The 57,671-nt window shown below is 69.1% G+C and carries 46 protein-coding genes (2 of these 46 only partly in view); 34 read left to right on the top strand and 12 right to left on the bottom strand.

Going from position 1 to position 57,671, the window contains the following annotated elements; genetic code table 11:
• Window positions 1-145, top strand: the 3' portion of a protein-coding gene (locus tag GF068_RS01470) for a sigma-54-dependent transcriptional regulator (RefSeq protein WP_153817495.1). Its footprint begins 1,358 nt before the window's first position; 145 of the gene's 1,503 nt are visible here — the last part of the coding sequence; its start codon lies off the left edge, out of view; it ends in the stop codon at window positions 143-145.
• A gap of 72 nt (window positions 146-217) precedes the next feature.
• Here GF068_RS01470 and GF068_RS01465 read toward each other — a convergent pair whose 3' ends face one another.
• Entirely contained in the window at window positions 218-1,489 is a 1,272-nt protein-coding gene (locus GF068_RS01465; protein ID WP_153817494.1) for a DUF4388 domain-containing protein, read from the bottom strand.
• A gap of 75 nt (window positions 1,490-1,564) precedes the next feature.
• Between GF068_RS01465 and GF068_RS01460 the strand changes: the two genes are divergently transcribed.
• Both GF068_RS01460 and GF068_RS01455 read left to right on the top strand, forming a co-directional pair.
• The gene (locus tag GF068_RS01460) at window positions 1,565-2,506 is read left to right on the top strand and encodes an AAA family ATPase (protein WP_338046156.1); all 942 of its coding nucleotides are present in this window, start codon (window positions 1,565-1,567) and stop codon (window positions 2,504-2,506) included.
• Window positions 2,503-3,354 carry a hypothetical protein gene (locus GF068_RS01455; protein ID WP_153817493.1) on the top strand — a complete coding sequence of 284 codons (852 nt, stop codon included), beginning with the start codon at window positions 2,503-2,505 and terminating at the stop codon, window positions 3,352-3,354. Before GF068_RS01460 ends, GF068_RS01455 begins: the two co-directional genes overlap by 4 nt.
• 341 nt (window positions 3,355-3,695) lie before the next feature.
• Here the strand turns inward: GF068_RS01455 and dnaE are convergent, their stop codons facing one another.
• Window positions 3,696-7,319: a DNA polymerase III subunit alpha gene (gene dnaE, locus GF068_RS01450; RefSeq protein ID WP_338046155.1), complete on the bottom strand. Its 3,624-nt coding sequence runs from the start codon at window positions 7,317-7,319 to the stop codon at window positions 3,696-3,698.
• 279 nt (window positions 7,320-7,598) lie between these two features.
• Here dnaE and GF068_RS01445 point away from each other — a divergent pair, with 279 nt between their 5' ends.
• The 6 genes from GF068_RS01445 to GF068_RS01420 all read left to right on the top strand — a co-directional run bounded on the left by GF068_RS01445 (window position 7,599) and on the right by GF068_RS01420 (window position 12,413).
• A complete protein-coding gene (locus GF068_RS01445) occupies window positions 7,599-8,675 on the top strand; it encodes a hypothetical protein (protein WP_153817492.1) in 1,077 nt (358 codons plus the stop codon).
• Between the two features lie 436 nt (window positions 8,676-9,111).
• Complete coding sequence (locus tag GF068_RS01440; protein WP_153817491.1) at window positions 9,112-9,729, top strand: OmpA family protein; 618 nt, start codon at window positions 9,112-9,114, stop codon at window positions 9,727-9,729.
• A gap of 126 nt (window positions 9,730-9,855) precedes the next feature.
• On the top strand, window positions 9,856-10,296 hold the full coding sequence (locus tag GF068_RS01435) for a c-type cytochrome (RefSeq protein ID WP_153817490.1): 441 nt from the start codon (window positions 9,856-9,858) through the stop codon (window positions 10,294-10,296).
• Between the two features lie 47 nt (window positions 10,297-10,343).
• Window positions 10,344-10,781, top strand: coding sequence for a hypothetical protein (locus GF068_RS01430; RefSeq protein WP_170319247.1), 438 nt, complete (start codon window positions 10,344-10,346; stop codon window positions 10,779-10,781).
• A gap of 338 nt (window positions 10,782-11,119) precedes the next feature.
• On the top strand, window positions 11,120-11,299 hold the full coding sequence (locus GF068_RS01425; protein WP_153817488.1) for a hypothetical protein: 180 nt from the start codon (window positions 11,120-11,122) through the stop codon (window positions 11,297-11,299).
• Between the two features lie 34 nt (window positions 11,300-11,333).
• Window positions 11,334-12,413 carry a TIGR04552 family protein gene (locus GF068_RS01420; RefSeq protein WP_153817487.1) on the top strand — a complete coding sequence of 360 codons (1,080 nt, stop codon included), beginning with the start codon at window positions 11,334-11,336 and terminating at the stop codon, window positions 12,411-12,413.
• A gap of 151 nt (window positions 12,414-12,564) precedes the next feature.
• On the opposite strand, the gene GF068_RS01415 is transcribed toward GF068_RS01420, so the two are convergent.
• Complete coding sequence (locus GF068_RS01415; RefSeq protein WP_240806565.1) at window positions 12,565-13,305, bottom strand: Crp/Fnr family transcriptional regulator; 741 nt, start codon at window positions 13,303-13,305, stop codon at window positions 12,565-12,567.
• Between the two features lie 192 nt (window positions 13,306-13,497).
• On the opposite strand from GF068_RS01415, the gene GF068_RS01410 reads away from it, so the two are divergent.
• The 9 genes from GF068_RS01410 to GF068_RS01370 all read left to right on the top strand — a co-directional run bounded on the left by GF068_RS01410 (window position 13,498) and on the right by GF068_RS01370 (window position 24,196).
• The gene (locus GF068_RS01410; protein ID WP_153817485.1) at window positions 13,498-14,010 is read left to right on the top strand and encodes a DUF507 family protein; all 513 of its coding nucleotides are present in this window, start codon (window positions 13,498-13,500) and stop codon (window positions 14,008-14,010) included.
• A gap of 16 nt (window positions 14,011-14,026) precedes the next feature.
• Entirely contained in the window at window positions 14,027-14,344 is a 318-nt protein-coding gene (locus tag GF068_RS01405; protein WP_153817484.1) for a hypothetical protein, read from the top strand.
• A gap of 37 nt (window positions 14,345-14,381) precedes the next feature.
• Window positions 14,382-15,443, top strand: coding sequence for an SDR family oxidoreductase (locus GF068_RS01400; RefSeq protein ID WP_153817483.1), 1,062 nt, complete (start codon window positions 14,382-14,384; stop codon window positions 15,441-15,443).
• Window positions 15,444-15,474: 31 nt separating this feature from the next.
• A complete protein-coding gene (locus GF068_RS01395; RefSeq protein ID WP_240806564.1) occupies window positions 15,475-16,344 on the top strand; it encodes a YicC/YloC family endoribonuclease in 870 nt (289 codons plus the stop codon).
• Between the two features lie 40 nt (window positions 16,345-16,384).
• Window positions 16,385-17,014 (top strand): guanylate kinase, encoded by a 630-nt coding sequence (gmk, locus tag GF068_RS01390; RefSeq protein ID WP_206079377.1) that lies wholly within the window; start codon window positions 16,385-16,387, stop codon window positions 17,012-17,014.
• Window positions 17,011-17,889 carry an S-methyl-5'-thioadenosine phosphorylase gene (gene mtnP, locus GF068_RS01385; RefSeq protein ID WP_153817481.1) on the top strand — a complete coding sequence of 293 codons (879 nt, stop codon included), beginning with the start codon at window positions 17,011-17,013 and terminating at the stop codon, window positions 17,887-17,889. The genes gmk and mtnP overlap by 4 nt, the downstream gene beginning before the upstream one ends.
• Before the next feature lie 11 nt (window positions 17,890-17,900).
• Window positions 17,901-18,827, top strand: a complete 927-nt coding sequence (locus tag GF068_RS01380; protein ID WP_338046154.1) for a PfkB family carbohydrate kinase — start codon at window positions 17,901-17,903, stop codon at window positions 18,825-18,827.
• Window positions 18,828-18,905: 78 nt separating this feature from the next.
• Window positions 18,906-19,889, top strand: coding sequence for a hypothetical protein (locus tag GF068_RS01375; protein WP_153817480.1), 984 nt, complete (start codon window positions 18,906-18,908; stop codon window positions 19,887-19,889).
• 131 nt (window positions 19,890-20,020) lie between these two features.
• Window positions 20,021-24,196: an MYXO-CTERM sorting domain-containing protein gene (locus GF068_RS01370; RefSeq protein WP_240806563.1), complete on the top strand. Its 4,176-nt coding sequence runs from the start codon at window positions 20,021-20,023 to the stop codon at window positions 24,194-24,196.
• Window positions 24,197-24,247: 51 nt separating this feature from the next.
• On the opposite strand, the gene GF068_RS01365 is transcribed toward GF068_RS01370, so the two are convergent.
• The 3 genes from GF068_RS01365 to GF068_RS01355 all read right to left on the bottom strand — a co-directional run bounded on the left by GF068_RS01365 (window position 24,248) and on the right by GF068_RS01355 (window position 27,400).
• Window positions 24,248-24,508 (bottom strand): hypothetical protein, encoded by a 261-nt coding sequence (locus GF068_RS01365; protein WP_153817479.1) that lies wholly within the window; start codon window positions 24,506-24,508, stop codon window positions 24,248-24,250.
• 186 nt (window positions 24,509-24,694) lie between these two features.
• Window positions 24,695-25,876, bottom strand: a complete 1,182-nt coding sequence (locus tag GF068_RS01360) for a serine/threonine-protein kinase (RefSeq protein WP_153817478.1) — start codon at window positions 25,874-25,876, stop codon at window positions 24,695-24,697.
• A gap of 105 nt (window positions 25,877-25,981) precedes the next feature.
• Window positions 25,982-27,400, bottom strand: coding sequence for a hypothetical protein (locus GF068_RS01355; protein ID WP_153817477.1), 1,419 nt, complete (start codon window positions 27,398-27,400; stop codon window positions 25,982-25,984).
• A 338-nt stretch (window positions 27,401-27,738) separates the two neighbouring features.
• Here GF068_RS01355 and GF068_RS01350 point away from each other — a divergent pair, with 338 nt between their 5' ends.
• The 8 genes from GF068_RS01350 (at window position 27,739) to GF068_RS01315 (ending at window position 38,590) form a co-directional block, all read left to right on the top strand.
• Window positions 27,739-29,592, top strand: coding sequence for a L,D-transpeptidase (locus tag GF068_RS01350; RefSeq protein WP_338046153.1), 1,854 nt, complete (start codon window positions 27,739-27,741; stop codon window positions 29,590-29,592).
• Window positions 29,593-29,783: 191 nt separating this feature from the next.
• Complete coding sequence (locus tag GF068_RS01345; protein ID WP_153817476.1) at window positions 29,784-30,800, top strand: tetratricopeptide repeat protein; 1,017 nt, start codon at window positions 29,784-29,786, stop codon at window positions 30,798-30,800.
• Between the two features lie 20 nt (window positions 30,801-30,820).
• Window positions 30,821-31,312, top strand: coding sequence for a hypothetical protein (locus GF068_RS01340; RefSeq protein ID WP_153817475.1), 492 nt, complete (start codon window positions 30,821-30,823; stop codon window positions 31,310-31,312).
• A gap of 18 nt (window positions 31,313-31,330) precedes the next feature.
• Window positions 31,331-33,556: a DEAD/DEAH box helicase gene (locus tag GF068_RS01335; RefSeq protein ID WP_153817474.1), complete on the top strand. Its 2,226-nt coding sequence runs from the start codon at window positions 31,331-31,333 to the stop codon at window positions 33,554-33,556.
• A gap of 110 nt (window positions 33,557-33,666) precedes the next feature.
• Entirely contained in the window at window positions 33,667-34,344 is a 678-nt protein-coding gene (locus tag GF068_RS01330; RefSeq protein WP_153817473.1) for a hypothetical protein, read from the top strand.
• Between the two features lie 60 nt (window positions 34,345-34,404).
• On the top strand, window positions 34,405-35,886 hold the full coding sequence (locus tag GF068_RS01325) for a TolC family protein (RefSeq protein ID WP_153817472.1): 1,482 nt from the start codon (window positions 34,405-34,407) through the stop codon (window positions 35,884-35,886).
• A gap of 116 nt (window positions 35,887-36,002) precedes the next feature.
• Window positions 36,003-36,974, top strand: coding sequence for a hypothetical protein (locus GF068_RS44090; RefSeq protein ID WP_206079376.1), 972 nt, complete (start codon window positions 36,003-36,005; stop codon window positions 36,972-36,974).
• A 53-nt stretch (window positions 36,975-37,027) separates the two neighbouring features.
• Complete coding sequence (locus GF068_RS01315; RefSeq protein ID WP_153817471.1) at window positions 37,028-38,590, top strand: 3,4-dehydroadipyl-CoA semialdehyde dehydrogenase; 1,563 nt, start codon at window positions 37,028-37,030, stop codon at window positions 38,588-38,590.
• Between the two features lie 3 nt (window positions 38,591-38,593).
• Here GF068_RS01315 and GF068_RS01310 read toward each other — a convergent pair whose 3' ends face one another.
• The gene (locus GF068_RS01310) at window positions 38,594-39,040 is read right to left on the bottom strand and encodes a CAP domain-containing protein (protein ID WP_170319246.1); all 447 of its coding nucleotides are present in this window, start codon (window positions 39,038-39,040) and stop codon (window positions 38,594-38,596) included.
• Between the two features lie 158 nt (window positions 39,041-39,198).
• Between GF068_RS01310 and GF068_RS01305 the strand changes: the two genes are divergently transcribed.
• Complete coding sequence (locus GF068_RS01305) at window positions 39,199-40,680, top strand: protein kinase domain-containing protein (protein WP_153817469.1); 1,482 nt, start codon at window positions 39,199-39,201, stop codon at window positions 40,678-40,680.
• Window positions 40,681-40,705: 25 nt separating this feature from the next.
• Window positions 40,706-41,296 (top strand): malonic semialdehyde reductase, encoded by a 591-nt coding sequence (locus GF068_RS01300; RefSeq protein WP_153817468.1) that lies wholly within the window; start codon window positions 40,706-40,708, stop codon window positions 41,294-41,296.
• A 21-nt stretch (window positions 41,297-41,317) separates the two neighbouring features.
• On the opposite strand, the gene GF068_RS01295 is transcribed toward GF068_RS01300, so the two are convergent.
• The 3 genes from GF068_RS01295 to trpS form a co-directional block, all read right to left on the bottom strand.
• Entirely contained in the window at window positions 41,318-43,087 is a 1,770-nt protein-coding gene (locus GF068_RS01295) for a PAS domain S-box protein (RefSeq protein WP_153817467.1), read from the bottom strand.
• A gap of 76 nt (window positions 43,088-43,163) precedes the next feature.
• On the bottom strand, window positions 43,164-43,706 hold the full coding sequence (locus GF068_RS01290) for an SLOG cluster 4 domain-containing protein (RefSeq protein ID WP_153817466.1): 543 nt from the start codon (window positions 43,704-43,706) through the stop codon (window positions 43,164-43,166).
• 469 nt (window positions 43,707-44,175) lie between these two features.
• Complete coding sequence (gene trpS, locus GF068_RS01285; RefSeq protein WP_338046152.1) at window positions 44,176-45,222, bottom strand: tryptophan--tRNA ligase; 1,047 nt, start codon at window positions 45,220-45,222, stop codon at window positions 44,176-44,178.
• Between the two features lie 149 nt (window positions 45,223-45,371).
• Here trpS and GF068_RS01280 point away from each other — a divergent pair, with 149 nt between their 5' ends.
• Genes GF068_RS01280 through GF068_RS01265 form a run of 4 tightly spaced genes read left to right on the top strand, consistent with a single transcriptional unit; the run spans window position 45,372 to window position 49,847 of the window.
• Window positions 45,372-46,556, top strand: coding sequence for an ATP-binding protein (locus tag GF068_RS01280; RefSeq protein WP_153817465.1), 1,185 nt, complete (start codon window positions 45,372-45,374; stop codon window positions 46,554-46,556).
• A complete protein-coding gene (locus tag GF068_RS01275) occupies window positions 46,553-47,554 on the top strand; it encodes a ParA family protein (protein WP_153817464.1) in 1,002 nt (333 codons plus the stop codon). Before GF068_RS01280 ends, GF068_RS01275 begins: the two co-directional genes overlap by 4 nt.
• A gap of 17 nt (window positions 47,555-47,571) precedes the next feature.
• A complete protein-coding gene (locus GF068_RS01270; protein WP_153817463.1) occupies window positions 47,572-48,198 on the top strand; it encodes a hypothetical protein in 627 nt (208 codons plus the stop codon).
• Window positions 48,195-49,847 carry a Tim44 domain-containing protein gene (locus GF068_RS01265; protein ID WP_153817462.1) on the top strand — a complete coding sequence of 551 codons (1,653 nt, stop codon included), beginning with the start codon at window positions 48,195-48,197 and terminating at the stop codon, window positions 49,845-49,847. The genes GF068_RS01270 and GF068_RS01265 overlap by 4 nt, the downstream gene beginning before the upstream one ends.
• Window positions 49,848-49,850: 3 nt before the next feature.
• Here the strand turns inward: GF068_RS01265 and GF068_RS01260 are convergent, their stop codons facing one another.
• On the bottom strand, window positions 49,851-53,102 hold the full coding sequence (locus GF068_RS01260) for a CARDB domain-containing protein (protein ID WP_170319245.1): 3,252 nt from the start codon (window positions 53,100-53,102) through the stop codon (window positions 49,851-49,853).
• A 75-nt stretch (window positions 53,103-53,177) separates the two neighbouring features.
• Window positions 53,178-55,469 (bottom strand): glycoside hydrolase domain-containing protein, encoded by a 2,292-nt coding sequence (locus tag GF068_RS01250; RefSeq protein WP_170319244.1) that lies wholly within the window; start codon window positions 55,467-55,469, stop codon window positions 53,178-53,180.
• Between the two features lie 183 nt (window positions 55,470-55,652).
• On the opposite strand from GF068_RS01250, the gene GF068_RS43280 reads away from it, so the two are divergent.
• Entirely contained in the window at window positions 55,653-57,320 is a 1,668-nt protein-coding gene (locus GF068_RS43280) for a M61 metallopeptidase family protein (protein WP_170319243.1), read from the top strand.
• A gap of 55 nt (window positions 57,321-57,375) precedes the next feature.
• Window positions 57,376-57,671 carry the 5' end (the start) of a hypothetical protein gene (locus GF068_RS01240; protein ID WP_153817457.1) on the top strand. 1,255 nt of this gene lie beyond the right edge of the window, so 296 of the gene's 1,551 nt are visible here — the first part of the coding sequence; its start codon is at window positions 57,376-57,378; its stop codon lies off the right edge, out of view.

The following is a 57,671-nucleotide window of genomic DNA, read 5'->3' as shown; positions in this document are numbered from 1 at the left end:
GTTCCGCGATCAGGCCGAGCGCCGCTACATCATCGAGGTCCTGCAGAGCCTCGAATGGAACATCTCGCGCGCCGCCATCGTCCTCGGCGTCGAGCGCACGAACCTGCACAAGAAGATCCGCGCGTACGACATCCGTCGGGGTTAGTGCGAGGGCGCGAGCGGGGGGTGTGGGGGGCAGAGGAAGGCCCGACGATTCTCCGCGTAGCGGAGAATCGGCTCAGGGCCGACCGGCGCCCCCCACCACGAGCGGGGAAATGATGTCCGCCACGCTCTTCGCGAGCTGCGGCGCCCCTGCCCCGCCCCGCGTCGACGCCTCGCGCAGCACCGGCTCCGCGATGAAGATCGCGAACGACACGTAGTCGTAGAGCCACTGCGCGAGCATCGCCTCCGCTTGATCCGGCCCCACCAGCATCGCCACGTTCTCGATGGTCTGCGCCTCGTCGAGCGTGCCGTCCGGCCGCGGCCCTGCGCGCATGAAGAGCGCGTCGTAGACGCCCGCGCCCGTCGCGAACGACGTGAGGTGTTGCCTCACCTCGTCGCCTCGCCTCACTGCGTCCACCTCGCGCATCACCATCGTCATCGCCTCGTTGAAGAGCGCGACGATCGCCGCAGGCCCCGTCGGCCGCGGCGCGCGCACCGTCACGCAGCCCGCCTGCACGAGCTGGAAGACCTGCCGCGTGACGTCGAACTCCCCCTGCCCCACCACGCGACAGATGTCCGCCACCGAGCGCACGCCGTCGATCGCCTCGAAGACCCGCGCCACGTCCCCTTTCGTCGGCGGAGCTCGATCCGGCACGCGATCCGGCACGTGCTCCGCCGACGGGATGCGCTCGCGGAAGTAACGCATCTCGTCCATGCGACGCACCGCCTCCATCAAGAGGCCACTCACGGGCAGGTTCTGCCGCGACGTCAGGCGCGACTCGTCGAACCGGTCGAGGAAGTAGAACATCCCGCTCTCGGCGCGCATCACCGCGTAGACGATCTCCTCGACCTGCCGCCCCATGAGCTGGAAGAGCGCCTCGCGCGACAGGTAACCCAGACGCACGGCCATCTCCCCGAAGCGCACGTCGCCCGTCACGGCCTTCGCCACCTCCTGCACCTGCTCCAGCGAGAGCGCGCCGTAGCGGTAGAGCATCTCCCCGAGCCGCTCTCCTTCGGCGCTCGACAGCGCCCCCACCACCGCGCCGTGCTCGAAGAACACGCTCCGGTTCGTCGGGCCGTCGTAGATCGCGAGCTCGCCCGACCACGCGCTCTGCCCGATCATCGACACGATGTCGCAGAGCGCGCTCGCGCTCGTGATCTCGCCCGAGAGCCGCAGGCTCGGGGCGTCGATCAGATCCACGCGGCGCATCACCACCACGTGCGTGGGCGACGGCATCAGCCGGAACGCGCCTTGCCGCGCGCGCATCCGCTGGCTCGCCAGCTTGCCGACCGGGTGCGCCGTACCCGTGCCGTCCACGCGCACGACATCGTGGCCGTCCTCGCCCATCCGCTCGGTTTATAGCAGCTCGCGAGCGGGACATGGCGCGGCATTCCGCGTGGAGGCCCATGCTACGGTGCGCCCGTGACCGCCTCCCCCGATCCGATCGCCTCTCCCCAGGCGCTCTCGGCCGCCCTTGGCGGGGCGCGCTACCTCTGCGACCCGCCGACGGCGCTCTCCCTCTGGCTCGCCCTCCGCATGCAGCGGCCCCTCATGCTCGAAGGCCCCGCGGGGGTCGGCAAGACCGACCTCGCCCGCGCCGCCGCAGAGGCCCTCGGCCGCCCGCTCGTCCGCTTGCAGTGTTACGAGGGCCTCGACGAGGCCAAGGCCCTCTACGAGTGGGACTACGCCAAGCAGATGCTCTACACGCAGCTCCTGCGCGACGCGATCGCCGTGGAGACGCAGGGCGCGACCCTCGCCAGCGCCGCGCAGATCGTGGCGAAGAGCGAGGCCTCGTTCTTCACCGAGCACTTCCTCCTCTCGCGTCCCCTGCTCGCCGCGATCCGCAGCGACGCGCCCGTCGTGCTCCTCATCGACGAGGTCGATCGCGCCGATCCCGAGTTCGAGGCGTTCCTCCTCGAGATCCTCTCCGAGCTGCAGGTCACGATCCCCGAGCTCGGCACCTTCCGCGCCAAGCATCCGCCGCTCGTCCTGCTCACGACGAACGCCACGCGCGAGATGACCGAGGCGCTCCGTCGTCGCTGCTTGCACGCCTTCCTCGACTACCCGTCGTCCTCGCGCGAGCTCGCCATCCTCGAGCTCGTCGTCCCGGGCATCGATCACACGCTCGCTTCGCACCTCGTCGCGTTCATCGGCGAGCTGCGCAAGATGGACCTCCGCAAGGCGCCCGCCGTCAGCGAGACCCTCGACTGGGCGCGCGCGCTCGTCCTGCTCGGCAAGAGCAAGCTCGATCCCGAGCTCGCGCGGGACACGCTGGGCCTCTTGCTCAAGCACCAGGAGGACAAGCTCGCGGTCGAGCCGCGGCTCGACGCGATGGTCGCCGCTCGGGTACTGTCGAACCCATGACATCCGCGCAGGCCACCTACACCTGGTCTTACCTCCTCCAGGCCGTCCCCGCGCCCACCCCGGCGCAGGCCGCCCTCTACGCGATCGATGTCGCGCCCGGCGATCTCATCGAGCGAGGTACGCGTATCCGGAGCGAGAAGATCCTCACGGATCTCGTGCGCTTTGGCGGCATCACGGCGGAGTTCTGGCCCAAGGCCACGCCGGCGCAGAGGAAGCTCCTCCTCGGCTTCTCGGATGCGCTCTTGCGTGTCTTCGTGCATGCGGGCAAGAGGCTCGCGGATCTCGTGGAGCAACGCAGCCTCTCCATCGAGGGACGCGAGCGGAACCGCGCCGCCGCGCTCGCCATCGCCGAGGCGACGTATGCGGAGGGCATGGCCGAGCGCGAGCGCCTCGCGACCACGCTCGAGGGCGTCGCGGATCATGCGGCTGGCCTCGCCGAGCGGGTGGACAAGGCGCGCAGCCGCGTCGTCGACGCGCAGACCCTCGCCAGCTCGCTCGCCGCGCTCGTCATGCTCGCGCGTGAGCTCATCGCCGAGGCGGAGTCGAAGGTCGCGCTTCAGCTCTTTGATGGAGGTCTCACGACCGAGGACCTCGACGCGAGCGAGGCGCTCGCGGCCCGCGTGAAGTCGACGAGCGAGAAGGCCGCCGGCGCGCGCACGCAGGGCGGCGTCACGCAGGCGGATCTCGATCTGCAGGACGGGATCTGCCTTCTGTACATGGAGCGGGTGATGAAGGCGTGGAACCGCGCGCACGAGCAGGATCCGTCGATCCCGCAGCTCATGCCGATCACGACGCGGCGGCTGCTCGGCACGACGCGGAGGCGGGCGGCTGCGGCGGAGCCGGGCTGAAGCAAGGCGGATCCGTCGCGGGCCATGGCGGACGCGTCGCGAGCCATGGCGGACGCGTCGCGAGCCATGGCGGACGCGTTTCGAGTCATGGCGCACACGTCCCAGGCCATGGCGGACCTGTCCCAAGCCATGGCGGACGTGTTTCAAGTCATGGCGCACACGTCCCAGGCCATGGCGGACCTGTCCCGAACCATGGCGCGCGTGTCCCGAGCCATGGCGAACGCATGCCTGTGCATCGACCGCATCGCGGTTGATGCACCTGAGGTCCAGGGCTTGCCCTGGTCCGGGTCCAGGGGTGGACAACCCCTGGTCGGGTCCGGGGTGAAACCCCGGCGCTACGGTCAACGCAGCTCCGCGACCTTCTCCCCGAACAGCTTCTCCAGCCGCGCGAGCATCTCGTCGCTCGGCGTCACCGTGAGATCCCGTCCGAGCGCGAGCACCGCCTCGGCACCGTCGTCGAGCTGGATCAAGAGCTGCACCGGACACACGCCGCGGCTCGACGAGAGCACGTCCCTGAGCTTGCCGATGTGATCCCGCGTCGCCTTCCGCGCCTGCACGCGGATGCGCACGCTCTTCGTCTCGGCGCGGATCGCGTCGGCGAGAAGCTCGACCGCGTCGAGCATCAACGTCGGCTCCCGCGGCGCGGCCTGCTCCTCCTCGGCGCCCTCCTCCACTTGCGGGAAGCTCACCTTGCCCGAGACGAGCACCGGCTCGGTGCCCTGCAGGAGCGTGCCGTAGGTCTCGATCTGCTTGTCGCGCACCTTCACCTCGACGCGACCGCTCGTGTCTTCGAGGTGGAAAAACGCGATCTTCCCGCCGCCGCCCTTGAAGATGCGCTCGCGGTAGCCCTCGACCATCCCGGCCACGCGCACCTTCGACCACGCGTCCTTCTGCGGGAGCGCGCTCGCGGGCGTCACGTCGAAGCGGCCGAGCTCGGTCCCGTACCGCTCGAGCGGGTGCCCCGAGACGTAGAAGCCGAGCGACTGCTTCTCGCGCACCAGCATCTCGCGCAGATCCCAGGGCTCGCATTGCGGGTACTCGTCGAGCTTCGGCTCGTCGGCCGGCGCGGCCTTCGCGAAGAGGCTGAAGAGTGAACCCTGGCCGCGCTCCCGATCCTTGCTCGCGCTCCTCGCCCGCTCGAGCGCCTGATCGAGCGCGGCGAACGCCCGCGCCCGCGTGATCCCGCGCGGCAAGAGCGTCGCGTCGAACGCCCCCGACTGCGTGAGCGCCTCGAGCACGCCCTTGTTCACGCGCCGCGCGTCCACGCGCTGGGCGAAGTCGAACAGATCCGAGAACGGGCCGCCCGAGGTGCGCGCCTCGAGCACCGCCTCGAGCGCCGACTCGCCCACGCCGCGGATCGCGCCGAGGCCGAAGCGGATCTTCGGGTCGTGGGGATCGGCGTCCTTGATCTTGCTCGGCGCCTTCCGGCCGGTCTTCTTCGTGGCCTTGCCCGGCTCGCTGTAGACGACCGAGAAGTCGATGTTCGACTCGTTGATGTCGGGCGGCAGGATGTCCACGCCCCAGGCGCGGCCCTCCGCGATGATACGCACGACCTTCTCGATCTTGTCGCGATCCGCGGTCATCAGCGCGCAGAGGAACTCCACGGGGTAGTGCCGCTTGAGGTACGCGGTCTGGTAGGTGATGAGCGCGTACGCGGCCGAGTGGCTCTTGTTGAAGCCGTAACCCGCGAAGAACTCGAGCAGCCCGAAGATGGTATCGGCGTCCTTCTCGGACACGCCGTTCTTCAAGGATCCCTCGACGAAGATGGACTTCTGCTTGGCCATCTCCTCGGGCTTCTTCTTGCCCATCGCGCGCCGGAGCAGGTCTGCGCCGCCGAGCGTGTAGCCCGCGAGCTGCTGCGCGATCTGCATGACCTGCTCCTGGTAGACGATGACGCCGTAGGTCGGCTCGAGCAGACCGTCGACGAGGTCGTGCATCTTCGTGATGGGCTTGCGCCCGTGCTTGCAGTCGACGAAGTCCTTCACCATGCCCGTGCCGAGCGGGCCCGGGCGGTAGAGGGCGACGGCGGCGACGATGTCCTCGAAGTTCGTCGGGCGCAGGTCCTTGAAGAGCTGCTGCATGCCGCTCGACTCGAGCTGGAACACGCCCGTCGTCTCGCCCGACTGCAGGAGGTGGAACGTCTCCTCGTCCTCGAGCGAGATCGCGTTGATGTCGAAGGGGTCTTTGTTGCCCTTCTGATCGGGCCGCGCGCGGATGAGGCGCACCGCGATGTCGATCACGGTGAGCGTCTTCAGGCCGAGGAAGTCGAACTTGACGAGGCCCGCCTGCTCGACGTCGTCCTTGTAGTACTGCGTGACGAGCGCTTCGTTGTTCCGGAAGCACGGCACGTGGTCCCAGAGCGGGCCCTCGCTGATCACGATGCCGGCCGCGTGCATGCCGGCGTGCCGCGTGAGGCCCTCGAGCTTCTGCGCCTGCGTGAGCAGCTCGCGCACGGAGGGGTCGCTCTCCATGTGCGCCTTGAGCTTCGGCTCGATCTCGATCGACTCGGGGATCGTGTACGTCTGCCCCGGCCCCTTCTGCGGGATGAGGTTCGCGATCTTCTGCGCCTCGGCCGGCGGGAAGCCCATCGCGCGGGCCACGTCCTTGATGACGCTCTTCGCCTTCAGCTCGTGGAACGTCGCGATCTGACCGACGCTCGTCTTGCCGTACTTCTCCGCGACGTACCGGATCACCTCGTCGCGCCGGTCCATGCAGAAGTCGACGTCGAAGTCCGGCATGCTCACGCGCTCCGGGTTCAGGAAGCGCTCGAAGAGCAGGTTGTACGGGATCGGGTCGAGGTCCGTGATGCGCAGCGCGTACGCCACGAGCGAGCCCGCGCCCGAGCCGCGGCCCGGTCCGACCGGGATCCCCATCTCCTTCGCCTGCCGGATGAAGTCCCAGACGATCAGGAAGTAGCCGGGGAACTTCATCCCGATGATGACGTCGAGCTCCATGTCGAGGCGCTTGCGATACGCCTCCTGATCGACGCTCTTTCCCCCGCGGCGGAACTCCTCGAAGCGCTTCGTCAGCCCCTCGTGCGAGACGTGCCGGAAGTACGAGTTCGTATCGAACCCCTCCGGCAGCGCGAACGTCGGCAGCATCGGCTGGCCGAGCTTCAGCTTCAGCCCCGCGCATCGCTCGGCGATCTCCAGCGTGCTCTTGATGGCCTCGGGGTGGTCGCGGAAGACGTGCGCCATCTCGTCCGGCGACTTGAGGAACATCTCGAAGCTCTGGTGGTGCGCCGCGAACGCGTCCGCGTACGAGCGGTTCGCGGCGATGCACGACAGGTAGAGGTGCCCCTCGCCGTCGTCGCGGCTGCCGAAGTGCGCGTCGTTCGTCGCCACGATCGGCAGCCCGCGATCCTTCGCCAGCCGCGTGAGGATCCCGTTCAGGACCGGCTGCTCGACGAGCCCGTGATCCTGCAGCTCCACGTACAGGTTGCCCGGCTCGAACGCCTCCACGAGCCGATCCATCGCCGCGCGCCCCTCGTCTTCGCCCTCCTCCAGCACGCGCTGCGCGAGCACGCCGCCCATGCATCCGGTGAGGCCGATGAGGCCCTTGCTGTGCTGGGTGATGAAGTCGAGCGTCACGCTCGGCGCGGCGCCGCTCGCGGGCGTCACGTGCCCCTCGGACACGATCCGCACGAGGCTCTTGTACCCCTCGAGGTTCGACGCGAGCAGGACCAGGTGATCGACCGGCGCGTCCTCGTGCTTGCCGCTCGGCGCCGCGCGCTCCGCGGAGCGAGGCCGCGCGACGTTCACCTCGCAGCCGAGGATGGCGCTGACCCCCGCGTCCTTGCACGTCTTGTAGAGCTGGATCGCGCCGAACATGTTGCCGTGATCGGTGAGCGCCACCGATCGCATGCCGAGCGCCTTCGTCTTGGTGACGAGGTCCTTGATCTTGAGGGCGCCGTCGAGCAGCGAGTACTGCGAGTGGACGTGCAGATGAACGAACTCGGCTGACACGATCGATCTAGCCTCGGGGTTTCGGGGGCGCGCTCGGGGGGAGCTTCACGTCAGGATAAGCGCGTCACTTCGCTGGCGCGTGATCATGATGCTTCGCGTTGCTCGTGAAGCTGCATCGTACGGCTGCACTCTGGTCGTGCACGAGCCTCCGCGCGCGGGGTTCGCCCTTGATGAAACGACCGCAGCATGGCTAGCATGCGCCGTATCCACGGGCATTCGACTGGCTGCCGTGCGCTTAACGACCCGCGAATCGGGTTCGGGAAAGTGAGTCACGTTTCTATGCTTTGCACCCGTCTTCTCTGTGCCGTCGTCGCGGCAACTTCCATCGCGGTTCTGGGCTGCGGAGGTGACACCAACGAGAACCCGCCGCCGCCGCCTCCTCCGCCCGAGGACCCCGCGGGCCTCGCGCCTCCGGAAGAGGCCGCTGGTTCGGCGGCCTGCGAGGGCGCCGGCAAGGTCATGGCGATGAGCCAGATCTTCCTTGGTGATACGAAGCGTGATGGCACGCCGGATCCCACGGGTGCCTGGAGGGAGTTCGGCTACGATCTCGACGGTCGTGCCTCGACCAAGGCGTCGGTTGGTCTGTGCAAACCGCGCGCGGGCGGCGCGCCGGCGTCCGTCTATCCGGACGGCGACGAGGGCCGGGACAACTCGTTCGGCAAGAACATCCTGCCCACCATCATCAGCCTTTCGTCGGACATCAGCGTGCAGGCGAACGAGGCGATCGCGAACGGCGAGTTCACGATCATGCTCGACATGCCGACGCTCGGCACGGCGTCGGACTGCAACAACCTGTCGACGAAGCTCTACGGCGGGGCGGACCTCGGCATGGCGCCGAAGTGGGACGGCACCGACCAGTGGCCGCTCATCCCCGAGCTCCTGAACAACACGATGGACCCGACCTCGGCGAAGATCGTCTTCCCGAAGAGCTACGTCGTGAAGAACACGTGGGTCTCGGGCACGAAGGGCACGGTCAAGCTCGCGCTCTCGGTCAGCGGGTTCACGATCTCGCTCGACATCAACAGCGCGGTCATCACCGTGGACCTCGACGAGAGCCGCAACGGCGGCGAGAACGGCACGATCGCCGGCGTCATCGAGACCGAGCAGCTCATCACGGAGATCTCGAAGGTCGCCTCCGCGTTCGACGAGTCGTTCTGTGATCCGAACTCGCCGACGCTGCAGAGCATCTTGAACCTGATCCGCCAGGCGTCCGACATCATGAAGGACGGCACGCAGAACCCCGAGGCGGAGTGCGACGGCATCTCGATCGGCCTCGGCTTCAACGCGAAGGCCGTTCAGCTCGGCCCGGTGGCGGAGCCGGCCATGCCCCCGCCGGACCCCTGCGCGATGCCGTGAAGGTCCACGTCGACGCGAGGGGCCGGCGTCTCGGCCGGCTCTTCGCGCCCGACGTGACCACGAGAGGTGCACGAAGACGAAGCAGAGGGCGCAACCGGCGCATGCCAGCGGGGGAGACGGCGTGTGGTCCGGCGGCGCCCTCTGGTTTGTCAGGGGGGACGTGATGGGAAGGGGGGACCGGCGCGCGTGAGGCGAGAACGTGCCCGGGTGAGCCGTTTGGTCCGGGAGAAACGTCGAGGGAGCATCGGCACGACGCGTAAGGCGTCCCGGCGCTTCGACGTTCGGGGAAGGGTCGAGCGGCGAACGAAAAACTCCAAACCGCCTGAAGAAACCTGATAGAAGCGCGTCCAAGACCCCGATCGGCTCGGCGGCTGCCTGCACGCCGGTGAACCATGGCTTGGCCGCGGCCCGCGATTCTCGAAGGAGATCAATCTCTATGCAAAAGTTCCTGGCTCCCGTTCTTTGCGCCGTGCTGACGGTTGGTGCCGTCGGCACGATGACTGGCTGCACGATCCACACGGCCGGTAGTGCTGGCGCCGATACGACGCCGCCCCCGCCGCCCCCGCCGCCGCCCCCGCCGCCCCCGCCGGCTGCGGAGCCCCCGCCGGCCGCGGCCCCCGAGGTCAAGATGGAGGGCAACAAGCTCCTCCTCCCCGGCGCCATCGTTTACAAGACGGGCAGCGCCGAGCTCGATCCGATCAGCTTCCCGGTCCTCGATCAGGTCAAGTCGTACCTCGACGCGAAGCCGAACGTCACGCTGCTCCGCGTCGAAGGCCATACCGACGCGGACGGCGACGCGGCGAAGAACCTCGACCTCTCCGCGCGGCGCGCCCAGTCGGCGGCGAAGTACCTCGTGGGCAAGGGCATCGACTGCAAGCGCCTCATCGCGGTCGGGTTCGGCGTGACGAAGCCCGTCGCCGACAACAAGACCCCCGAGGGCAAGGCCCAGAACCGCCGCACCGACTTCATCAACGCGGCGATCAACGGCAAGCCCATCATGAAGATGCCGGTCGACGGCGGCGCCCCCAAGGTGCTCGACGCCTGCGCGCCCTGACGATCCCGCGTCTTCTCCCCGCCCCCACGCCCGCCTTCCCGCACACGCGTTCCCAACCACCGCCGGGGTGAGGCGACCGAGCCTCGAAAAACGCTGGCCAACCCGCCCCGGGCCCATCATCCCTTCATGGCCATGCGCCCGTTCGTCCTCACGACGTTGCTCCTCGGCTCCTCGCTCGCCTTCGCGGCGGGTTGTGATCGCTCCTCGCGCGACGTACGCGAGTGGAAGCCGACGGATCACGAACAACCGCTCGGTCAACAACCGGGGCAGGTCGCCGCGCGTCCTCGAGGCTCCGCACAAGAGGGGCCCGATCAGAGCCTCGTGGAGCTCGCCTGGCAGCGCAACTGCGCGAGCTGCCACGGCCAGCGCGGCAAGGGCGACGGCCCGCAAGGCCCGATGATGCGCGCGCCCGATCTCACGCGCGCCGACTGGCAGGCGCAGGTGACGGATGATCAGATGGCCGACGTCATCCGCAAAGGTCGCAACCGGATGCCCCCGTTCGGCAACCTCCCCGATCAAGTCATCACGGGTCTCGTCGGTCGCATCCGCGCGAACCGCTCGCCCTGACCCTCCATGCGTTGACTTCCCCTCTCCTCCTGGCCACGTTGCGCCGGATGCAAGGGCACACGCCGACGAACGAGGAGACGCCGCCGCAGGCCGAAGGCTCGGGCACGACGTTGTTTTCGCCTTCGCCGCGGAGGCGCCGGCTCCTCTCGTTGCTCCTGCTCGCGGGCGGCGGCGCGGCGCTCCTTTCGATGGCGCCGCACTGGCCGAAGGAGCGCTCGGTCGATTTTCGTCTCGACGAAGAGCACGCCTCGGTCGTGGGCTTCGACGTCACGTGGACACGCGTGGGCGCCGAGGCGGACGCCGTAGGCGGGAGCTCGTTCCGCTTCGACCCCGGGCGCGCGCCAAAAATCGTCCACACGACCGTACACTTGCCGGACGGTTCGTATGCACTGGACATCCGTGTCGACCGGGCGGATCGCAGCGACTCGATCCAGCGCACGTTGACGCTCGGCGACACGGAGAAGATCACCGTGCCGCTTCGCTGAGACAGCCCGCGTCCTTCAAGCATCACTTGCGTCTCCCAGGACACGGGTCGTCGGCCGAGAAACGACCTACGAAACGGCTTCTAATCCAACGAATTTGTTGGATGTTTCTTGGTTCGTGTCGTTCGGGCTTTGGTCGGGAACGGAACGTGTGACGAATTCGCTTGATGCGGCGCCCCAGACACCGCTACTTCTTGGCCCGTTGGCTTGGGGTGTGGCAGCTTATCCTACATGCTCTTATCTGTCGCTGATGAGCGCACCCTGTCGGTTGAGGACGGGGGCAGCGCGGCAGCGGCGGAGGGCGATCCGAGGGACGGGTCGCCTGCACTGATGGAGGACCGATGAAGATCACGCCCTGGTACCTGGCCGCTCTCGCTCCCTTCGCCGCGATCGGTTGCAGTGGTGCTTATATGGGGCACGCGGCCGTCGTCGTTCTGACGATCGGTATCTTCTTTGGCACGCTCTCGCTCGGCCGGACGCCCAACGCGCCGCCGCCCTCGCCGCCGAACGCGCGTGCGTGAACGGCGCCCCGCTCGGCGCTGATAACCTCGGGTCATGACGTACGACACCGTCGGCTCCCTCAAGGGCCTCGACGAGTTCTCCTTGATGGATCTCGAGGCGGTGCGTCTCATCCTGCGAGGCGACTCCGTCGTCGACTGGCACAGGCTCCACGTCCGTGACGAGGAAGAGGCACGCACGCTGCTGCGAGCCCAGGAGTTCCGACCCGAGGAGCCCGCCGATCGCGCGCGACTCGAGGCGATCAAGAACGAAGCGATCGCCTATCTGCGGCGGCACTTCGAGTTCCCGATCCCCAAGCCCGTCGCGCGTCTCTCGGTGGAGGAGATGCTGGTCCTCGCCTCGGGCAAGGGTCACAGGCAGCTCTGCGCCTGCACGATCCTGAAGGCGATGCACATCATCCATCACCTCGAGGGGCGCGAGCTGCTCTTCTCGATCCCGATGTCCGACCAGGAGGTCTTTCACCTGGTCGAGGAGAAGGTCTACCGGATCGTGGGCGGGATGCTCGCGGCCGGCTTCCCCATCACGGAGTTCATCGGCGGGCGGAAGAACAAGGACTCGCTCTACACGAAGCTGCTCTCGAAGACCGACACGACCGCAGCCGCGATCTACGACAAGCTGCGCTTCCGGATCGTGACGCGGGAGGCTGACGACATCCTGCCCGTCCTGCTCTACCTGTCGGAGCGCCTCTTCCCGTTCAACTACGTCGTGCCCGGGCAGAGCACGAACACGATCTTCCACTTCCGTAGCTACTGCGAGCGTCACCCCTTCCTGCGAATGCTGCTGCGAGAGCTGCAAGCAGGCGTGGATGACGGCCTGACGCTCAGCAACAACACGTTCAGCGATCAGAGCTATCGCGTGATCCACTTCGTCGTGGATCTGCCCGTGCGGCTGCCGCCCGAGATCATGGAGCTGGCGCCGCCCGCAGCATGGGCGCTCGGGCCGATCGTGTTCGTGCTCTGCGAGTTCCAGCTCATCGACCGCGAGACAGAAGCAGCCAACGAGCTCGGAGACGCGAGCCACGCGAAGTACAAGGAACGGCAGAAGGTCGCGGTGATGCGAAGGTTGAAGCTCGGCGGGCGAGCTCCAGCGCGGGTGCCGCCGAAGCGGCCGCGGTGAGAGCGGGGCGTTGCCCCGGACCCCAGCAGGGGGCTGTTCGCCCCCTGCACCCCGGACCAGGCACGGCCTGGACCGAAGGTGGATGAACTGCGCAAACGCGCAGTTCATCCGACGGGATCGAAGCGGGGGGCTCGGGCCCCCCACGCGAGGGTCAGGTCCTCGTCTTGAGGCCTTCGCGGTCGAGGACGACGATGCGGCGGCGGTCGACCTCGATGATGCCCTTGCGGCGGAGCTCGCCCAGGGTGAGCGTCACGGTCTCGCGCGTGGAGCCGATCATGCTCGCCATCTCCTGGTGCGTGAAGGGCGCCGAGATCAGGACGCCGCGCGGATCGGGGATGCCCCAGCGCTGAGCAGCCTTGAGCAGGAACTCCGCGAGGCGCGCTTCCACGTTGCGGAAGAGCATCGACGCGAGCCGCTCTTCCGTCTCGGCGTTGCGCTCGACGAGCGCGCCGACGAGCGCGTTCGCGAAGGCCTGGTCCGAGGCCATGAGCCCGCGGATCGTCGCGATCGGGACGACGAGCGCTTCCACGTCCTCCGTGGCGATCGCGCTCTCGCGGTGGTTCGGGACGCCGCCGAGCGCGGCCTCACCGAGCAGGTCGCCCGCGCCGCGGTAACCAAGCGAGAGGGTGTGCCCCTCGTTCAGCGCCCGGACCAGGCGGACGCGTCCGCCGCCGAGCATCACGACCGAGTTCGCGGGGTCGCCCTGGGTGACGAGCGGCCGACCGCGCGTCACTCGCTGGATCGTGCCTGCATCGGCGAGGAGGGTCTGCGAAGCGGGCGAAGCCGCGCTCCCGACCGCTCCACGCCGCAGAATCCGCCGCTTGCGAGCGTCCGGATCGAGCCCCCCGTCGTTGCTGACCGCGCCGGAACGAGCCGGGACGTTCGGTGCCATCGCATCCTTACCCATCATATCGAGACTGCTCCTCTAGGTGCGTTTTTCGCCGTGCGGGCCCTGAAAAAGAACGCGGCTTGCGTTGACATCTCCGAAGTACGGCCCGTACCTTTCGGGGGCCGAAGCCCCAGCCGAAGAACCCAAGTCGGCGGGGATCCGGTGCCCCGCTCCCCTGAAGCTACGGATCGTTGGATGCGCCTCTTTAGCGGTAAAATTGCCCCTCTCAGCGAAGAAATCGTCAAAACCCTGGCGGACAACGGGGAGATCGAGTGCCCGGACCGAAAAGAGGTGGTCCGCGATCTGGAGTCCGTCTTTTCTCAGTACCTGGCGACGGAAAAGGAAGTGATGGACAAGTCGAAGGCCACGCTCGAGTCGCGTGGCCTTCCGCCCTCGGAGCTCGGTCGGATCCGCAAGATCATCGCCGAGCAGAAGGGCATCAAGATCGGCGAGGATATCCTCGACTACCTGCTCGACCAGTGTATCGAGATGCTCATGCACTCGGGCAACGTCGACGAGGTCTTCGGACAGGATCACGACCTCAGGCGTCGCATGCGGCCGGTGCTCAAGAAGTACCTGGCGGCCGACGACGAGCTCGACGCCGAGGTCCGGAACAAGATGAAGAACCTGCAGGAAGGGACTCGGACCTGGGAGGTCGAGTACCAGAAGATCAAGAACGAGATCCAGCGCCGCAAGGGCCTCGTTTGAGGGAGTGTAGAGACCGATGGGCTGGATTCCGAAGGTCGAGCAGAAGCGCCACTTCTGCCACAAGTGCAAGAACGAGCTCGTCTTCGAGGTGAAGCTCCAGCGCGCCGACACGTGCCCTCACTGCGGCGTCGACATGCACTGCTGCAAGAACTGCGAGTACTGGGATCCGTCCGCGCACAACCAGTGCAAGGAGCGGATCGCCGAGTACATCCCGGACCGGGAAAAGGCGAACTTCTGCACGTTCTTCACGTTCAAGAACGGCGTGCCGGAAGATACGTCCGCGCAGATCGCCAAGTCGAAGGCTCGCCTCGACGATCTGTTCAAGAAGAAGTAGGTCGAGAGCGCCCGCGCGTTCGAGCATCGAATCGGGCATGTCCAAGCCTCGTTACCTGGTCACCGGCGGCGCCGGCTTCATCGGCAGCAACATCGTCGCGGCGCTCGTCGCCGCGGGCGAGCGCGTCCGCGTGCTCGACAACCTCGCCACGGGGATGTGGGAGAACCTCGACGGGATCTCCCCTTCCTCCGCGGTCGAGCGCTTCGAGGGCGACATCCGTGATCCCGAGGCCGTCGCCAAGGCCGCCGCGGGCGTCGAGGTCGTCTTTCACGAGGCCGCGCTGGGATCGGTGCCGCGCAGCGTCGAGGACCCCGTCACGAGCGACGCGGTCAACGTCGGCGGCACCGTCACCGTGCTCGACGTCGCGCGCCGCGCCTCCGTCCGCCGCGTCATCTTCGCCGCGTCGTCCTCGGCGTACGGCGAGACGCCCGTGCTGCCGAAGCGCGAGGACATGCCCGCGATGCCGCTCTCGCCGTACGCCGTGACGAAGCTCGCGTGCGAGAGCTACTGCCGCGTCTTCTCTTCGATCTACGGCATCGAGACGATGTGCCTCCGGTACTTCAACGTCTTCGGCCCGCACCAGACACCCGAGGGGCCGTACGCCGCGGCGATCCCGCGCTTCGTCGACGCCGCGCTCGCGGGCAGGCCCATCCGCATCTTCGGCGACGGCGAGCAGACGCGCGACTTCTGCTTCGTCGACAACGCCGTGCGCGCGAACCTGCTCGCGGCCGCGTCGCCGCGGAAGCTCGCGGGCGAGGTCGTCAACATCGCGGGCGAGAGGCGCGTGTCGCTGAACGCGCTTTGCGTGGAGATCGGTCGTGTGCTCGGCAGGAAGCTCGACGTCGAGCACGGGCCTCCGCGCCCCGGAGACGTGCGGCATTCGCTCGCGGACGTGAGCCTCGCGCGGGAGATCCTCGGGTACGAGCCGCTCGTGCGGTGGGAAGAAGGGATCGCCCCGACGGTCGCCTACCTCGAGGCGCTGCGGGCCGCGGGGCCGGCCGAGGCCGCTCGGCGCTCGGCCGAGATGCGAGCGCAAAGCCCGCGGCAGAGCGCGGGTAGCACGGGTGCGGCAACCAACGTTGTTGCACTCTTTCGGTGAGCGACGTATCCGGCAGGGCCATATGCGGAGCATGACGGGGTTCGGGATCGGCGAGGTGACCCTCGGAGAGGGCCGAGTGCTCGCCGAGATCCGTTCCGTCAACCAGCGTTTCCTCGACGTTCGGACGCGGCTGCCGCGGGAGCTCGCCGAGATCGCGCTCTTCGCCGAGCAGGTCGTGCGCGAGCGGCTGCGTCGCGGGCGTGTCGAGCTCGTCGTGCGCACGGAGGGCCCTGTCCTCACGGCGGCGACGCTCGACGTGGCGCGCGCGCGTTCGGCGTTCCGCCAGCTCGTCGCGCTGCGTGACGAGCTCGCGCCGGGCGCGGAGCTACCGCTCGCGCTGCTCTCGGCGGTGCCGGATCTGTTCATCCCGCCGGCGGGGCCGGAGCTCGCCGCGGTGCGGGACGCGGTGAGGCGCGCGATCGAGGCGGCGATCGCGGCGATGGACGCGATGTGCCGGGCGGAGGGCGAGGCGCTGCTCGTGGATCTATCGGGCCGGTGTCAGGCCTTGCGGCGCCTCATCGAGTCGATCGCGTCCCAGGCGGACGGCTTGCGCGAGGCGGCGCAGCGGCGGCTGCACGAGCGGCTGGAGCGGCTGCTGGCGGGCGCGGAGCTCATGGTGGATCGGGGGCGGCTCGAGCTCGAGCTCGCGATCCTCGTCGACAAGAGTGATTTCACCGAAGAGCTCACGCGCCTCCGGAGCCACCTCGATCAGCTCGAGGGCGTGCTCGCCGCGAGCGGGGGCGAGCCCGTGGGGAGGCGGCTCGACTTCCTTCTGCAGGAAATGGTACGCGAGGCCAACACGCTCGGCGCGAAGGCCCAGGACGCCTCGGTCAGCCAGCTCGTCGTCGGCATCAAGGTCGAGCTCGAGCGGCTCCGCGAGCAGGTGCAGAACGTCGAGTGACGCGGACACTCCGCTAACCTCAAGCACGAGACCGACACGAATGATGAGCGACTTCCTCCTCCTCATCGTCTCCTCCCCTTCCGGGGCGGGGAAGACGACGCTCTGCAACCGGCTGCGCGCGGAGTTCCCGGATCTGCGCTTCTCGGTCTCGCACACGACACGCAAGCCGCGCCCGAACGAGGTCGACGGGCGCGAGTACCACTTCACCGACAGGGACACGTTCGATCGGATGATCGGCGAGCACGCCTTCGCGGAGTGGGCGCCCGTGCACGGCAACTACTACGGCACGAGCGTCTCGGAGATCGAGAGCGCCAAGCGCGAGGCGCGCGGCGTGCTCTTCGACATCGACTACCAGGGCGCGCGGCAGATCAAGGCGCGTATGCCCGAGGCCGCGTCGGTGTTCATCTTGCCGCCCTCGCTCGCCGAGCTCGAGCGCAGGCTGCGCGGCCGCGGCACCGAGGACGAGCCGACCACGCTGCGGCGCCTCCAGGCTGCGAAGAGCGAGATCGAGCACTACGGGTTCTTCGACTACGTGATCGTGAACGACGACCTCCAGCGGGCGTACGACCAGCTCCGATCGGTGGTGTTCGCCGAGCGTTGTCGTCGCGGCCGGCACGCGCTGCTCTGCGAGCAGATGCTCGCCGAGGGCAAGGTGGGGAGCTCCGCATGAGCCACGTCCTCGGGGTCATCGGCGGCAGCGGCGTCTACGCGCTCGAAGATCTCGACGACGTCGAGGAGGTCGAGGTCGAGACGCCGTACGGCGCGCCGAGTGATCTCGTCCTTCGCGGCCGGGATCGTGACTCCGGTACGACGCTCCTGTTCTTGCCGCGCCACGGCCGTGGGCATCGGCTCTCGCCGACGGAGATCAACTACCGGGCGAACGTGTGCGCGTTGAAGAAGCTCGGGGCGACGCACCTCGTCAGCGTGAGCGCGGTGGGATCCATGCGCGAGGAGATCCCGCCGGGGGATCTCGTGGTCGTCGATCAGTTCATCGATCTCACGAAGCGCCGCGCGAGCACGTTCTTCGACGGGGGCGTCGTGGGGCACGTCGCCTTCGCCGATCCGGTCTGCCCGCATCTGTCGAGCGCGCTCGCGGGCGCGGCCGCGCAGGCGCTCGAGGGCACGCAGAAGAAGCTCCACGCCGGCGGCACGTACGTGTGCATCGAGGGCCCGCAGTTCTCGACCCGCGCCGAGAGCCTGCTCTATCGAAGCTGGGGCGTGCACGTCATCGGCATGACCGCGATGCCCGAGGCCAAGCTCGCGCGGGAAGCGGAGCTGCCTTACGCGTTGCTCGCGATGTCGACCGACTACGATTGCTGGCATTCGACGGAAGAGGCGGTGACGGTGGAGGCCGTGATCGCGGTGCTCCGGGAGAACGTGGTGTACGCGCGGCGCGCGCTGCGTGCGCTCTCGCGCGTGCTGCCCGATCCCGAGGCGAGCCCGGCGCACGGCGCGCTCGCGAGCGCGGTCATGACGAGGCGGGATCTCGTACCCGAGCAGGCGCGGGCGCGGCTGTCGTGGCTTTTGCCGGATCTCTCGTGCTAGAAGGGGCCGCCGTGAGCACGTCCTCTCCGATTCTCATCGTTGGATCCATGGCCTTCGACGATCTCGACCTGCCTTCGGGCAAGGCGCGAGACGTGGTGGGCGGCTCGGCCACGTACGCGGCCATGACCGCGTCCGTCTTCGCGCCGGTGCGCGTCGTCGCCGTCGTCGGGGACGACTTCCCGGAGCACGTGCTCATCGCGATGCAGACGCGCGGCATCGACACGCGTGGCATCGAGCGGGCGAGCGGAAAGACGTTCCGCTGGGCAGGCCGCTACGATCAGGATCTCGTCCACCGCACCACGCTCGACACGCAGCTCAACGTCTTCGCCGACTTCCGCCCGCGGCTGCCCGAGGGCTACCGCGACACGCCGTTCGTCTTGCTCGGCAACATCCATCCGGGCCTCCAGCTCGACGTGCTCGAGCAGGTGCGCGCGCCGCGGCTCGTCGTCGCCGACACGATGAACTTCTGGATCACCGGCGAGCCCTCGCTGCTCGCGTCGATGCTGAAGCGCATCGACGTGCTCATCGTGAACGACGAGGAGGCGCGGCAGCTCTCGGGCATCCACAACATCCGCCGCGCGGCGCGCGACATCCTCGCGCGGGGCCCGAAGCGGCTCGTGATCAAGCGCGGCGAGCACGGCGCGCTCCTCTTCGACGAGGAGGGCGTGTTCGCGGCTCACGGCTTCCCGCTCGAGGACGAGGTGGATCCGACGGGCGCGGGCGACTCGTTCGCGGGCGGCTTCCTCGGTTATCTCGCGACGCAGCCCGAGGTGTCGCCGCTCGCGCTCCGGCGCGCGATGGTGCACGCGACGGCGACGGCGTCGTTTTGCGTCGAGGCGGTAGGCACCGCGAAGGTCGGCGCGCTCGTGCGCGACGAGGTCACCACGCGCGTCGCCGAGATCCAGAAGCTCTACGAGTTCGGCGCCAGCACGATGTGAGCCGGGCGCGGCATCCTGCGCGGATGCCGTGCTGTCCGTGATAGTCTCCGCGCTCCTTTTTGCGTGGAGGAAACACGGATGCGCTTTTCGAACGTGGCCGCGTCGCTCGCGGCCTTCGGGCTTTTGTCTCTCGGAATGCTCGGCAGCGGCTGCGGCGATGACACGACGCAGCCTCCTCCTCCGCCGCCGTCGGGGGCGGCTTGCGCGCTCACGGAGAAATGCGTCACGGCCGATCCCACGTGCATCGCGCTCGTCGACAACGCCGGCCAGGCCGAGTTCGGCCTGCGCATGTCGCAGATCCTCATCAGCAAGCCGGCGACCCTCGCGCCGGCGACCTTCGTCGGTGGCGTCGTCGGCGGCGGCGTCGCGCTGAACGACACGGACTGCAACCTCGCTGGCCAGGGCACGTTCTCGTGGCTCTTGCACTTCGACACGGCCACGAACACGGTCTGCACGGGCGGCGCGAAGCCCGTCACGGATCCCGCCGACGGCTTCACGTTCGTGAACGAGATGATCGGCGGCTTCCAGATCACGCCGATCAAGTTCACGGCGCCCGAGCTCGCGCAGGGCACGTTCGAGGTCGAGGTGGGGCAAGACATCGTCGTCCCGATCTACACCGCGGAGCCGAACAGCCCGCCCGTCCTCTTGCCGCTCAAGAAGGCGCGGATCATCGGGGCGAAGCTCTCGTCCAGCAACAACTGCGTCGGCTCGTACGACGCCGAGGCGCTCGATCCGCTGAACCTCTGCCGTCCCGACCCGGCGCAGAACCAGTTCACCTACAAGAACGCCGGCAAGATCGAGGGGTACATCACGCTCGAGCAGGCCGACGAAGTGATCGTCGATCTCGCGAACAAGACGCTCTGCGCGATCCTCACGGGCACGGACGACGGCGCCACGCCGATCGCGAAGTGTGTTCGCGACATGAACGGAAAAATCGATTACCAGGGCGACTGGTGCGACGCCACGAATGCCGCTGCGGACGCGATGTGCGCGGACTCGGTGGCCCTCGGCGCGGAGTTCGCGGCGAGCGCGGTGAAGATCAACGGCGGCTGTCCGCTCTGAAGCGCGCGCGCGACGTCCGTCGCGCTTGCGGCGTGCGCGGGATGACGCGTACGATCGCGCAAATCCGGTGAAAAACGGCCTCTGGCGTGGGCGAGGGGCCGTCATCGGTAGCGCTTTCGGAGGTCTTCGCCATGCCTCGCTTTCTAAGACATCTCATCGGGATCATGGTCGTGATCCTCATCGCCGGCTGTGCCGGTGGTGGTTGCTCGAGCGGGTGCTCGGGCTGCGGCATGACACCCCTGCCCGGCGGCTTCGATCCCAACGCGCGGATCGAGAACGCCGGCTCCGTGCGGCTCACGCAATCCGGGCTCACCTTCCTCGAGCAGAACCTCGGGCCTCTGGCCAAGAGCCTCCTCGGCGGCAGCGGGAGCGGCGGCATCGTCACGTTCCCCGTGCCTTCGACGAGCGGGTCGACCGCTGGCATCGGGTACGACGTTTGCCCCGGCGGCCCCAACGAGAACGCGAGCCCGCCGAAGTGCGTCGCGGAGATCGACGTCGGCAACGCCCAGCTCAACATCGACACCGCGACTCCGCACAACATCAAGATCACGGGCCCGCTGCCGATCCGGCTCCAGGATCTGCCGATCGACGTCTCGTACTTCGGCATCCCCGACAGCGCCACGGCGCGCCTCACGGGCAACGGCTGCACCACGCCGGCCGCGTTCGCCAACGTCGATCTGAACGTCGACATCTCGATCGAGGTCGACACGAACGAGGCGCACTCGCGGTACGGCTACTCGCGCGTCAAGGTCAACGCCCTGAACATCAACGAGAGCCAGCTCGAGAACTCGCTCGAGTTCTGCGGCGGCGGCTTCTCGAACTTCATCCTCAACACGATGAAGGGCGTCGTCTTCGATCTGCTCGTCGGCGAGCTCATCGGCACGCTCCAGGGCACGGTCGAGGAGCAGCTCTGCCAGCAGGCGAACCCCGAGCTCAACCCCCCCTGCCCGCTCGGCACGAACGACGTGGGCGGCGTTTGTCGTTATGGAACGAACGAGGGAGACGAGTGCGCCTCGATCATCCTCGGCACCGACGGCAACGTGGATCTGAGCAGCGCGCTCGCGAGCGTGTCGCCGGGCTCGAAGGGCGGCCTCGACATCCTCTTCGCCGTCGGCGGCGCGAGCCAGCGGACGGACAACAGCGGCTTCGCGTGGGGTGATCTCAACCCGATCGACGGCGGCGCGACGCTCGGCATGTACGGCGGCGCGGAGCCCACGCCCATCTCGCAGTGCGTGAAGTTCTCGGACATGCCGCTGCCCACGGGCATACCGATCCCCGACGAGCTCGTGAGCAACACGGTCTCGAACTGGCCCGCGGGGCTCGACGGCCCGCACGTCGGGATCGCGGTCTCCGAGCGGTTCGCGAACTACGCGATGAACGGCTTGTACAACAGCGGCTTCCTCTGCCTCGGCATCTCGACCGAGACGGTGCCGCAGCTCGCCTCGGGCACGCTCTCGTTGCTCGCGAACTCGCTCAAGGACCTCGGCCTGCAGCGCGAGCCGCAGCAGGTCGCGCTCGTCATCCGGCCGGGCAAACCCCCGACGGTCACGTTCGGCAACGGCACGGACATCAACGCGGATCCGCTCATCCGCGTGAAGCTCGAGCAGGCGTCGTTCGACTTCTACATCTGGTCGACGGATCGCTTCATCCGCTTCATGACCGCGACCTTCGATCTCGACGTCCCCGTGAACCTCACGGTGACGCCGGACGGCCTCTTGCCGGTGCTCGACAAGATCGGCGTGTCGAACGGCGTGGTCACGAACTCCGAGCTCCTCAAGGAGGATCCGGCGGTCATCGCGGGCGCGCTCGGGGGCCTGCTCGGCGGCCTCGGTTCGCAGTTCCTCGGCGGGATCAGCGCGATCGATCTGGCGGGCGCGCTCGAGTCGCTCGGCCTCACGCTCACGATCCCCGAGACGGTCGAAGGCCAGGGCTCGCCCGGCCTGCGCAAGCTCTCGAAGGAGAGCGACAGCTACCTCGGCGTCTTCGCGACGCTCGGCGTCGGCGCGGCCAACCCCGCGGCCCCGAGCCCCGGCTCGGCGGTGAAGGCGGAGCCGATCGAGACGACGGCGCGCGTGATCGAGAAGAAGCTCGATCGCACGGGCTTCCGTCTCGGCACGGTGGACGAGGAGAACGCGCCGCTCGTGACGCTCGAGTTCGCGTCGCCGACCGACACGGGCGTGGTGCCCGTCGAGTACTCGTACCGCGTCGATCGCGGCATGTGGAAGCCGTTCACCCGCGAGCGTACGGTGGACGTGCGCGACGAGTGGCTGCGCCTGCAGGGTCCGCACACGGTGAGCGTGCGCTCGCGCATCGTGGGCAAGCCCGAGACGCTCGACGAGACGCCGGCCGAGATCGAGCTGGTGATCGACGCCGAGCCGCCGGTCATCCAGGTCAGCGAGGTGCAGGCGGATGACCGCGTGATCGTCGAGGTGCGTGACGTCGTCGGCGGTGGCGGCGAGACCCGCGCGCGTTACCGGCTCGACGGCGGCGCGTGGTCCGCGTGGAAGCCCGCGAGCGAGCTCGGGGCGATCGACGTGGGCGAGTCGGCCGAGATCGACGTCGAGGCCGAGGACGCCGAGGGCAACGTGGCCGAGGCTTCGCAGGCGCTCATCCGTGGTCGCGTGACCGACGTGGCCGAGGGCTGCGGCTGCTCCGTCGTCGGCGACGATCGCACGCAGGGCAAGCCGATGTGGCTCGTGGGGCTCGCGCTGCTCGGCGTGGCGCTCCGGTTCGGCCGTCGTCGCGCGCAGAAGCCCGCTTCCGCGGAGCCCGCGGCGGCGGCGCCTGCCCGTCGCGCCTCGTCGCGCCGCACGATGCGCGCCCTCTCCGGGCTCGTGGTCCTCGGCGCGGTGGGCTCGTTCGCTGGTTGCAGCAGCGACCCCGACACCGACGTCGCGTCGGGGTACACCTGCGTCGCGCCGGCCTGCGTCACGCTCGATCCGGGCCTGATCGGCGCGTACACGTCGGTCGCGGTCTCTGGCTCGACGATCTGGGTCGCCGGGTACGTCGAGGCGGACTGGTCGAACGAAAATAGCTGGGGTGATCTCGCCGTCGGCACATGGGACGGCACGAGCGTCGGCTGGAAAGCGATCGACGGCGTGCCTGCCGATCCTCCGGTCGACCCGACGAAGTTCAACAAGAACGACTTTCGGGGCGGCCAGCTCGAGCCGGGCGACGACGTCGGCACGTGGACGAGCATCGCCATCGACGGGAACAACAACCCCGCCGTCGCCTATTATGATCGTACGAACCGCGCCCTCAAGTTCGCCCAGCGCAGGGGCGAAGCGTGGAACATCGTCACGGTCGAGAAGAAGGCCCAGGCCGACATCGGCCGGTACGCGAAGCTGCTCATCACCGGCGGCGACAAACCCACGATCGCGTACCTCTCGATCGAGCCTGGCAAGGACGGCGCCATCAGCTCGAAGGTCCGCCTCGCCACGGCGACGAGCGCCACGCCCACGGACGCCGACTGGACGTTCGAGGACGTGGCGGTCGACGACGCCACGCCCTGCCGCGCCTACTACTGCAGCCTCGGCGACGTGTGCGTGCAGGAGACGGGTCGATGCCAGGCGAAGCTCACGACCTGCGATCCCAAGTGCGGTTCGGGCTCGGCGTGCGTCGACATCGCCGGTCAGACGACCTGCGCGGACACGTTCGACGCCTCGAAGATCGACACCTACCCCGAGGCCGCGGGCGACTACATCTCCCTCGCGCAGGATCCCTCGGGCAACCTCGGCCTCGCGTTCTACGATCGCATCCGGGGCAACCTGGTGATCGCCTCGAAGAACATGGGCATGTGGCAGACCATGATCGTCGACGGGCAAGCGGCCGACGGCACGGACACCGGTGACATGGGCATCGGCGCTTCGCTTTTCATCGACGAGAAGGGCGACTGGCACATCTCCTACGTCGACGGTTTGTCCGAGGGCCTGCGTTACGCGCAGGTCACGAAGGGCGCGACCGTGAAGCTCACGGGCATCGTGGACAACGGCCTCACGGTCGACGGGATGATGAACTTCGACGACGGGCAACACCTCGTCGGCGACGACTCGTCGATCTTCGTCGGTCCGAGCGGCGAGATCCACATCAGCTACCAGGACGCGACGGCCGGGAAGCTGCGTTATGCCGTCGGCACGCCGACCGGTGATCAGATCACCTGGAAGGTGCGCGCGATCGATCAGGCTGGCTTCGCCGGCGCGTTCTCGCGTCCGATTACGGTCGAGGGCCAGTTGATGCTCGTCAACTGGTGGCGCCACCTCGACGCGGAGGGCGCCCCGCGCGGCGACGTCGCGATCGTCAAGCCCTGAACCACGACGAGGGCGCGCTCTGCAGGGGCGCGCCCTCCCCTGCCCTTCAACTCACGCCGCGGCGATCTCCGCGGCCGTCTCCAGCAGCATCTCGCGCGTGGCCGGGCCGTTCACCCGCGCCCGCTCCGCGGCGACGAGCTCGAGCAGCTCCTGCTTCGTGGCGACGCCGGAGTCGAGCAGCGCCCGCATGTACCCGTCGACCGCGCCCTGCGCCTTGGCGAGCTTCGTGTAGCTCTCGCCCGCGCCTTGCGCGCGGAGGGCCTCGTTCAACATCAGCTTGAGCTCCGCCAGCATCTCGCTCTTGCGTCGCATGAGACACCTCTCCCGATCCGGCAGGCTGCCGCCTCGGCCGCGCACCACGCGCAGGCTCCTGGGTCGGTCCTCGCCACCCGGCCGCGCGACGGCGCGCCGGATCGCCGGTACACGTCGTCCCCTATCCGAGGCGCGCGCGTCGGGCCAAATTGTCGATCGTTTTTCCGAGCAGGTCGGGCTCGACGCTCAGGACGAGCTGCCCTGGGCCAGGCGGCCGAGCGCGCTGTCCGCGAGCGTCGGATCGAGGCGGCCGAGCGCGACCGTCGGGCCCTTCTGCGGCACGAGCACCACCCGGCAGCGACCTCGCGCGGCGGGCATCAGGTTCGTCAGGGCGAAGTCGATCGCGATGGAGACGGCCACGAGCAGCGCGCCCATGCCGAGCAGATCCGGCGAGCCCGCGCGCGCACCGTCGACGAAGAGCGAGATGCCCACGTAGCTGCCGATCGCCAGCGCGAACAGGCCCGCGTACATCGCGAGCCGCGGATACCGCACCTCGCGCGCCACGCGCGTGAGCCCCTCGACCGGGAAGACCATCTCCCGCTCGCGCACCGTACGCCCGAGCAGCTCCGTCTTCGCGAGCACCGTGATCGATCGCGGCGAGACCCGCATCTCCGCGGGACAGCGGTACCGCAGCACGAAGCGCCCGAGCAGGCGGGCGACCGGGAGAACGAAGAGCAGCCCCGTCACGGCGAGCAGCACGAGCGCCAGCGGCCCTCGCGGCGGCGGCACGAGCTCACCGGCGGCCGCGGCGGCGCCGGGCTTGCGCGCGTCCTGGAGGAGCGCGCGCACCACGGGATCACGCGCCTCGGCTGCGAGCGTCTGGGCCTCGTCCCGCGCTGCGAGCGACGAGCTCGCGCCGAGCGCTGCGGCCACCACGAGCGCCCCAGCTCGGCCGACGAGCGGCGCGGCGCCTTCGTCGGCTCTCTTCACGAGGGCCGCGGCTTCTCGCCAGAGCCCGTCGGCCTTCGGGCCGAGCGCCGCGTCGATCGCGGAGAGCGCGTCGAGCGGCGTGTGCGCGGCGACCCACGCGAGCGCCTCGATCACGCGCCGCTCGGCCTCCACGCCTTCCGGCGGGGCGAGCGCGATGCCGCGGGCGAGGAGCGCGGACAGGAGCGCGCGTGTCGCGGGCCCCGTGGGCTCGTTCGGGCTCCTCTCGAGGGCGGCGAGCACGTTGCCGAAGGGGGTCTCGGCGTCCTCGCTCGAGAGCCCGAGGCGCGCGGCGGCGTCACGGGCCCCGTCGGGCAGCGAGGTCCTTCGCTCGTCGGCGCAGGCGAACGCGATGGCGTGGACGAGGCGGGCCAGATCGTCGCCGCGCGGATGACTGGCGAGCTCGGCGAGGACTTCGTGAGGCGTTTGATCGGCAGGCATGGCGTGCTCTGTCGCGCGTCGCGCGCGGGTCGACTTAACCGAACGCGCGCGTCCTGGCTAGTCTTCCGGTCCTTTCGAAGGTCGTGTGGCCTGGGCCAGCGCGCATCAAGGCGCCTTTTTCCCGGCCTCTTCCGCGGCCTTCGCTTGTTTTGCGAGCTGCTGCTCGACGGCGCTCATGATGTATTTGAGCTGCTTGTTCGTCACGTGCGTGGTGGCGCGGACCAGGTCTCCCTCGGCGGTGAACGGCGTCGGACCGAGGACCTCGAACCGGCCGATGAAGGGGATTTCCACCTTCCGGAAGCCCTCGACGATCGGGCCGAGCTCGTCGGCGTGCTTCTGGGCGAGGGCCGCGTCCTTGTCCAGGGCCTCGAGCAGCACGTCGGCCCCGCCGTCGTCCGTCGGCGTCACCGAGAGCCGCAGCCACTTGAACGTGTCGGGGATCTGGAAGGGCAGGCCCTTGAAGGCCCGGTGCGGCGTGACCATCGAGAGCGCGATCCCGACGGCGCTCGACTTGTTGAAGCCCTTGGTCGACTTCACCTTGGCGAGCTCGCCCTTCGCGTCGGCGGGCAGGACGACGAGCATCCGTTTGCCCGGGACCAGCGCGAAGATGCGCTCGCCCTTGTCGGCCTTGGCGATCGCCGCGGGCACGGGCGTGTCCTCGAGCCAGCGCCCCGGCGGATCGCTGCGCTTGACGATGGCGTCGACCGCGGCGCGGATCTTCGGCTCGGGCACGTTGAAGTCCATCACCGCCACGACCTTGCGCGAGTCCCGGAACTGCGGCCCGGCGATGAGCAGGTGATCGAGGTCGCGGATCGGATCGATCGGCGTGTCCTTGAAGAACGACTGCCACTGCGGGATGCCCACGAGGATCCGGCTGAACCACGTCCCGAGCTCGTGCTTGCGGATCCTGTCGCCGGCGATGAGCACCTGGACGTTCGGGTTCTTCGCGGCGACATTCGCGGCCGAACCTGCGACCGCGAGTGGATCCTTGAGCTTTGGCCCGCCGGCGTCCGCGCCCGCGTCGGGCAGCGCCGCGACGGGCGCCGGGGCCTCTGCGTCGGGACCTGCGTCCGCGGCGGCGACCGCTTCCGCATCCGGGCCGGCGTCGGGCAGCTCCGCGATCGGCGCTCCCGCGTCCGGGGTCTCCGCGCCTGCATCCGCTTCGAGCGGCGCGGCGTCGGGCGCGCCTGCGTCTGCGTCGTCTGCGTCCGGGCCTGCGTCCGGCGCCTCTGCGTCCGGGCCTGCGTCGGCCGGCTCTGGCTTCTTCTTGGGCTTGGGCTTTGGCTCGGCTGCTTTCGTGGGTTCGGCGCTGGGATCGGGCTCTGCGACGCCGGGCTCCGGGTCCGGCGCGGGCGCGGGCTCTGCGGTTTCTCCGGGCACGAGGTCGAGATCGATCGGGATCACGACCTCTCCATCCATGTCGACCATCGACATCTCTTCGCCGAAGAGCAGCGAGAGCCATGCGAACAGCCGCGTCGGGAGCAGCGGCACGTGCAGGAGGAGCGCGACCGTCAGGGCAACCACGAAGGCGCGCGGAGCGGCCGCGCGCACCCGCGAGAGGGGTGTGGCCGGCGCCGCTTTCGTGTCTTGCCGGCCACGGGGCCGCGTCCGCTGCTCCACGGACCCTACGGTAGCAGCGCTGCGCCGGGCGTCATGGGCGTGCGTGCTCCTTGGCACGGTCCTTCCACGGGCCTTTGTTCTCCCTTTTGCAGAGAACTGGATCGACGATGCAAGACCGGGTACGAAGACCCCCGAGCCCGTCTGTTCGAGAAGACGAGGCGCTTTTTTCGGCGATGGGAAGCTCTCCAGTGGATCGGCCTCGGCGTGAACAAGATCGGCCCCGCGCGGCGATGAACTCGCGCGTGCCCGCCGTTCGTGAACCTGCGCCTGCGCCCTCTCCCGAGGTCAAGGCGCCTTCGACCGTCATGGCGAGCGCCTTCGGCTTCGCGGTGGCCGCGGGGCTCGCGGGCGCGGTCGCGTGGGCCAGCGGTTGCCATGGAGACGCGCCGCCTGGCGCCTCCGTCGACAAGCCCGCTCGCGCGAGCCAGCTCCCGGCTCCGCCGCCCACGACCCCGCCGGCCCCCAGGTCCTCGGCGCGTGTCGCCGCGGCGACCCCGGCCGACGCGCAGGACGCGGGCGTCGACGCAGCGGCCGACGCGAGCGTCGCCGAAGCCGAGAAGCCCTACACCGGCCCGCTCCTCGGGGCGCTGGCGGTGCAGACGCCGGTCTATCCGTCGATGGAGTCGAGCAAGAAGCGGCTCGGCTACATCCGGCTCGGCGGCAAGGTCCCGGTGGATCCGAACCCCACGAAAAACGCCTCCTGCCAGGCTGGCTGGTACCGCTTGCTCGACGGCGGCTACGTCTGCGGCAAGTACGCGACCACGGACCTCAACAATCCTCAGGTCCGCATGGGCATCACCGCCCCGAACCTCGAGGAGGTGCTCCCCTACCGCTACGCCTACAACACGGCGCATGGCACGCCGCTCTACCGATCCGTCCCCTCGAAGGAGGACATGATCAGGTACGAGCCGTACCTGGAGATGGCCAAGAAGGCCAAGCGCAAGAAGAAGGCCGCCGAGGAGGCTGCGAAGGCCGCCGAGGAAGAGGCCGCGGCGGCGAAGGATCAGACGGCTTCGGCATCGGCGACGCCCTCGGCGAGCGCCTCGGCGGCGGCTGACGCCCCGACGACGCCGGCGAGCCAGGAAGGCGCTCCGAGCGCTCCGAGCGCGCCGTCGGCCATGCCTTCGGCGGAGGTCGCGGCGATGCTCGACGCGGGTCCTCCGGTCGAGGAGCCGGCGAAGCCCTGGTGGCAGCAGATCGAGCCGGGCAAGCCTGTCAACGTCACGCTGAAGGAGCTCGAGTCCGAGGCGGACGGCACCGTCGCCAAGCGCATGGTGAAGGGCTTCTTCGTCGCGGTGGACAAGACGTTCTCGTGGAACAGCCGTAGCTGGTACAAGACGACCGCGGGCCTCGTCGCGCCGAGCGACCGCATGTACATCGTCAAGCCGCCGACCTCGCAGGGCATCGACGTCCCCGAGGGCGCGAAGCAGGTCGGCTTCATCCTCGCGACCAAGTCGTCGAAGTTCGAGATCGACGAAGAGCAGAAGACCGTGAAGGTGAAGGGGCCGGCGCCTCGGTTCACCGCGGTCGGGCTCACGGGCGTCACGGCGACGGTGAAGTCGGTCGTGTACCGGCAGACCACCGAGGGCTGGTGGATGAAGGGCGTCGACGCCACGTACACCGAGCCTGGGCCTCCGCCCGCGGATCTCGCGCCCGGCGAGAAGTGGATCGACGTCAACCTCACGCGGAAGACGCTGCTCGCGATGGAGGGGGACAAACCCGTCTACGCGGCGCTCGTGTCGCCGGGTCGGAGGTCGAAGAACAAGAAGAAGGATCACTCGACGGTGAAGGGCACGTTCCGGATCCGCGAGAAGCACGTCGCCGTGACCATGGATGGCGACGGCACGGTCGCGGGCGACTTGCCGTACAGCATCGAGGACGTCCCGTACGTCGCGTACTTCGAGGGTTCGTACGCGCTGCATGGTGCCTTCTGGCACTCGAACTTCGGCCGCGAGATGAGCCACGGCTGCGTGAACCTCTCGCCGCTCGACGCGAAGAAGATCTTCTTCTGGAGCGAGCCTCGCCTGCCGCGCGGCTGGCACGCGGTCTGGTCCACGCCCGAGAACCGCGGCACGCTCATCGTCGTCCACGATTGACGCTCCCGAAAAATCCGAGAACCCAACCTCCCTGGCCCCTCTGGACATACCAGCCGAGCCAGCAGCCCCTACCCGGGGTAGGCCCGAACGAAGCGCAGCGGAGTGAGGGCCGTAGGGGGCGGGCCATCGAGCCCGCCCCCTCTTGAACAACTTGACGCGGGGCGGAGGAGGGAACAGTTGTTGAGGCCGTCATGGACCAGTTCTCGGCCCACCTCGATCGCGGGTGGGATCTCGTTCAGCGTGGGGATACCCGCGGCGCCGAGGCTTCGGCGCGCCGAGCGCTGGAGCTCGATCCCAATTCTCCCGAGGCTCACAACCTCCTGGGTTACGTCGCGGCCCTCGAAGGCGACGGCGAGGAGGCGATCGAGAATTATCGGCAGGCCATCGCCCTCGATGACACCTACCTCGAGGCCATGCTCAACGCGGCCGAGGTGTACATCCATCCGCTCGGCGAGTACGACCAGGCGATCGAGATGTGCGACCAGGCCCTCGATCTCGCCGAGGTCGACGAGGAGATCATCGATGCCCTCCTCCTCAAGTTCGATGCCCTCCTCGCGAAGGGGGACACGGAGGAGGCCGCTCGTGTCGTCGAGCGGATTCCGAGCGGGCCGTACGACAACCCCAATCATACCTTCCTCGTCGGGCGCGCGCTTTACGAGATCGGGCAGACGGAGCGGGCCGCGCGGCTCGTGGAAGAGGCGGCGATGAAGGATCCGCGGCACGTGGAGGCGTACTACTACCTCGGGCTCGTGCGCGACGAACGCGGCGACATGCGGGGCGCGACGCAGGCCTTCTTGCATGCGCGTGAGCTCGACATCGAGATGGGGCTGCCTCCCTGGGCGCCGGGGCGCGAGGCGTTCGCCGGGATCGCGCAGAAGGCGATCGCCGGGCTGAACCCGGTCTTGCGTCGGTACGTCGATGCGGCCGACGTGTACGTCTCCGACGTCCCCGGCATGGAGCTCGTGGCCGAGGGCGTCGACCCGCGAGCGCTCGTCTTGCTGGATGGGCTCATGTCGGACGACCTCTCTCGTGGCGGGCGCGCGGATGTGCCTTGCGCGCGGATCTTCGTGTATGCGATCAACGTGGCCAGGCTCGCTGGCAGCGTCGAGGGCATCGAGCGGGAGATCAGCCTCGCGCTCGAGCGGGAGATCACCGCGACCTTCCTCGAGGCCGAGCAGGCCGAACGCCCGGAGAGCGAGCTCAACTGACGGGCGCGGATCGTTCGCCGATGGATGCCGCTCCCGAGAGGCCGAAGAGGCCCGTATCCGCCCGAAGGCGCGGCCGCACGGTCGCGGGGGCGATTTATTACGGCATCATCGGCGCGACCTGCCTCGCGGGCACCATCCAGATCTCCGTGCAGGTGTTCTTCACGGAGCACCCCCCTTCCCCGTACGGGGCTTGCCATGAGGGCCTCCGGGCGCTCATCGGGGCCGTCGATCGGGCCCGGGCGGCGGCGCCCGGCACGGACGGCGAGGACGGGGCGATCGCGCGGTTTCGGGCGGCGCTCGAGCCCGAGTGGCAGTACTTCGAGGGCGTCGCGACCACCTGCAAGGCGTCGGCGAAGGACAAGGGCGCTCTCGACGCCATCGAGCGGCTCCGCTATGCGGAGGAACATGCAGCGCGGCGGGAGGCTTCGGACCTGGCCCCGCTGCGGCGCCAGGTGCAGGAGATCGTGAACACCGATCTCGCGAAAGCCAGCGCACCCCCCAAGGGCCCCTGATATCCAGAGCGGCGACGAATGACAGACCAGAATCCCACCTCCCAGGGCGCGAACGCCTCCGAGGCTCGCACGAGTGATCCCGCAGCGACGGCCGGCCAGGCGGCCGCGACCGCGCCGACCTTCGAGGTCTTGCCCCTCTCGAGCGAGCTGCGCGAGACGCTGGCCGAGATCGGCTACATGAACCCCACGCCGGTGCAGGTCGCCGTGTGGGAGCCCGCGACGCGCGGGCGCGACGCCGTGGTGCAAGCGCGCACCGGCACCGGAAAGACGGCGGCCTTCGGGCTCCCGATCGTCGATCACCTCGTGAAGCGCTCGGTCGCGCACGTGCAGGTCTTGGCGCTTTGCCCCACGCGTGAGCTCGCGCTCCAGGTGACGGCCGAGATCGAGCGGCTCGGCAAGCGCAAGGGCGTGCGTGTCGTGCCCGTGTACGGCGGCGCGCCGATGCCGCGGCAGATCGACGCGATCGCGGCGGGCGCGCAGGTCATCGTGGGCACGCCCGGTCGCGTGCTCGATCACCTGCGCCGCGGCACGCTCGATCCGAAGGGCATCCGCCTGCTCGTGCTCGACGAGTGTGACGAGATGCTCTCGATGGGCTTCGAGCGCGAGCTCAGCGCGATCCTCGAGCGTTTGCCCGAGAACCGCCAGACGCTCCTCTTCTCGGCCACCTTGCCGCCCGACATCGAGCGGATGGCGAAGAGCAAGCTCAAGAACCCCGAGTTCGTCACGCTCTCGGGTGATCACGTCGGCGCGCTCTCCATCGATCACTTCGTGTACATGGTCGCGGGCGACAAACTCGGCGCGCTCGTCCGCGTGATCGAGGTCGAGAACCCGGAGAGCGCGGTCATCTTCTGCAACACGCGCGACGAGACCGAGCGCGTGGCGAGCGCGCTGCAACGCCAGGGCTTCGACGCCGACTGGCTGAGCGGCGAGCTTGCGCAGGCGGATCGCGAGAGGGTCATGAGCGCGACGCGCGAGGGGCGGCTGCGCTTCCTCGTCGCCACCGACGTGGCCGCGCGCGGGATCGACATCTCGCTGCTCACGCACGTCATCAACTACGACTTCCCGCAGGACGCCGAGTCCTACGTCCACCGCACGGGCCGCACCGGACGCGCGGGCCGAACGGGCACCGCGATCTCGCTCATCGCGCCGCAGGACATCGGCGGCCTCTACCTGATGCGGCTCACCTACAAGATCAAGCCGATCGAGCGGCAGATCCCGACCGAGGGCGAGCTCAAGACGCGGGCCGAGGCCGATCTCGTCAACATGCTCGCCGAGGCGTTCGCGCCGAAGGGGACGCACCCGGACGATCTCTCCCTCGCGCGGCGCATCCTCTCGCACGACGCCTCCGAGCGGATCCTCGCGGGGCTCTTGCGGGATCACCTGGGCGCGCGGCCCACGGCGCGTGACGAAGCGGCGGCCGCGCGGCGCACGGGTCCTGCGCCGAAGCGCGTCGAGGAGGCGGCGCCTGCTCCGGCGAAGGCCGAGGCCAAGGCGCCGCGCGAGCCGCGTGAAGAGAGGCCGCGCCGCGAGCGTGAGCCACGCGTCGTGAGTGAGGATCGTCCTCGTCGCGAGGAGCGCGAGGATCGTCCTCGTCGCGAGGAGCGTGAGGAGCGCGCCGCCGGCGAGGAGCGCGAGCCGCGGGAGCGTCGGCCGCGGGGTCGTCGTGAGGGTCGGCCCGAGATGCCGCGGCCCGTCCGCGCGCGCGCGGGCGAGGAGGTCGCGCCGACGCCCGTGAGCGCGGCCGAGCCCTTGCCGCCGCCGAAGACGCGCGCGGCGGCGCCCGTTCGTCACTCCGATTTCACGAGCTGGCAGCCGCCGGAGGAGGAGGGCGACGACGAGCCGATCCTCGGCGACGCGGCGCACGCGACCGCGCGTGAGCCTGCGCGTGAGGTCCCGCGCGAGGTGGGCCTCGACGACACGGATCCGGGTCGTTCGCAGGAGGGTTCGTCCGGGGACTACGCCGAGGTCTTCGTCAGCGTGGGCCGCCGTGACGGCGTGCGCGCGGCCGACCTCCAGGCGCTCCTGCTCGACCAGATCGGCCTCGACAAGGCCGATGTCAAGCGGATCCGCGTCCGCGAGCGCAACGCCTTCGTCAGTGTTCGTCGCGCCGAGCTCGCGCGTGCTGTCGCGGGCTTGTCGGGCGCGACGCTTGCCGGTCGCACCGTGAGCGCCGAGCCGGCGCGCGAGCGCACCGGCGCGGGCGGCGAAATCGACGCGGACGCTGCCGGCGCCGTCGAGCCCTGAGCGAGGGCTCTCCGCCCTCGGTCGACGCTCGGGGGGGCGTCTGCCATCGGCGTTTTGCTCACCAAAAGCCCTGCTGGCGGAGCGCGCGCGAAGGTCGTATCCCCTTGGATATGGCGCGGCGTGGATGGGAGGACGAGGTCGGAAGGCTCCGGCGCGAGGTCGACGGCGCGATCGCCGCGGGCCTCGGCGTCGAAGACATCCTCCCTCTGCTCGCGCGTATCACTCGCATCGCCGAGCCGGGCAGCGAGCCTTGGGTCGCGGCGCATCGCCAGCTCGCCGAGCTCGGCGTCGAGCACGACCCTTGGCGCGCCGCGCTCTTCGCGCGCAAGGTCCTCGCGCACGACGGCCGGGACGATGGCGCCTGGGCCGTCATGGGCCTCGCGCAGTCGCTCCTGCGCAACTTCCGGTATGCCGCGCGCGCCTACGAGCGGGCCCTCGCGCTCTCGCCGGACAACCCCTGGTACGCGCACAACCTCGGCCACCTCTACGACGTCGCCTTGGACAGGCCCCACGACGCGCTCCCCTTGCTCGCGAAGGCCAGCGAGGCGGAGCCCGAGGAGGTGGACATCGCCGCGAGTTACGCGCACGCCCTGGCGCGCTCGGGCAAGCTCGTTCTCGCCAAGCGCGTGCTCAAGCGCGCCATCCGGCGTGGCGCCACCGCCGATCAGATGGCGCTCTGGCGCTGGCTCGACGCGGGCGCGCCCGAGAGCGAGGAAGGCTCGGGCCGCGAGCGGCGCGGCAAACCGAAGAAGCAGCGAGCCCGCCCGAGGCCTGTCGCGCGCGACTAACTGCTGCTCGGATCTCGCTTCCCGCTTGTCGTCGCGCGCGTGGTGGTACATCGATGCGCCATGCGCCGTCCTCGCTGGATGCGAGCCTCCCTCGCCACGTCGCTCCTGTCCTCTGCTTTGTTCGTGTCGGCGCCGCTCGCGGCGCAGCAACCGGCGCCGCCGGCCCCGGCCCCGGCTGCGCCGCAAGCGCCCGCGGCGCCTCCGACGATCGCCGTGGACGATCCGCTGCTCGCGCCGGTCCCTGCTGCGCCGAAGACGCTTTCGAACTGGCGCGAGGCGGTCACGCTCGTCGAGACGCGCGCGCCGGATCTGCGCATCGTGGAGGCGGAGGTCGCTCGCGCGGAGGGGCTGAGCGCGCAGGCGCTCGGACGCGCGTTGCCCACGGTCACCGCCACGGGCAGCGTCAACCACAACATGATCCTGTCCGACGGCAGGTACCTCTTCTGCCCGGTGGGCCCGGCGCTCCCTTCGAACCCGGAGAGGACGGCGGGCACGTGCATCATCGACAACACGCCGGCGCAGTACATCCCCGTGCCCTACACGCCCATCCTCCGCGGCGACGTCACGGCGCGTGTCCCCCTCCTCTCGCTCCGCAACTGGTACGCCATCGGCACGGCCAAAAAGAACGCCGACGCGGCGCGCGCCACCGCCTCGGATCGGCGACGGCAGCTCCTCGCGAACCTGGCGAGCGCGATCGTCAATGTCGTCACGACCGAGCGTACGAGTGAGATCAACCGCAGCGGCCTCCGCACCTCGCTCGAGCGCCTCGAGCTCACCAAGCGCAGGGCGCGGCTCGGCACGGGCACGCAGCTCGACGTCGTGCGCGCCGAGCAGGACGTGAACCTCGCTCGCACGCAGATCGTCCAGAGTGACGAGGCGCTCCGGCGCGCGCGTGAGGCGCTTGGCCTCGCGCTCGGCGACAACGTCCCTTATGGCTTGCCGCCCACGATCTCGCTCGATGACATGAAACACAGCATCGAGAGCACGTGCTCCGTGGGCAAACCCGAGGATCGCCCCGACGTCGTCGCGGCGCGCCAGCAGCTCGAGGTGGCCAAGCGCCAGGTCCGGGAGACCCGGCTCGGCTTCCTGCCCACGGCGGACGCGACCACGACGCTCACGGCCATGAACCTCGGCCAGGGCAACCTCAAGAACTACACGTGGACCATCGGCGCGGTCCTCACGATCCCCCTCTACGAGGGCAGCCGCTACGGCGAGGTCCGGACGGCGCGCGCGACCGTGCAGCAGCAGGAGGCGCGGCTCGAGGCGGCCGAGCGGCAGGCGCGGCTCGACGTGCAGCAGACCATGCGGGGCGTCGAGGTCGCGGACCAGGCCCTCGTCATCTCGCAGAAGGCGCGGGATCTCGCGCGCGAGACGGCGCGGCTCACGCAGATCGCGTACGAGGCGGGCACGGCCACGAGCTTCGAGCTCGTCGACTCGGCGCAGCGCCTTCGCCAGGCCGAGCTCGACCTCGCGGTCCGGGAGCTCGAGCTCGTCCGCGCGAGGATGGCGGCCCTCCTCGCGTCGGCCGTTTGTGATGGCTGACCACCTCGCTTCGTTTTCCTCTTTGACCGAGACAGCCGATTCGGATCGCTCCTATCATCGCGGCATGCGTGCTGCCTGACGCGGCGCGCCGACGCTCGATCGAAGGAGAAACCGCCATGGCCAACATGCCTCCCCCGGGCGGGGGGTATCCCCCGGGAGGTCCGCCCGGCTACCCGCCGCAAGGAACGTATCCGCAGCAGGGAGGCGCGTACGGCCCTCCGCAGCCGCAGCAGCCGCAGCAGCAACAGCAGGGGTACGGCCCTCCGCAGCAGCAGCAGCAGCAGCCGGGGTACGGTCCTCCGCAGCAGCAGCAGCAGCCGGGGTACGGCGCTCCGCAGCCGGGGTACGGCCCTCCGATGGGCGGAGATCCGCAGCAGGGGTATGGTGGTCAACCCGGCATGGGATACGGCCCGCAGCCTGGCATGCCGATGGGCGCGCCGCCGATGGGGTTTCCCATGGGCGCGCCGATGCCGCAGCAGCAGGCCCAGGCGGCCGGCTTCAACATCCTCAAGGTCGTGGCCATCGGCGTCGTGGGGCTTCTCGGAGTCATCGGGGTCGTCGGCTTCCTGTGGTGGGGCCACACGCACCCGTCGGTCCGCATCATCAACGTCACGGGCCAGGACGGCGTCTCCGTCACGCTCGACGGTGAGGAGCTCGCCAAGGACCTGAAAAACGCGGCCACGGAGAACGCCTCGGTCGTGGTCACGAAGAACGTGTCCAGCGGCTCGCACAAGCTCGAGGCGAAGGACGCGAGCGGCAAGGTGCTCGAGAGCTTCACCTTCGAGTTCCAATCGGGCTCGAACGGCTACGTGTACGCCCCGGGTCGTACGGCCGACTCCAAGACTTGTTTCGTCCTCCAGACGGACGAGTACAAGACCATCAACATCGGCCTCGGCCAGAAGGACCGCTTCAAGACGCTCGATCCCACGAAGAACCTCTGGGAGCTGCCCACGAAGATCGAGTTCTGGTTCAAGGACACACCCGAGAGCGTCGAGATCAAGACGAAGAAGGGCGACAAGTCGAACAAGTCGGTCACCAAGCGCGCCCTGCGCCAGGCCCGCTGCGACGACCCCGAGTTCATGGACTAGTCCTCGCTCCCGGGTTCCGCGAGACGCGTGTCCGCGGTATAGAGCGCGGACCGATGGAACGACTCGCCAGCTACGTATCAGGTGCCTGGGTTTCCGGCTCCGGCAAGGCCGCCACGCTCGTCAACCCGACGACCGAGGAGCCGATCGCGGAGGCGAGCACCGAGGGGATCGACTTCGCCCGAGCTCTCTCGCACGCGCGTGACGTCGGCGGCCCTCGGCTCCGCGCCCTCTCGTTCGCGCAGCGCGGCGAGCTGCTCCTCGCCTTGTCCCGCGTCATCCACGCGAACCGCGACGCCCTGATCGACGTCGCCATCCAGAACGGCGGCAACACCCGCAGCGACGCGAAGTTCGACATCGACGGCGCCTCCGGCACGCTCGCGTATTACGCCGAGCTCGGCAAGCAGCTCGGCGACGCGCGTTTCCTCGTCGACGGTGAGGGCGAGAAGCTCGGCAGGAGCCCTCGTTTCTTCGGCTACCACGTCCTCGTCCCCCGCGCGGGCGTCGCCGTCCACATCAACGCCTTCAACTTCCCGGCCTGGGGCCTCGGCGAGAAGCTCGCGTGTGCCCTGCTCGCCGGCATGCCCGTCGTCTCCAAGCCCGCGACGAGCACCGCCCTCCTCGCCTCCCGGATCGCGCGCCTCTTCGTCGAGGCGAACATCCTCCCCGAGGGGGCCTTCTCCTTCATCGCCGGCGCGCCCGGCGACATGCTCGATCACCTCGGCGGTCAGGACGTCCTCGCCTTCACCGGCTCCGCCGACACCGGCGCGCGCCTCCGCGCCATGCCGGCCGTCGTCCACGGCTCCGTGCGCCTCAACATCGAGGCCGACAGCCTCAACACGGCCGTCCTCGGGCCCGACGTCGCCTCGGGCTCCGACACGTACCGCATGTTCCTCCGCGAGGTCAGCCGCGACATCACGCAGAAGGCCGGGCAGAAGTGCACCGCCATTCGCCGCATCCTCGTCCCCTCCGCGATCGAGGCCGAGATCAAGGACGAGCTCGTCGCCCTCCTCCGCGACGTCAAGGTCGGCGACCCTGCGCTCGAGGGTGTCACCGTCGGCCCGCTCGCCACGGCCGCGCAGCTCCGCGACATCCGCGCCGGCATCCAGAAGCTATCGGCCGAGGCCTCGATCGTCCTCGGCGACGGCGCCTTCCAGCGCGTCGGCGCGCAGGACGGCAAGGGTTACTTCGTGCCGCCCACGCTCCTCCACTGCAAGGACCCCGACGCCGCGCGTGACGTCCACCAGCACGAGGTCTTTGGCCCCTGCGCCACGATCGTCCCCTACGACGGCTCCTCGGCCCGCGCGACGGACCTCGTTCGTCGTGGCGGCGGCATGCTCGTCGGCTCCGTGTACAGCGACGATCGGGCCTTCGTCACCGACATGATCTTCGGTTTGTCCCCGTACCACGGCCGCCTCTACTTCGGCAGCGAGAAGATCGCCGATCAGACGCCCGGCCCTGGCACCGTCCTCCCGCAGAGCGTGCACGGCGGCCCTGGTCGCGCGGGTGGCGGCGAGGAGCTCGGCGGGCGCCGTGGCCTCGCGTTTTACTCCCACCGCGCCGCGATCCAGGGCGCGCGCCCCATCCTCGAGGCGGCGCTCGATCTGAAGAGCAGCTAGCCGCTACGGCGCCGCACTCTCGCAGCTCGGGTCATCCGCGGCTGCGAGATCCAGCGTCCAGATCGCCGACTCTCCGCCCATCGATCGACCCACGCCGAGCGTCACGAACAGCGCGTTCACGAGCGCGGGTTCTGTCCCCGGATCCATCGCCCACTGCGTGAGCGTCTGCTCGCCGCCGGCGAACCCTTTCGCCAGGAGCTCGGCCATCCCCAGCGTCCCCTCGCATGCCGCGGAGAACCCGGCCTCGCATGCGCGGCTCGCCGTCGTCGATCCGTCCGGCCCGACCTCCTTCAGGTAACCGTTGTCCCGCATGTCGTCGCTGTGCCCCGACGCCGACACGTTCAGCGACGCGCAGACCTTCAGCGCTGGCACGCCTGCGTCTGCGCGCAGGTCGTTCAGCCGACCGACGAGATCACTCTCCACCGCGTCCAGCGGATTTGCCTGGCTCACGCTGTCGGCGTACTCGACTGTCGAACATCCGACGCTCGAGAGGCCCAGGACGAGCGCGGCGACCATGGGCCAGACGGACCCGTGAGACGAAGCCGAACGGCACATTTTCACCATACGATGCATCTTATCGCGTTAGGCTCCCCGATGTTCCCGTTCGTATGAGCACCGCCGCGGCCCTCATCGGAAGCACCCTGGCAGGTCGGTTCCGGATCACGTCGTTCCTCGGGGAGGGGGCGATGGCGACCGTGTACCGCGGCGTGCAGGACGCCGATCCGCGCGAGGTCGCGGTCAAGGTCATGCACCCCGAGCTCGCGCGCGACACCACCTTCGCCAGGCGCTTCCGCCGCGAGGCCAAGGCTGCCTCGCGGCTCAACCACAAGAACACCGTCCAGATCATCGACTACGGCGTCGACGGGAACATCGCGTACATCGCGATGGAGCTGCTCCAGGGCCGCGATCTCTTCGAGATCCTCACGGTCGAGCGGCGCCTCGCCGAGGCACGCGCGGCGCGGATCCTGATGGAGGTCTGCGACGTCCTCACGATCGCGCACGAGCAGGGCGTCGTGCACCGCGACCTCAAGCCCGAGAACATCATGATCCTCGGCCAGCCCGACGCGGCCGGCCGCGAGCGCATCAAGGTCCTCGACTTCGGCATCGCCAAGATCCTCGACAAGGAGCTGAAGGAGGGCGAAGGCGGCGACAACCCGCCGCCGAGCGCCGCGCCGAGCTCGGCGATCACCAGCGTCGGCGTCATCGTGGGCACGCCCGAGTACATGTCCCCCGAGCAGTGCCGCGGCGAGTCCGTCGACGCGCGCAGCGACATCTACGCCTGCGGCGTCCTCCTCTACCAGCTCGTCACCGGGCAGATCCCCTTCAGCGGCGACTCCATCATCGACATCGCCCTCAAGCACATCCGCCAGCCTCCGCCGCGGCCGAGCGCCCTCACGCCCTTCATGCACAAAGGGCTCGAGGCCATCATCCTGACGGCGCTCGAGAAGTGGCCCGCGCAGCGGCAGCAGAACGCCGCCGAGCTCAAGGCCGCGCTCGAGAAGGTCCTGCCCGAGCTCCGCGCCACGCCGCATCGCCTCGGCGGCACCGCGCGGGACGACGCGCCGCCTCTTCCGCCCTCGCGCCGCAACATCGCCGAGGTCCCGGTCGAGTCGGTCCGCTTCGCGCACGCCACGATCCCCGAGCAATCGACGCTCCCGTCCGAGCAGCTCACGCTCAAGCGCAAGGCGCTGAAGGCCCCGGCGTCCGTCGACGTCGAGCACGACACCGATCCCGAGGGCGGCAAGGCCTCGAAGGACGGCGTCATCATCCGCGTCCCGGCGGACGCCGAGCCCGTGCTCGGCTCCTCGCCCACCATCCCTGCTGCGCCTTCGGTCACGGACACCCTCACCACGGGCCGCGAGCCTCCGCCGGCCCTGAAGAAGGCGCCGTCCCCCAAGCCGCCGCTCGTCGTGAAGGCGCCCTCCGAGGACAAGGCGCGCAAGCCAGGCCAGGCCTCCCTCGCCGCCGACAAACCGCGCCCGATCACGCGCAAGAAGAAGGGCGGGACGAGCTTCTGGCTCCTCGTCCCGATCGCGGTCCTCGTCGGCATCACCGTTGGCGCGCTCGTGTTTTTTCTGACGCAACAGTAAACCGTCTCAGCGAGGTGACTGCTCCATGGCGAATCGGCTCGGCGAAGAGGCCCTCGATCAACTGTTCCGCGCTGCGCGCACCCACAACGTCTGGCTCGAGCGACCGGTCGAGGACGACGTGCTCCGCGAGATCTACGACCTCGCGAAGATGGCGCCCACGAGCGCCAACTGCTCCCCCATGCGTGTCGTCTTCGTGAAGAGCCCCGAGGCGAAGGCGCGGCTGCTCGCCGTCGTCTCCGCCGGCAACCAGGACAAGACCCGCACCGCGCCGGTCACGGCGATCATCGCCCACGACCGCCGCTTCTACGACGAGCTGCCCAAGCTCTTCCCGCACACCGACGCGCGCGCGTGGTTCGTCGGCAACCAGGCGCTGATCGACACGACCGCCTTCCGCAACGGCACGCTCCAGGGCGCCTACCTCATGATGGCCGCGCGCGCGCTCGGCCTCGACTGCGGCCCCATGTCGGGCTTCGACAACGACAAACTCGACCGAGCGTTCTTCCCCGACGGCCGCTTCGCCTCGAACTTCCTCGTGAACCTCGGCTACGGCGACGCCTCGAAGGTCTTCCCGCGGAGCCCCCGCTTCGCCTTCGACGAGGCCTGCACGATCCTCTGACGTGTCCCGGTCGGCGGACGATCAGGACGCGACGGGCAAGAACAACCGGATCCGGTTCCCTCGCCCCGGCGCGCTCTGCACGTCGATCCGCCCGCCGTGGCTGGCCACGACGCTCTCCCAGAGCGAGAGATCCGCGCCGTGCGACACGCCGCGCCCCGTGTCGTGCACCTCCACGACCACCGACCCGCCCTCCGCGGGCGCGAGCACGACGCGCACCTCGTTCGCCTTCGGATCCCCCTCGGGCAACACGCGTGTCGTGCGGAGCAAGAGGCCCACGATCGCCAGCGCGATCCGCGCCGGCTCCCCTGCGACCGGCGGCACATCGGCCACCTCGGACGAGAGCTGCGCGCGCGCCTCGATCGCGCCCCGCGTGAGCAGCAGCGCCGCCTCGACGGCGCGCGCCACGTTCGTGGTCGGAGGCGCCTCGCGTGAGACCTCGCCGAGGATACGCAGGTCCCGCACGACCACCTTGATCCGCTTCGCGCCTTCGACGGCCTCGTCGAGCGCCTTGGCCACCTCCGGGCTCTTCGTGGCTCCGAGCGACTCGGACACGAAGCCCAGGTTGTTGAGCACGTACGCGAGCGGGTTGTTGATCTCGTGCGAGATGCCCGAGGCGAGCGTGGCCGCGGTGGCGATCCGGGCCTCGGCCTCGCGCTTTCGTTGCTCGCTCATGTCGCGCAGGATCGACACGAGCAGCCGCTCCTCCTTGCGGACCTGCAGCAGCGCTCGCTTCTCGACGAGCACGTGCGTCGCGCCGTCGGGCGTGCTCAGCGCGACCTCCCGCTCGTCTGCGGACTGCGGCCATCGATCCGGCTTGCCGCCGAGCGGCTTTGGCTTGAGCGCGTCGGCCGACTGCCCGAGGACCTCCTCGCGTGGCTTGCCCACGAGGGTGCAAAACGCGCGGTTGGCGATCGTGATCCGCCCCGTGTCGTCCTCGACCGAGAGCGGATCCGGGATCGCGTCGATCACGGCGAGGCGCGCCTCGGCCTCGATCTTCTCGTGCTCGGCGTGGATCATCGCCGTGATGTCTCGCGAGACGGTGACGAGCTCCTCGATCACGTCGGTGCGAGGATCACGCACGGGCCGGCTGATCGTCTCGAGCCACGCGTACTCGCCGTCCTTGCGCTGCAGGCGGATGATCGCGCCTGCGACCTGCGCGCCTGCGTCGAGCGCGCCGAGCGCCTCGAGCAGCTTCGAGACATCGGAGGGATGGAGGATGTCGAGGATGCTCGATCCGAGCAGCTCGTCGGGCTCGTAGCCGAGCACGGTGCGACATGCTGGTGAGATGTAGAGCCTGACGCCGCCTGGCGAGAAACGCGCGAGGATCTCGGTGGAGCTCTCGGCGAGGTGGCGGAAGCGCTGCTCGCTGCGCTCGGCGTGCCGGAGCGCGTCGCCGAGCATGCCTGCGCGGACGGCCTCCTTCTTCCGCTGCGCGACGCGCCGGAAGAGCAGCTCGACGCGTGAGGTCAAGAGGCTCTCGATGGCCGGCCAGATCATGAAGTCGTCGACGCCTTCGTCGCAGAGCGCCTCGACGTGCTCGGGCGTGGTGGCCATCGCGAAGATGACGGGCCCGCCGTCCGGGGCGCTCCGCAGGAGTCGACAGGCCGCGAGGCTCGCGGCGACGTCCTGCTCGTCCTCGGACGAGAGGAGCACGACGAAGCCGACGCCGGCGCTCGAAGCCGCCTCGAGCTCCAAGGCAGGCAAGACGGTCACGTCACTGCACTGATCACGAAGCAACCGCTCGACCGGTTGTGGATCGGCCTTGGGAGAAGCGACGAGCAAAGCCTTCATGCGATGGAATCCCGCCCAATACTGCCACAGTTTCGTCGAGGGTGTCGCGCTCGATGGCGCGAACGCTCTGCCCGGCTCAGCGGCTGGCTCGTTCGGCCATGGCCGTGACGACCTGGCGGATGGCGTCCGTGCCGCTGGTGGCGGGGATCACGTAATCATCGGGTACGTCCGGGAATCGTTGTCTGTCGTCGATCCGGACGCCGGCGAGCTCGCCGCTCCATCCGGCGATTTCGAGACCGACGACGATTCGATCGTGGATCCAGGCCATGGCCATTTCGGAGAGCGTGCCTGCGCCGCCGCCGATGGCGACGACCGCGTCGGCGTGGGCGACGAGTGCATTCCGCAAATGTCCGAGCCCGGTGGGGATCGCGATATCGACGTAGGTATTGGCGGCGCGTGGGTCGTGCCCTGGAAGGAGGCCGACGGTATCGCCCTCCTTGTACCGACTCGAGGCCCGCGCCCCGCGGCAAGCGGCCTCCATGACGCCTCCGAGCCCCCCCGTCAGGACCCGAAAGCCCACCTCCACGGCCGCGAGCCCGGCCTCGTAGGCGGCCTCGTAGGCGGGAGATCCAGGGAGAGCAGCGCCGTCACCGATGATCGCGAGGAGGAAGCGGGGCATGGTCAGTCCGCGCAGAGCCTACCACCCTGCCCGAGGGCGCTGGCAAGCGCGCCGTTCCCCGATTCGATCACGCCAACGTGATACAGAAAGGAAACCCGGCCCCACTTCCACCGATCCCCCCCTCTCCACGAATGTGGAGAGGGGGCTGGGGGGTGAGGCAACCGCCACCCCGAGCGCCCCAAGACCCGTCTGCACGCGGTGCAAACGCCTCTCGTACCGTCACAAGACCCGTCTGCACGCCGTGCAAACGCCTTTCAGACGTCACGAGACCCGTCTGCACGCGGTGCAAACCCCTCTCGTACTGTCACGAGACCCCTCTGCACGCGGTGCAAACGCCTCTCGTAGCGTCACGAGACCCGTCTGCACGCCGTGCAAACGCCTCTCACACACTCCGATCGCCCTTTGCACCGCGTGCAAACACCTCTCGGACCACGCCGAGCGCCGTTTGCACCCCGCCCGGTGTGGCCCCCTACCCCTTCGCCACCGCCACCGCCGGCACGAGCCCGACCTTCCGGTACACCTTCGAAAGCGTCTTCCACGCCCGCGCCCGCGCCTTCTCCGCGCCGCGCGCCAGGATCTGCTCGAGCCCCGCCTTGTCGGACATGACCTCTTGATACCGCTTCTGGAACGGCTCGAGCGTCGCCACCACCACGTCCGCGACCTCGCTCTTCAGGTCGCCGTAGCCCTTCCCCGCGAAATGCGCCTCCACCGCCTCCACCGGCTGGTTCGTCAGCGCCGCGTGAATGGTCAAGAGGTTCGACACCCCCGGCTTCTTCTCGACATCGAAGCGGATCTCCGTCTCCGAGTCCGTCACCGCGCGCTTGAACTTCCGGCGGATGACGTCCGGCGTATCCAGCACCGCGATGTAATTGTCCGGGTTGTCGTCGCTCTTCGACATCTTCTTCGTCGGATCCTGCAGGCTCATGATCCGCGCCCCCATCTTCGGGATGAAGGGCTCCGGCATCACGAACGTCTCCGAGTAACGCTGGTTGAAGCGCTGCGCGACGTCCCGCGTGAGCTCGAGGTGCTGCTTCTGGTCCGCCCCGACCGGCACCAGGTTCGCCTGATAAAGCAGGATGTCCGCCGCCATCAGCACCGGGTACGTGAAGAGACCCGCATTGATGTTCTCCTCGTGCCGCGCCGACTTGTCCTTGAATTGCGTCATGCGCGACAGCTCGCCCATGTACGTCATCGTGCCGAGGACCCACGCGAGCTCGGCGTGCTGCGGCACGTGGGATTGGAGCACGATCGTCGACGTCTCCGGATCGATCCCGCAGGCAATGTATTGCGCCGCGAACGACAGGCACCGGCTCCGGAGCTCCGCGGGCACCTGCGTCACCGTCAGCGCGTGCAGATCGACCACGAGGAAGATGCAGTCGTGCGTGTGCTGCAGCTCCACCCAGTTCTTCAAGGCGCCCACGTAGTTGCCGAGCGCGAGCTGTCCGCTCGGCTGGATCCCCGACAGGATGACTGGCTTCTTGGGCTGCGGCTGTTGCTGCTGGGTCGACTCGCTCACGCGTGCGCTCTATCGCCAGAGCTCCCGCGCGTCAACCCCCCGGGCTCGGGCGCCTTGCCGACGTTCGTCCCTGCTGCGTGCGGATGATCGGGCGTGGTGCGCACGTTGTCGCCAACGGGGTGAGATGGGTGTACAAGGGAGTGCGGACCATGGAACGCGAAGAGCTCGAGGAGATGCTGCGGGACGTCGAGTCCGATCGGGTGGAGCGCACGCGCTCCGCGAAAGACGCGGAGAAGATCGGTCAGGCCATCTGCGCCTTCGCGAACGATCTGCCGAACAGCCGCAAGCCGGGCTACCTGTTCATGGGGGCGAATGACGACGGATCGGCGTCAGGACTCGTCATCAAAGATCAACTCCTCCAATCGCTGGCTGCATTTCGATCGGACGGCGACATCCAGCCGATACCATCCATCAACGTTCAGAAGTGGTCGCTCGCCGGTGGGGAAATGGCGGTCGTGGAGGTGCTCCCTTCCGATTTGCCGCCCGTTCGTTACAAGGGGCTCGTCTGGATACGGATCGGGCCCCGAAAAGGCGTGGCCAGCGAGCAGGATGAGCGGGTCCTTTCGGAGCGACGGGCCCTCCTCGCCCGCACGTGGGACGCGCGCCCCTGCCGCGGCTCCTCGCTCGCAGACTTATCGCTCGATCTGTTCTCGCTCACCTATCGGACGTACGCGGTGGCCCCCGAAGTGATCGAGGAAAACCACCGGTCCATCGAGCAGCAGCTCGCCGCGCTTCGATTCCTCGACACGCGCGAGTCCTGTCCCACGAACGCGGGTGTCCTCCTCTTCGCCAAGGATCCGCTCTTCTTCGTCCCAGGAGCGTACGTCCAGTACGTCCATTACGACGGACCGACGCAGGCAGAGGACGTCCTGCGCGAGCGCCGGTTCTCCGGCGACCTCCTCTCGGTGCTGCGTGGCCTCGACGATCTCGCGGCGAGCATCGAGGGCGCGAGGCCGGTCGCGCTCCCGCAGGGCGGTGACCGAACCATCTGCGACTATCCTCGACGCGCCATGCACGAGTTGCTCGTGAATGCCGTCATCCATCGGAACTACGACGGATCGTCCACGCCCGTGAGCGTCAACCATTTCTCGGATCGCATCGAGATCCTGAGCCCCGGAGGGCTCTACCCCGACCTCACGCCCGATCAGTTCCCCGGAGGGACCTCGTACAGGAACCCCGTCCTCGCGGAGTCCGCGAAGGTCCTCGGGTTCGTCAATCGATTCGGCCGCGGTATCGCCATCGTCCAGGCCGAGCTCGCGCGAAACGGATCTCCGCCGGCCGTGTTCGAGCCGGGTTACAACCGCTTCCTCGTGACCGTCCCGAGGCGGACATGAAGACGATCGCGTTCTTCAACAACAGGAGCGGCGTCGGCAAGACGTCGCTCGTGTACCACCTCGCGTGGATGTTCCACGAGCTGGGCAGGAGCGTTCTGGCCGTGGACCTGGATCCGCAGTCGGACCTGACAGCCGCATTCCTGCCTCGCGAGCGACGCGAAGAGCTCTGGACGGACCACGGGAACGGTCGAACCATGCTGGCGGCCGTCCAGCCGCTCATGAATCGGTCCGGCGAGCTCGTACGTCCCCACGTGGAGTCGGTCGCGACGGAGACGCCGGGCTCTCTTTCGCTCATCCCCGGCGATCTTGGCCTGAGCATGCTCGAGGATCGGCTGGCGGGCGCGTGGGAAGGCTGCCTTGCCGACGATCGAGCGGTAGCGGGCGACGCGTTCCAGGTCGTGAGCTCGTTCCACAGGGTCATGAAGCTCCTCTCGTCGACCGCGGACGTGGCGCTGATCGACGTGGGGCCCGACTTCGGGGCGCTCAATCGAGCCGTCCTCCTCGCGGCCGATTGTATCGTGGTGCCGCTCGGCGCCGATGTGCTCTCGCTCCAGGCATTGCGTAACCTGGGTCGAGCGCTGCCCCGATGGCGCACGGGTTGGCAGGAGCGCCTCGCCCGTGCGCCTCGGCCGCACAACATCTCTCTGCCGAGAGGGGAGATGTGCCTGATAGGCCACGTCATCATGCAGCATTCCGCTCGAGAAGAGCGCCCCGTGAAGGCATCTCGGCGGTGGATCGATCGGATTCCGGATCTCTACCACGAGCTCCTGCTCGGCGAGTCGCCTCCAGCTCCGTCCCCCGATACGCAACCGCTCGCCACCATCCGCCATTACCGGAGCCTGATGTCGTTGGCCCAGGAGGCCCGAAAGCCCATGTTCCTGTTGCGAGCCGTCGACGGAGCGATCGGCAGCCATGCAGCGGCGGTGCAGGCATGTTTTCGTGATTTCGAGCGGCTTGCTCGTCGAATCGCGGAACGCGCAGGGATATCCGTTTCTTGACCAGCAGACGGACGACGATGAGCGCTCGGGATTTGCTCGATTCCAAGGCCAAAGACGAGGTCACGCGGGCCATTCGGGGCCTCGAGGCGAAGACGTCGGCCGAGGTCGTCGTCGTCGTCCGCGCCGTCTCCGGCCACTACCGGCACACCGACGGGTTCGTGGGTTTTGGCCTCGTGATCGTCGTGGTTTGTGTCTTCCTCTTTCACCCCGCGCCCTTCGACGAGCACCTCTTGCCCTTCGAGGTCCTCCTCGCTTTTGTCCTCGGCGGCTTCGCCTCGTCGAACCTCCCGCCCCTCCGGCGCGCCCTCACCTCGCGGCGGCTCATGGAGGAGAGCGTCCTTTGCGCCGCCCGCGCGGCGTTCGTCGAGCGCGGCGTCTCGCGCACGCGCGGGCGCACGGGGCTCTTGATTTACGTGTCCGTCTTCGAGCAAAAGGTCGAGCTCGTCGGTGACATCGGCCTCGATTTCGAGGCGCTCGGGGAAGCGTTCGCCGCCGCGCGGCGTCGCGTCGAGGAATCGGTGGAGAAGACCGGCGGGCTCCCGGCCTTCCTCGTGGCGCTCGGGGAGCTCGGCGAGGCGCTCGGGCGATCCCTCCCGCGCGCCGAGGACGATAGAAACGAGCTCGCGGACGAGGTGCATTCATGAGGCGAACGAAGCGCTTCGCCGCCCTCGCCCTCGCGGCCGGGCTCGGCCTCGCGGCACCCTTCCTCGCCGAGGACGCGGGCGCGCGCCCCGGCGGCGGTCATACGTTCGGCGGCGGGAGCGGCTCGTCGTCGTCGTCGTCGTCGAGCCGCTCCTCGTCCTCGTCGAGCCGCTCCTCGTCCTCGTCCTCGTCGCCGTGGGGGGGCTCGTCCGGGAGCCGCTCCTCGTCGTCCTCGTCGTCGTCCGGGACCTCGTATTACGGCGGTGAGTCGCCCGGGTTTTCGGGGCCTTTTGCGCTCGTCGTGCTCGGCATGGGCGTCGTCTTTTTCGCCGCCGGGCAAATCTTCCGGAAATATCGCGAGGCGCACGAGGGCTGGGAGTCGAGCCAGACGGACGCCCACGAGGCGCGTATGCAGGCGATCCGCCGCCGCGAGCGCGCTCGGAAGAAAGCAGAAAAAGAGAAACGGCTGCGCAGGCCCCACCGCACCATCGAGGCCGCGCTCGCCGCGCTCGGCAGCGAGGATCGCCATTTCTCGCGTGTCCTCTTCGAAGACTTTCTGTATGCGCTCTACACCGAGGTCCAGGCCGCGCGAGGCAAGGGCACGCTCGATGCCCTCGGCGCTTACCTCGCGGAGGGCGCGATCGTCGCGTATTCGCCTTACCCCGCGGCGGAGGTACGGGACGTCGTCATCGGCGCGATACATTTCGGGTCGATCGTCGCGCAGAGCAAACCCACGCGCCGGATCGAGCTCGAGGTCGCCTTCGAGGTGAACTACACGGAGGTCTCCGCCGACGGCCACGAGCAGAGCTTCTGGGTGTACGAGCGATGGACCCTCGTCCGCGACCCGCACGTGCAATCGCGGCCGCCCGAGAAGACGCGGGTGTTCGGCTGCCCGAGCTGCGGCGCGCCGCAGGGCAAGGCCATCGGCGCGAAATGCCGGTATTGCGGCGCCGTCGCCTCCGCCGGCGCGCTCGACTGGACCGTGATTGCGATTGACGTCGAGGGCCGCGAGCCCCGCGGCCCCTTGCTCACGGGCACGACCGAGGAGGTGGGCACGGACGCTCCGACCGTCGTCGCGTCCGACGTGCAAGCGAAATGGTCCGCGCTCACGAAGAAGGACCCAGAGCTCGGCTGGTCGTCCTGGAAGGCCCGCGTGGACGCCATCTTTCGAGTGTTCCACGAGGGCTGGTCGAGCCAAAACCTCGAGCTCGTCCGCCCGTACCTCTCGGACAACCTCTTCCAGGCGCAGCGGTACTGGATCGAGACCTACAAGAAGCAGGGCCTGCGCAACGTCACGGAGGACGCGCGGATCGTCTCGCTCGACCTCGCGCGCGTCCTCTCCGACACGTATTACGACGCCGTCACCGTGCGTGTCTTCGCCTCGTGCCGCGATTACACGGTCGACGAGGACGGCGAGGTCGTGTCGGGCAGCAGGACGAAGGAGCGCGCTTACAGCGAATACTGGACGCTCATCCGCGGCGCCGAGCGGCGCGGCGCCCCTCGTGTCGATCCCGTCTGCCCGAGCTGCGGCGCCCCGAACGCCGAGATCAACATGAGCGGCGCCTGCGGCCATTGCAACGTGCACATCACGGCGGGCGAGTTCGACTGGGTGCTCTCGCGTATCGAGCAGGACGAGGCGTACAGGGGCTGAGGATCAATTGATCCCGCAAACCACCTTCCCGTTCGCCTCATCCTTGTTGTTTCCGTCGTTGCACTCGAGCACCGTGTTCTGCGGATCCACCACGGCGTAGATGAGCACCAGGAGCCCCGGCGGGAAGTTCGACATCTTCGGGCTCAACATGACGCTTTGCCCCGGATCCAGCGGCCCCGCGATCGTCTCCTCGTGGACGGGCGTGCCGCCCTGGTTGGGATCACCCGCGTAGAATCGCACGAGGATGTCGCTCGCCGGCGCCGATCCGTCGTTGTACAGCGTCGCCGAGACCGTCGGCGCCGGGCACGTGCCCTCGGACGCCGCCCCGACGTCGATGCGCAGATCCGGCTGCACCTGCCCCGGCTCCACCGCGGCCTCGAGCGTGTTGTTGTCCTCGACGCATTCACGCTCCTGGTTCGTGTCGTCCACCACGACGCGCACCTTCTCCGGCAACGTGCCGGGCGAATTGTTCGTCGCGTCGTAGTTCACCGTCACCAGGATCGATTGCCCCGGCTCCAGGCTCGTCCCGAGCACCGCGGTGAGCGGCGTCTGCGCGGCGTCCGCGTAGAGCGGCTCGCTCGGCGCCCCGCCCATCCATTCGCCGTAGAATGCGACGACCACGCCCGGGCCCACGCGCACGTCGCCGTCGTTGCGGATCTCCACCGTGATGTCGAGCTTCGTCGAGAGCTGCCCGCACGCCGCGTCCGGCGACGACATCTGCATGCCCGGGACCCGGAGATCCGGCGCGACGCCGGACGAGCGCGGGTTCGAGCGGTACGTGTTGTACCGGCGGCCATTGTAGAGCTTCCAGCTCTCCGGCTCGAGCGGCGGGATCGCCCCGCTCTCCAGCACGTTCGTCACGTGATAGGCGTGCTGGTTCCAGATGCGCCGCGCCGGCACCCACGTGTCGCTGCTGTCGCCCCAGACGGCGATGCCATTCGGATAATTGTAGCCCGCCGAGCACGAGCTCGTGTCGTTGTTCGAGGCGAACACGATCTCGGCGTTGCCGTCGTTGTCCACGTCCGCGATGACCGGGTTCTCCGTGCGCGTGCGGCTCGGGGAGTGCTCCTTGAAGAGCACCGCCGACGTCGCGCCGTCGTAAATGCGGAACCAGCACTCGTCGTTGTAGATGGTCTCGGCCGCGCCGTCGCCGTTGAAGTCGAAGACGCTCGACGCCGTGACGCGGCTCGAGTTGTCCTCCGTGACGCGCATCCAGCCGTTGTGCAGGCACACGCACGAGCCCTTCGCCGTGTTGCAAACGGCGCCCGCCTGACATTCGGCGTCGGTCGTACACGCGCCGCCGGGGTCGCGGGCGGGGTTTCCGTTGTCGCCGGCGATCGCGTCGTCGAAGGCGTTTGGCCAGGCCGGGCAGCTCGCCGACGTCGCCTGCAGGTCGATCATCATGTACCGCAAGCCGAACGCGGTGCCGATCTCCGGGAAGCCGTCGCCGTCGAAATCGTCGACGTTCGGCGCGCCGCCGTTGTCGCCCGCGCCGAGGTTCGTGAAGCGGCGCTGCGCGCCGGTCTCGCCGTTGTAGATCGCCAGATATCCGCGCGAGATCAGGATGACCTCGGCCTTGCCGTCGGGCGGGTTGTCCGGCCCCGGCGGCGCGGCCTCGTCCGCGCCGAGGATATCGGCCACGGCGCAGAAACCCTCGCGTTGCAGGTTCGGCACGGCCACGGCCCCGTTCACCACCTGCGCGTCCCAGACGACCTCGAGCTGGCCGAGGCAAAATGCGCTCGTGTCGCCCGCCGCGCAATCGGCGCGTTTCCCCACGCCCGCGGGCGGCGTGGGGAACCTGTACACCGTCGTGCCCACCACGATTTCTTGCTTGTTGTCCCCGACGAGGTTCGCGATGCAGCCGATGGGCCCTTGCCCGTTGTTGCCATTGACCGTGATCTGCCCGGAGAACTTGTCGACGAAGACGAGCTCGTTCGTCATCGGGTCCTTGTCGACCGTGAACACGTGTTTGCCGACGACGATCTCCGCGTACCCCTTGCCGTCGACGTTCGCGATCGCCACGGCCGGGACGTTGTGCCCCGCCGAGGGCCACGTATTGACCGCCGTCTGCGTGATGATGTCGCCCTTGTTGTCGAGGATGACGAGGCCGCCGGTCGACACACCCGCGACGACCTCGTAAGGCACCACGATCTCGGGTACGCCGTCGCCGTCGAGGTCACCGGCCGCGATGGAGGCGGTCGAGTTCGCGATCCCGTCCGTGTTCAGCCACGCCTTGTTCAGCGGCTCGCCCTCGTGCCAGACGTTCGTCCCCGCGTTCGCGAAATAGTCTTTGCCCTTGTTCGGCCCGCCGCCGTGGATCGCGCGGACCACGCCGTGCGCCGTGGCCGAGGTCCCGTGGTAGGTGGTGAACACGATCTCCGGGAAATCGAGCTCGTTGATGAGGCCGTCGCCATTGTCGTCATCGAGGTTCACGACGACGGGCGTCATGCTCACCTGGGCCGATCCCGCGAACGGCGCGTTCACCGCGACGTTGTTCGGCACGACGCCGGTCCCGCCCCACTGGATCTCCTTCTTCGGCAGGACCTCCGCGAAGGGCACGGGCGGCAGCGTGCAGGTCGCGGGTTTGCCCGTACCGACACATTCGCCGGCCTCGCAGGCCGTGTCCGCCGGGCAATCCCAGTCGTCCTCGCAGGGGCACGCCGCGTCGCCCATGCCGTCGTCCGTGCAGATGCTCGTGTAATACGAGGTGCTGCCGCAGGTGAACTGCGCCGACACCCCGCTGCCATTCGCGTCGCAGGCCTGAAGCTCGTCGCCCACGCAGCTCGTCGTGCCGGGGACGCAGGCGTCGTCCACGCAGATCGTGCCATTACAATACTGGTTTTGCGGGCATTCGACGTCCTGCGCGCAGGCGATGTCCTTGCAGTAGGCGCCGCCGCCGGGCGTCACCTCGCAGACCTCGGTGGGCAGGCAATTCAGCATGCCGCACTCGTTGTTCACGCAGCCGGGTTTTCCATCCGGCAGCACCTCGCAGCGCTGATCGTCCGGGCACTGGATGCCGACGCACAGGTCCACGCCGCCGCCCTGGCCGCCGCCGCCGCCGGCGCCACCCGAGCCGGCGAGGATGATTCCGCCTTCGCCGCCGTCGCCGCCCTGGCCGCCGGCCCCGCCCGCGCCGCCGCTGCCGGTGGGTGGGTTTCCCGAGGAGGTCGGGTCCCCGCCGCTGCTGCCGCACCCGGCGGCGAGGGCGGCGAGCACCGGGAGCGCCGTCACGAAACTGGAGGTCGATCGTCGCATGACCGGCGACGGTAACAAATCGCGGAGTCGCCGGAAACGAGGAAGAGGCCGCGTAACGCGTTATGCGGCTGCGTCTCAAGGGACGGGCACGATGCGCATCCAGTTCAGCATCGTGTATTGGTCCTGCTGCCCGACCTCCATCGTGACGTTGCCGTCATTCACGTCGACGACGACCGACGCGACACGGTAGGGCTCGGCCGGCGTCGTGGCCACGGAGTCGAAGAGCGGCTGCCCCTCGACGAGGACGCGGTGCTGCTCGTAGGTCCGATCGTGCCAGCCGATGGAGACCGTGATTTCGTACTGACCCTGCTCGATGTCCCAGTTGAAGGTGTCGGTGCGCCCGTAATCGTTGTAGATCACGCTCTTCTGGAGCTCGGAGACCGGGGCGTCCGCGAGGTATTTGTACAACATGATCCCCGGATCGCCGATGTGGGGGCCCGACCAGCCGTACCCCTTCTTCGCGTCATAACCCTCCCAGCCGATCTTGATCCATTCGTGGCCGTCCAGAACCAGCGGATTCGCGGACGGCTCGCCGTTCGGGTCCTGGAAGTTGATGTGATACGCGGCGCGCGGGTGGGCGCCTTCGGGCGCGGAGACGAGCGTCGGGCAGCCGTTGACCTTGCCTTCGAGGTAGAGGCCGAGCTCGTCGCGCAGGTGGGCGAGCGCGGATGCGTCCCGCGTGAACGAGGTCGGCGAGGAGACCGCGCTCGCGGCCGAGAGGTCACAACCCGCGGCCTGCGCGGGCGTCTGGGGGATCGTGCCGCCGGCCGCGCGCAGGAGGTATTCGAAGTCCTCGGCGCCCTCGCGGAGCAGCTCCCAGCGGATGCTGCTCACGATCGCGCCGTCCTCGGGCGGATACAGCAGAAAGCCGTCGCCGTTCTGGTTCGTGCCTTGGGGCCGCGGATCCTCGTAGGGATCGCTCCCCCAGCCCGTGACGGAGTAATAAGCGAAGCCGCGGATCCGGTACTTCCACGCGGCCCAGAAGGCGATACGCGTCTCGATGCCGGGGTGATCGATCGTGATGGGGTTGAAATGCGGCGGGAGGTCGCCGTAGAGGAAATACCACCACACGTCCTCGCCGAGCGCCTGGCGGACCTCGGCGTACTTGGGATCGAAATGCGAGAGGTCGGCCCACCAGAGATCGTAATGGCCGGAGCCGATCGAGGCGTGCTCGGCGATCTCGGGCTTCGGCTCCTCGCTGACCGCGATGCGCAGGTTCGGCGCGGCCTCCTTGGCGAGCTTCGCGAGGAACGCGGCGACGTCGTAGTCCTCCGGCCCCTGGGGCTCGTTCTGCACGTAATAATAACCCTTGTCCTGCCAGCCCTTCGCCACGAGGTAGGCGTCGATCGCGGCGAGCAGCTCCTGCCACGCGGCGTTGTACTCGGGCGTGCCGAAGGGGTCGCTACCGCGATCGACGCCGCAGAACGTCTGCGGCCGCGGGGTCGAGTTGTCGACGAACTGCATGATCTGGAACGAGGGGAAGCCGACCCCGTTCCACCCCACGCCGTCGATGTATTCGGGGCCGAGCTGGGAGAAGTCGTAAGGATTGTTCTCCTCCACGAACGAGCCCGACGCACAATCGTAGTTGATGCCGCCATTGTAATTGAGCCCGGCCGGCCAGGCGACGCCGCCGGGGACGAGGCGGTGCTCGTGGAAGAAGTCCTTCAGTTCGCGGACCTTCTCCAGGCTCTCGCCGCCGCCGAGGGCCTGGAAGCTCGTGTTCCAGTTGCCGTCGAAGCCGAGCTTCTGGGGGAGCTCGAAATCGTAGACGTGGAGCGAGACGGGGATCACCTCCGTGCCGCCGGACGTCGTGACGGTGAGGGTCGCGGTGTACTCCCCCGCGGCCGCGCCGGGCGGGACACGGACGGTGATCCAGAAAGGCTGGTTCTCGCCCGCGGCGAGCTCGTGCGAGGCGCCGAAGCTCGTCGGATGGAGCGGATCGGGCACATAGGGGCTCACGATCGACGAAGGATCGGAGGGCTCCGTGATGCGGACGTACCCGACGCGGTGAATGCGGACGTCGTCGAGGGTGCCGGGGCCGGTGAGGGGGCTGAGGCTGAATGAGACGGGCCCGGCCGCGTCGGGGCGGACGACGATCTGGAAGGGCTCGAGCTCGTTCTTGGCGGCTGAGATGCGGATGCCGTCCCCCATCCGCGAGGGCGGCGTGGCCTCGCGAAGGACCTTGTCCATGGGCGTGGCGGTCCAGAGCGTCGCGCCCGCGGGCGAAGGCAGGACGAAGGCGCGATCACCGGAAGGCGTGCAATCGGTGCAAGGCGGGAGTGGTGGTTTGCCATTGCCGGGCGGGGCGCCCTGGGAGCCACAAGCGAGGAGCACGAGCGAGAGCGGGGCGAAGCGAAGCCGGGGCATCGGGACCTCCGCGCCCGATGGTACGGCCGATCCGCGGGAAAACGCGAGGGATCGGCGATCGCGGCGCCGAGACGCGTTCCGCCCTCCGCCCGGCTCTGCTATCACCCTGCCCGCTCCGCGCTGTTGGGGAAGGCCGTGCGTTTCACCTGGAAAAACATTTTTCCTCCCGTCCTCCTCGCCGCCATGGCGCTCCCCGCCTGCCGCGACTCTTCCTCCGCGCCCGCAGATCCCGCCGCCGCGCGCCCCGCCGAGCCGCTCCCTCCCCTGCCCGCGCTCGCCGATGGCCTCACCGTGCGCCTCACGCCGCGGCCTGATCGGGGCGTGGTCGACGTCGAAATTCACCTCGTCGGCCCGGAGGCCGCGCGCGCGAAGGAGCTCTCCATCAGCCGCGCCTGGGCCGGCATCGATGGAATGGCCGCGCTGCGCGGCGTGCGCGTCCGCGACGGCGAGGGCGTGATTGCCACGCAGGAGAGCGCGGACCAAGGCCCCGAGCGTATCCTCGTCCTCGGCCGCGCCCCGACCTCCCACCTCGCGATCACCTACCGCGTCGCCTCCGCGCCCAGGGACGTCGCGCGTTTCGCCTTGCACCTCGATCGCGAGCGCCTCTCCGGCGTCGGCCACACCTTCCTGCTCCTGCCCCGCGCGAACGAGCCGCTCCCCGTGCACGTCCAGATCCGCCCCGGCGCCCTCGCGCCCGGCGCCTCGGGGGCGAGCTCGTTCGGCGTCGGCGACGACGTCGAGGCCCGCGCGACGCCGGCCGAGCTCGCGAACGCCGTCTACCTCGCGGGCAGGCTCCGGACGTTTGGTTCGGCCGAGGAGCATCGGCTCGTCTTGCTCGGCCGCCCCGCGTTCGACGCCGAGGCCACGCACGCGACCATCACGCGCGCCCATGCCGCGCTCGAGCGCCTCTTCGGCGGCGCGCCTCGATCCGGCCCGGCGACACGTGGCGATTTTTCGTACCTCCTCGTCGCCGAGCCCGGCCTCGGAAAGGGGCACGACGGCGCGTTGCTCGGCCGCTCGTTCGGGCTCTGGATCGGCGAGGACCGACCCTTCGACGCGGCCGTCACCATCGCCGCGGCCCACGAGCTCGCCCACCGCTGGATCGGCGGCGCCGTCCGCCTCGTCGAAGGCGGCCGCGAGCAGGTCTGGTTCTCCGAGGGGTTCTCCGTTCATTACGCCCGCAAGATCGCGCTCGCCGAGAAGCTCATCGGCCCGCGCGATTTCGCCGCGGACCTCGAGCGCACGCTGGTGAACACGGCCGGCGCGCTTCCGGCGCACGCCCGCTCGCGGCAGGACTACCAGCGCGGCGCGCGTTACGCCGCGGCCCTCGACGCGGCCTTGCGGAAGGCCTCGCGCGGGAAAAAATCACTCGACGATCTCGTGCGCGCGCTCGTCGATCGCGCCGCCGCCGAGAACAAGGTCGACCTGCCCGTCGCGGCCCTGGGGGAGCTCATCGCGCGCGAGCTCGGCCCCGCCCGCGGCGAGGAGCTCGACTGGGTCATGGTGCGCGGGCACGGCGAGATCACGCTGGACGGCGACGCCTTCGGCCCCTGCTTCCACCGAGCTCGTACGAAGTCGAAGGTCCACGAGCTCGGCTTCGACGAGGCGAGCCTGCAAAAGACGCCCGCCATGATCCGCGGCCTCGTCCCCGGCTCGGCGGCCGCGCGCGCGGGCCTCGAGGAGGGGGCGTTCGTGCTTTCGTCCAAGGTGCCGGCCGAGCGCGACGGCGACGCGGACGAACCCGTCGAGATCGTCGTCGCCGACCGCGGCGGCGGCCGCAAGATCCGGTTTTTGCCCGTGGCCGAGCGCGAGGTCCTTCGCTGGGCAGAAAAACCACGCTGCCGCGATTGACGCGCCCATCCCCCATCGACGGGCGGGCCGGACCGGGCGTACCATCACACCCGCCATGACAAACCCGGCCTCCGACGCGCCGAAGCCCCCCGAGACGAACGCGTATGCACCCCCCACGGCGCCGCTGCCCGCGCCGCCCGTCCTGCGGTCGCCGGACGTGGTGACGACGGGCCAGCGTATCGCCGGCGGCCTGCTCATCGTGAACGCCGTGCTCGTCTTGATCGAGGCGGCCGTCCTGCCGCCCGACCCGGATCCGACGCCCCTCACCTCCCCCGGCCGGACGTTTCTCCCTGCGATCATCGACGTCGCGATCGGGATCTCTTTGCTCGCCAGGAATCGCAAGTTCTTGCC

Source organism: Polyangium spumosum, from assembly GCF_009649845.1.
Lineage (GTDB): Bacteria > Myxococcota_A > Polyangia > Polyangiales > Polyangiaceae > Polyangium > Polyangium spumosum.
Note: the sequence above shows the minus strand (reverse complement) of the source record. Positions and strands in the feature narration are given on the sequence as shown.

What these genes read in the sequence shown, in the direction of transcription:
- GF068_RS01365 (WP_153817479.1), bottom strand. Translation starts at nt 24,508, where the DNA reads ATGCGACGCAAGAGCGAGATGCTGGCGGAGCTCAAGCTGATGTTGAAC.
- GF068_RS01315 (WP_153817471.1), top strand. Translation starts at nt 37,028, where the DNA reads ATGGAACGACTCGCCAGCTACGTATCAGGTGCCTGGGTTTCCGGCTCC.
- GF068_RS01290 (WP_153817466.1), bottom strand. Translation starts at nt 43,706, where the DNA reads ATGCCCCGCTTCCTCCTCGCGATCATCGGTGACGGCGCTGCTCTCCCT.
- GF068_RS01295 (WP_153817467.1), bottom strand. Translation starts at nt 43,087, where the DNA reads ATGAAGGCTTTGCTCGTCGCTTCTCCCAAGGCCGATCCACAACCGGTC.
- GF068_RS01300 (WP_153817468.1), top strand. Translation starts at nt 40,706, where the DNA reads ATGGCGAATCGGCTCGGCGAAGAGGCCCTCGATCAACTGTTCCGCGCT.
- GF068_RS01270 (WP_153817463.1), top strand. Translation starts at nt 47,572, where the DNA reads ATGAGCGCTCGGGATTTGCTCGATTCCAAGGCCAAAGACGAGGTCACG.
- GF068_RS01265 (WP_153817462.1), top strand. Translation starts at nt 48,195, where the DNA reads ATGAGGCGAACGAAGCGCTTCGCCGCCCTCGCCCTCGCGGCCGGGCTC.
- GF068_RS01305 (WP_153817469.1), top strand. Translation starts at nt 39,199, where the DNA reads ATGAGCACCGCCGCGGCCCTCATCGGAAGCACCCTGGCAGGTCGGTTC.
- GF068_RS01280 (WP_153817465.1), top strand. Translation starts at nt 45,372, where the DNA reads ATGGAACGCGAAGAGCTCGAGGAGATGCTGCGGGACGTCGAGTCCGAT.
- GF068_RS01410 (WP_153817485.1), top strand. Translation starts at nt 13,498, where the DNA reads ATGCGCCTCTTTAGCGGTAAAATTGCCCCTCTCAGCGAAGAAATCGTC.
- GF068_RS01465 (WP_153817494.1), bottom strand. Translation starts at nt 1,489, where the DNA reads ATGGGCGAGGACGGCCACGATGTCGTGCGCGTGGACGGCACGGGTACG.
- GF068_RS01420 (WP_153817487.1), top strand. Translation starts at nt 11,334, where the DNA reads ATGACGTACGACACCGTCGGCTCCCTCAAGGGCCTCGACGAGTTCTCC.
- GF068_RS01430 (WP_170319247.1), top strand. Translation starts at nt 10,344, where the DNA reads ATGCAAGGGCACACGCCGACGAACGAGGAGACGCCGCCGCAGGCCGAA.
- GF068_RS01425 (WP_153817488.1), top strand. Translation starts at nt 11,120, where the DNA reads ATGAAGATCACGCCCTGGTACCTGGCCGCTCTCGCTCCCTTCGCCGCG.
- GF068_RS01370 (WP_240806563.1), top strand. Translation starts at nt 20,021, where the DNA reads ATGCCTCGCTTTCTAAGACATCTCATCGGGATCATGGTCGTGATCCTC.
- GF068_RS01415 (WP_240806565.1), bottom strand. Translation starts at nt 13,305, where the DNA reads ATGGCACCGAACGTCCCGGCTCGTTCCGGCGCGGTCAGCAACGACGGG.
- mtnP (WP_153817481.1), top strand. Translation starts at nt 17,011, where the DNA reads ATGAGCCACGTCCTCGGGGTCATCGGCGGCAGCGGCGTCTACGCGCTC.
- GF068_RS01325 (WP_153817472.1), top strand. Translation starts at nt 34,405, where the DNA reads ATGCGCCGTCCTCGCTGGATGCGAGCCTCCCTCGCCACGTCGCTCCTG.
- GF068_RS01455 (WP_153817493.1), top strand. Translation starts at nt 2,503, where the DNA reads ATGACATCCGCGCAGGCCACCTACACCTGGTCTTACCTCCTCCAGGCC.
- GF068_RS43280 (WP_170319243.1), top strand. Translation starts at nt 55,653, where the DNA reads ATGGCGCTCCCCGCCTGCCGCGACTCTTCCTCCGCGCCCGCAGATCCC.
- GF068_RS01445 (WP_153817492.1), top strand. Translation starts at nt 7,599, where the DNA reads ATGCTTTGCACCCGTCTTCTCTGTGCCGTCGTCGCGGCAACTTCCATC.
- GF068_RS44090 (WP_206079376.1), top strand. Translation starts at nt 36,003, where the DNA reads ATGGCCAACATGCCTCCCCCGGGCGGGGGGTATCCCCCGGGAGGTCCG.
- GF068_RS01360 (WP_153817478.1), bottom strand. Translation starts at nt 25,876, where the DNA reads ATGCCTGCCGATCAAACGCCTCACGAAGTCCTCGCCGAGCTCGCCAGT.
- GF068_RS01400 (WP_153817483.1), top strand. Translation starts at nt 14,382, where the DNA reads ATGTCCAAGCCTCGTTACCTGGTCACCGGCGGCGCCGGCTTCATCGGC.
- GF068_RS01335 (WP_153817474.1), top strand. Translation starts at nt 31,331, where the DNA reads ATGACAGACCAGAATCCCACCTCCCAGGGCGCGAACGCCTCCGAGGCT.
- GF068_RS01250 (WP_170319244.1), bottom strand. Translation starts at nt 55,469, where the DNA reads ATGCCCCGGCTTCGCTTCGCCCCGCTCTCGCTCGTGCTCCTCGCTTGT.
- GF068_RS01330 (WP_153817473.1), top strand. Translation starts at nt 33,667, where the DNA reads ATGGCGCGGCGTGGATGGGAGGACGAGGTCGGAAGGCTCCGGCGCGAG.
- gmk (WP_206079377.1), top strand. Translation starts at nt 16,385, where the DNA reads ATGATGAGCGACTTCCTCCTCCTCATCGTCTCCTCCCCTTCCGGGGCG.
- GF068_RS01440 (WP_153817491.1), top strand. Translation starts at nt 9,112, where the DNA reads ATGCAAAAGTTCCTGGCTCCCGTTCTTTGCGCCGTGCTGACGGTTGGT.
- GF068_RS01435 (WP_153817490.1), top strand. Translation starts at nt 9,856, where the DNA reads ATGGCCATGCGCCCGTTCGTCCTCACGACGTTGCTCCTCGGCTCCTCG.
- GF068_RS01275 (WP_153817464.1), top strand. Translation starts at nt 46,553, where the DNA reads ATGAAGACGATCGCGTTCTTCAACAACAGGAGCGGCGTCGGCAAGACG.
- GF068_RS01395 (WP_240806564.1), top strand. Translation starts at nt 15,475, where the DNA reads ATGACGGGGTTCGGGATCGGCGAGGTGACCCTCGGAGAGGGCCGAGTG.
- GF068_RS01260 (WP_170319245.1), bottom strand. Translation starts at nt 53,102, where the DNA reads ATGCGACGATCGACCTCCAGTTTCGTGACGGCGCTCCCGGTGCTCGCC.
- GF068_RS01405 (WP_153817484.1), top strand. Translation starts at nt 14,027, where the DNA reads ATGGGCTGGATTCCGAAGGTCGAGCAGAAGCGCCACTTCTGCCACAAG.
- GF068_RS01345 (WP_153817476.1), top strand. Translation starts at nt 29,784, where the DNA reads ATGGACCAGTTCTCGGCCCACCTCGATCGCGGGTGGGATCTCGTTCAG.
- GF068_RS01340 (WP_153817475.1), top strand. Translation starts at nt 30,821, where the DNA reads ATGGATGCCGCTCCCGAGAGGCCGAAGAGGCCCGTATCCGCCCGAAGG.
- GF068_RS01375 (WP_153817480.1), top strand. Translation starts at nt 18,906, where the DNA reads ATGCGCTTTTCGAACGTGGCCGCGTCGCTCGCGGCCTTCGGGCTTTTG.